The organism is Actinoallomurus oryzae, from assembly GCF_039541955.1.
Classification (GTDB): domain Bacteria; phylum Actinomycetota; class Actinomycetes; order Streptosporangiales; family Streptosporangiaceae; genus Actinoallomurus; species Actinoallomurus oryzae.
This window is the reverse complement of sequence record NZ_BAABHF010000016.1, coordinates 400,521-458,191: the sequence shown is the minus strand read 5'-3', so window position 1 is coordinate 458,191 and position 57,671 is coordinate 400,521. Positions and strand designations below refer to the sequence as shown.

General features: G+C 67.9%; 42 protein-coding genes and 3 pseudogenes (1 of these 45 only partly in view). 26 read left to right on the top strand and 19 right to left on the bottom strand.

The features are described from left to right. The 6 genes from ABEA10_RS12630 to ABEA10_RS12605 form a co-directional block, all read right to left on the bottom strand. Positions 1–527: the start of a type IV secretory system conjugative DNA transfer family protein gene (locus ABEA10_RS12630; RefSeq protein WP_345462086.1), read on the bottom strand. 1,876 nt of this gene lie to the left of the window's left edge; 527 of the gene's 2,403 nt are visible here — the first part of the coding sequence; the start codon lies at positions 525–527; its stop codon lies off the left edge, out of view. Beyond that, positions 524–2,281, bottom strand: a complete 1,758-nt coding sequence (locus tag ABEA10_RS12625) for a VirB4 family type IV secretion system protein (protein WP_345462083.1) — start codon at positions 2,279–2,281, stop codon at positions 524–526. Before ABEA10_RS12625 ends, ABEA10_RS12630 begins: the two co-directional genes overlap by 4 nt. Next, the gene (locus ABEA10_RS12620; protein ID WP_345462080.1) at positions 2,278–3,189 is read right to left on the bottom strand and encodes a PrgI family protein; all 912 of its coding nucleotides are present in this window, start codon (positions 3,187–3,189) and stop codon (positions 2,278–2,280) included. Before ABEA10_RS12620 ends, ABEA10_RS12625 begins: the two co-directional genes overlap by 4 nt. Continuing rightward, positions 3,186–4,505 (bottom strand): hypothetical protein, encoded by a 1,320-nt coding sequence (locus ABEA10_RS12615; RefSeq protein ID WP_345462077.1) that lies wholly within the window; start codon positions 4,503–4,505, stop codon positions 3,186–3,188. The genes ABEA10_RS12620 and ABEA10_RS12615 overlap by 4 nt, the downstream gene beginning before the upstream one ends. A gap of 359 nt (positions 4,506–4,864) precedes the next feature. Beyond that, complete coding sequence (locus ABEA10_RS12610; RefSeq protein ID WP_345462074.1) at positions 4,865–5,209, bottom strand: pilin; 345 nt, start codon at positions 5,207–5,209, stop codon at positions 4,865–4,867. 218 nt (positions 5,210–5,427) lie between these two features. Continuing rightward, complete coding sequence (locus tag ABEA10_RS12605) at positions 5,428–6,249, bottom strand: hypothetical protein (protein ID WP_345462071.1); 822 nt, start codon at positions 6,247–6,249, stop codon at positions 5,428–5,430. 161 nt (positions 6,250–6,410) lie between these two features. Between ABEA10_RS12605 and ABEA10_RS12600 the strand changes: the two are divergent. From ABEA10_RS12600 to ABEA10_RS12585, 4 genes and pseudogenes are all read left to right on the top strand, one after another. Continuing rightward, positions 6,411–6,971, top strand: a pseudogene (locus tag ABEA10_RS12600) (DNA cytosine methyltransferase); the annotation flags it as partial. A 459-nt stretch (positions 6,972–7,430) separates the two neighbouring features. Then, positions 7,431–7,592: a hypothetical protein gene (locus tag ABEA10_RS12595; protein ID WP_345462233.1), complete on the top strand. Its 162-nt coding sequence runs from the start codon at positions 7,431–7,433 to the stop codon at positions 7,590–7,592. A gap of 308 nt (positions 7,593–7,900) precedes the next feature. After that, the gene (locus tag ABEA10_RS12590) at positions 7,901–8,218 is read left to right on the top strand and encodes a helix-turn-helix domain-containing protein (protein ID WP_345462068.1); all 318 of its coding nucleotides are present in this window, start codon (positions 7,901–7,903) and stop codon (positions 8,216–8,218) included. Between the two features lie 271 nt (positions 8,219–8,489). Beyond that, positions 8,490–9,386 carry a tyrosine-type recombinase/integrase gene (locus ABEA10_RS12585; protein WP_345462065.1) on the top strand — a complete coding sequence of 299 codons (897 nt, stop codon included), beginning with the start codon at positions 8,490–8,492 and terminating at the stop codon, positions 9,384–9,386. Positions 9,387–9,645: 259 nt separating this feature from the next. On the opposite strand, the pseudogene ABEA10_RS12580 reads toward ABEA10_RS12585, so the two are convergent. From ABEA10_RS12580 to ABEA10_RS12560, 5 genes and pseudogenes are all read right to left on the bottom strand, one after another. Then, a pseudogene (locus ABEA10_RS12580) lies at positions 9,646–9,990 on the bottom strand (DDE-type integrase/transposase/recombinase); the annotation flags it as partial. A 92-nt stretch (positions 9,991–10,082) separates the two neighbouring features. Next, complete coding sequence (locus ABEA10_RS12575) at positions 10,083–11,831, bottom strand: sensor histidine kinase (protein ID WP_345462062.1); 1,749 nt, start codon at positions 11,829–11,831, stop codon at positions 10,083–10,085. 1,757 nt (positions 11,832–13,588) lie between these two features. Next, the gene (locus ABEA10_RS12570; RefSeq protein WP_345462060.1) at positions 13,589–14,095 is read right to left on the bottom strand and encodes a TetR family transcriptional regulator C-terminal domain-containing protein; all 507 of its coding nucleotides are present in this window, start codon (positions 14,093–14,095) and stop codon (positions 13,589–13,591) included. 611 nt (positions 14,096–14,706) lie between these two features. Continuing rightward, entirely contained in the window at positions 14,707–15,327 is a 621-nt protein-coding gene (locus tag ABEA10_RS12565; protein ID WP_345462227.1) for a TetR/AcrR family transcriptional regulator, read from the bottom strand. Between the two features lie 348 nt (positions 15,328–15,675). Continuing rightward, on the bottom strand, positions 15,676–16,056 hold the full coding sequence (locus ABEA10_RS12560; RefSeq protein ID WP_345462224.1) for an AlkA N-terminal domain-containing protein: 381 nt from the start codon (positions 16,054–16,056) through the stop codon (positions 15,676–15,678). Positions 16,057–16,663: 607 nt separating this feature from the next. Here ABEA10_RS12560 and ABEA10_RS12555 point away from each other — a divergent pair. Further along, a complete protein-coding gene (locus tag ABEA10_RS12555; RefSeq protein WP_345462057.1) occupies positions 16,664–17,098 on the top strand; it encodes an OsmC family protein in 435 nt (144 codons plus the stop codon). Between the two features lie 202 nt (positions 17,099–17,300). Here ABEA10_RS12555 and ABEA10_RS12550 read toward each other — a convergent pair. Further along, positions 17,301–17,685 (bottom strand): annotated as a pseudogene (locus tag ABEA10_RS12550) (IS3 family transposase); the annotation flags it as partial. A 423-nt stretch (positions 17,686–18,108) separates the two neighbouring features. On the opposite strand from ABEA10_RS12550, the gene ABEA10_RS12545 reads away from it, so the two are divergent. From ABEA10_RS12545 to ABEA10_RS12525, 5 genes are all read left to right on the top strand, one after another. Next, positions 18,109–18,657 carry a carboxymuconolactone decarboxylase family protein gene (locus tag ABEA10_RS12545; protein ID WP_345462054.1) on the top strand — a complete coding sequence of 183 codons (549 nt, stop codon included), beginning with the start codon at positions 18,109–18,111 and terminating at the stop codon, positions 18,655–18,657. Positions 18,658–18,768: 111 nt separating this feature from the next. Beyond that, positions 18,769–19,563: an isocitrate lyase/PEP mutase family protein gene (locus ABEA10_RS12540; protein ID WP_345462051.1), complete on the top strand. Its 795-nt coding sequence runs from the start codon at positions 18,769–18,771 to the stop codon at positions 19,561–19,563. A 38-nt stretch (positions 19,564–19,601) separates the two neighbouring features. Then, the gene (locus tag ABEA10_RS12535; RefSeq protein ID WP_345462048.1) at positions 19,602–20,249 is read left to right on the top strand and encodes a nitroreductase family protein; all 648 of its coding nucleotides are present in this window, start codon (positions 19,602–19,604) and stop codon (positions 20,247–20,249) included. Positions 20,250–20,769: 520 nt separating this feature from the next. After that, a complete protein-coding gene (locus tag ABEA10_RS12530; RefSeq protein WP_345462045.1) occupies positions 20,770–21,213 on the top strand; it encodes a GNAT family N-acetyltransferase in 444 nt (147 codons plus the stop codon). Between the two features lie 203 nt (positions 21,214–21,416). Further along, positions 21,417–22,652, top strand: a complete 1,236-nt coding sequence (locus ABEA10_RS12525; protein ID WP_345462042.1) for an MFS transporter — start codon at positions 21,417–21,419, stop codon at positions 22,650–22,652. Between the two features lie 244 nt (positions 22,653–22,896). Here the strand turns inward: ABEA10_RS12525 and ABEA10_RS12520 are convergent, their stop codons facing one another. Beyond that, complete coding sequence (locus tag ABEA10_RS12520) at positions 22,897–23,703, bottom strand: FadR/GntR family transcriptional regulator (protein WP_329260023.1); 807 nt, start codon at positions 23,701–23,703, stop codon at positions 22,897–22,899. A gap of 381 nt (positions 23,704–24,084) precedes the next feature. Between ABEA10_RS12520 and ABEA10_RS12515 the strand changes: the two genes are divergently transcribed. The 10 genes from ABEA10_RS12515 to ABEA10_RS12470 all read left to right on the top strand — a co-directional run bounded on the left by ABEA10_RS12515 (position 24,085) and on the right by ABEA10_RS12470 (position 36,779). Next, entirely contained in the window at positions 24,085–25,443 is a 1,359-nt protein-coding gene (locus ABEA10_RS12515; RefSeq protein ID WP_345462036.1) for an ABC transporter substrate-binding protein, read from the top strand. Beyond that, the gene (locus ABEA10_RS12510; RefSeq protein WP_345462033.1) at positions 25,440–26,351 is read left to right on the top strand and encodes a carbohydrate ABC transporter permease; all 912 of its coding nucleotides are present in this window, start codon (positions 25,440–25,442) and stop codon (positions 26,349–26,351) included. The genes ABEA10_RS12515 and ABEA10_RS12510 overlap by 4 nt, the downstream gene beginning before the upstream one ends. A gap of 100 nt (positions 26,352–26,451) precedes the next feature. Further along, complete coding sequence (locus ABEA10_RS12505) at positions 26,452–27,291, top strand: carbohydrate ABC transporter permease (protein ID WP_345462030.1); 840 nt, start codon at positions 26,452–26,454, stop codon at positions 27,289–27,291. 88 nt (positions 27,292–27,379) lie between these two features. Then, on the top strand, positions 27,380–29,332 hold the full coding sequence (locus tag ABEA10_RS12500) for a DUF8034 domain-containing protein (RefSeq protein ID WP_345462027.1): 1,953 nt from the start codon (positions 27,380–27,382) through the stop codon (positions 29,330–29,332). A gap of 187 nt (positions 29,333–29,519) precedes the next feature. Beyond that, complete coding sequence (locus ABEA10_RS12495; RefSeq protein WP_345462024.1) at positions 29,520–30,758, top strand: sugar ABC transporter substrate-binding protein; 1,239 nt, start codon at positions 29,520–29,522, stop codon at positions 30,756–30,758. Position 30,759: 1 nt separating this feature from the next. Then, positions 30,760–31,719 carry a carbohydrate ABC transporter permease gene (locus tag ABEA10_RS12490; protein WP_345462021.1) on the top strand — a complete coding sequence of 320 codons (960 nt, stop codon included), beginning with the start codon at positions 30,760–30,762 and terminating at the stop codon, positions 31,717–31,719. After that, the gene (locus ABEA10_RS12485; protein WP_345462019.1) at positions 31,716–32,534 is read left to right on the top strand and encodes a carbohydrate ABC transporter permease; all 819 of its coding nucleotides are present in this window, start codon (positions 31,716–31,718) and stop codon (positions 32,532–32,534) included. The genes ABEA10_RS12490 and ABEA10_RS12485 overlap by 4 nt, the downstream gene beginning before the upstream one ends. Before the next feature lie 29 nt (positions 32,535–32,563). Then, positions 32,564–34,267, top strand: a complete 1,704-nt coding sequence (locus ABEA10_RS12480; protein WP_345462016.1) for an amylo-alpha-1,6-glucosidase — start codon at positions 32,564–32,566, stop codon at positions 34,265–34,267. Positions 34,268–34,509: 242 nt separating this feature from the next. Then, positions 34,510–35,535, top strand: coding sequence for a LacI family DNA-binding transcriptional regulator (locus ABEA10_RS12475; protein ID WP_345462013.1), 1,026 nt, complete (start codon positions 34,510–34,512; stop codon positions 35,533–35,535). 224 nt (positions 35,536–35,759) lie between these two features. Further along, a complete protein-coding gene (locus ABEA10_RS12470) occupies positions 35,760–36,779 on the top strand; it encodes a LacI family DNA-binding transcriptional regulator (RefSeq protein ID WP_345462010.1) in 1,020 nt (339 codons plus the stop codon). A 67-nt stretch (positions 36,780–36,846) separates the two neighbouring features. Here the strand turns inward: ABEA10_RS12470 and ABEA10_RS12465 are convergent, their stop codons facing one another. The 6 genes from ABEA10_RS12465 to ABEA10_RS12440 all read right to left on the bottom strand — a co-directional run bounded on the left by ABEA10_RS12465 (position 36,847) and on the right by ABEA10_RS12440 (position 46,136). Beyond that, a complete protein-coding gene (locus ABEA10_RS12465) occupies positions 36,847–39,243 on the bottom strand; it encodes a ricin-type beta-trefoil lectin domain protein (protein WP_345462007.1) in 2,397 nt (798 codons plus the stop codon). Positions 39,244–39,531: 288 nt separating this feature from the next. Then, positions 39,532–40,410, bottom strand: a complete 879-nt coding sequence (locus ABEA10_RS12460; RefSeq protein WP_345462004.1) for a carbohydrate ABC transporter permease — start codon at positions 40,408–40,410, stop codon at positions 39,532–39,534. After that, the gene (locus ABEA10_RS12455) at positions 40,407–41,363 is read right to left on the bottom strand and encodes a carbohydrate ABC transporter permease (protein WP_345462001.1); all 957 of its coding nucleotides are present in this window, start codon (positions 41,361–41,363) and stop codon (positions 40,407–40,409) included. The genes ABEA10_RS12460 and ABEA10_RS12455 overlap by 4 nt, the downstream gene beginning before the upstream one ends. Positions 41,364–41,450: 87 nt before the next feature. Beyond that, on the bottom strand, positions 41,451–42,767 hold the full coding sequence (locus tag ABEA10_RS12450) for an ABC transporter substrate-binding protein (RefSeq protein ID WP_345461998.1): 1,317 nt from the start codon (positions 42,765–42,767) through the stop codon (positions 41,451–41,453). 59 nt (positions 42,768–42,826) lie between these two features. Then, positions 42,827–44,944, bottom strand: a complete 2,118-nt coding sequence (locus tag ABEA10_RS12445) for an alpha-galactosidase (protein WP_345461995.1) — start codon at positions 44,942–44,944, stop codon at positions 42,827–42,829. A 118-nt stretch (positions 44,945–45,062) separates the two neighbouring features. Next, positions 45,063–46,136 carry a LacI family DNA-binding transcriptional regulator gene (locus tag ABEA10_RS12440; RefSeq protein WP_345461992.1) on the bottom strand — a complete coding sequence of 358 codons (1,074 nt, stop codon included), beginning with the start codon at positions 46,134–46,136 and terminating at the stop codon, positions 45,063–45,065. Between the two features lie 530 nt (positions 46,137–46,666). Here ABEA10_RS12440 and ABEA10_RS12435 point away from each other — a divergent pair. The 6 genes from ABEA10_RS12435 (at position 46,667) to ABEA10_RS12410 (ending at position 57,542) form a co-directional block, all read left to right on the top strand. Continuing rightward, entirely contained in the window at positions 46,667–48,496 is a 1,830-nt protein-coding gene (locus tag ABEA10_RS12435; RefSeq protein ID WP_345461989.1) for an RICIN domain-containing protein, read from the top strand. A gap of 43 nt (positions 48,497–48,539) precedes the next feature. Continuing rightward, positions 48,540–50,027, top strand: coding sequence for an arabinofuranosidase catalytic domain-containing protein (locus tag ABEA10_RS12430; RefSeq protein WP_345461986.1), 1,488 nt, complete (start codon positions 48,540–48,542; stop codon positions 50,025–50,027). 65 nt (positions 50,028–50,092) lie between these two features. After that, entirely contained in the window at positions 50,093–52,078 is a 1,986-nt protein-coding gene (locus ABEA10_RS12425) for an alpha-L-fucosidase (RefSeq protein ID WP_345461983.1), read from the top strand. Positions 52,079–52,097: 19 nt separating this feature from the next. Next, positions 52,098–53,531 (top strand): endo-1,4-beta-xylanase, encoded by a 1,434-nt coding sequence (locus ABEA10_RS12420; protein ID WP_345461980.1) that lies wholly within the window; start codon positions 52,098–52,100, stop codon positions 53,529–53,531. Positions 53,532–53,541: 10 nt separating this feature from the next. After that, positions 53,542–55,086, top strand: a complete 1,545-nt coding sequence (locus tag ABEA10_RS12415) for an arabinofuranosidase catalytic domain-containing protein (protein WP_345461977.1) — start codon at positions 53,542–53,544, stop codon at positions 55,084–55,086. Between the two features lie 53 nt (positions 55,087–55,139). Further along, on the top strand, positions 55,140–57,542 hold the full coding sequence (locus tag ABEA10_RS12410; RefSeq protein WP_345461974.1) for a ricin-type beta-trefoil lectin domain protein: 2,403 nt from the start codon (positions 55,140–55,142) through the stop codon (positions 57,540–57,542). Positions 57,543–57,671 lie beyond the last annotated feature (129 nt).

The window sequence follows — 57,671 nt, the reverse complement described above, 5'->3', positions numbered from 1 at the left end:
GCGAGCCGGAGCCGACCGGCCGCAGCGTTGGCGAGTGGTGCGGCCGGCTGATCCGCCGCATGGACGGTACGGGTCGCCGCGCCCGGCCATGAGCCTTCGATCGCCCGCTCGACCAGCCCGGGTGGAATCACTCCGGGGATCCACAGTCGGATGCGGACTCCGGTCTCGGTGAACACGTATTCCCAGGCGACGTGCGGCATGCCGGTGATGGGGCGCAGCCAGCGGGGTCGTAGCAGGCCGAGCAGGTGCGTCCACAGCGCCTCGGCTCCCGCGATGTCCACCGATGGCGGTGGCAGGATGTCGATCAGGCGGGCGTGCGGAATCAACCGGGCCTGTCGCCATTGAACCAACGCCGTACGCGCCAGCACACCGGCGACCGCCATCACGAGCGCGGTGCCGGAGAGCATCACGGCGTTCGTCGCGACCAGATCTGAGAGGTAGTCCCACGCGTGGCGCATGCTCGCCATCGGGTCGTCGAGGAACCGCGCGACGGGAGACAGCTGGGCTTGAGACGACCGCGGACTCATACCGACGCTCCGTCGGCTTCGAGGTCGGCGAGCTCGGCTGGGTCGGTCGTGCAGATGGTGTGTTCGACGGGAGAAGCCAGCGTGCGCAGGGCCACGCGCTGAGAGCCGCAGCTCAGGAGTGCCTCACCCCGATCCGCGGCGAGCAGGAACGCCCGTTCGCCCTCGGAGAGGCGGAACGCCTCACAGACCTGGTCGATCGCTTGCGGTGCCTGCCGCAGCAGGATCTGGGTGGCGCTGTTGCTGACCACAGCTCGCCCGAGGTCGGATGCGAGGACGTCGGCTGCGTCCTGGGTGACGACGGTGAGGCCGGCCCAGTGTTTTCGCGCGGATTTGGCGAGCCGGTACAGGAACTTGGCGCCTTCCCCGTCGCGCAGGAGCAGCCAGGCTTCGTCGACGATGACGAACCGTCGTTTGCGGTCGCGCGGGTCGCTGACGGTCCGCCAGATCGCGTCCAAAGTCAGGAGCGTCGCGACGGTCTTCAGCTCCTCGGGCACGTCGCGCAGAGAGAACACGACCAGGTGACCGTCGGGCCGGGTGGTGGTCGGTCCGTCGAAGAGGTCTCGGAAGCTTCCGGCGACGTACGGGGCCAGGCGCGCGGCGAGTTCTCGTGCCTTAGGGTCCTCGCTCGCCTCCAGCGTGGCCGCCAGGTCGCGCAGCAGTGGCGCGGGCCGTCCCCAGGTGCGTGGGTCTTCGGTGATGCCGACGGCGTTGTAGGTGGCGAAGACCGCGCGGTCCAGAGCCGCCCGTGACGCGGGGTCCAGCGAGTCGCCGAGAAGTACGGCGGTCAGGGTGTGGAGGAACAGCGCTCTGCGGGTGAGCGCGTCCATGGTTTTCTCGGAGCCCGACGGCAGGTCGAACGGGTTGAGGCGTACGCCCGGTGCGCCAAGGGCGATGCAGGCTCCGCCCACGGCGTCGGCGAGGCGCGTGTACTCGCCTTCGGGGTCGATGACGGCGATCTCGACACCCGCGTACATCGAGCGCAGCGCTTCCAGCTTGGTGAAGTAGGACTTGCCGGCGCCGGAGCGGGCGATGATCACGGCGTTGTGGTTGTCCAGCGCCCACCGGTCCCAGGTCACCAGGGATGGAGAGGAGGCGTTCGCCCCGTACAGCACCGATGTCTGCGACAGGGGAGAGGTGAGGTCCGGTGAGGTGAAGGGGAAGGCGGCGGCGAGCGCGTGGGTGTCCATCGTCCGCCGGGTGCCCAGGGCGTCGAGTCCGAGCGGCAGTGTGGATGTCCAGCCCTGCAAGGTGCGGAAGGTCGCCGGGCGGGCGTCCAGCAGCAGCGATGCCGCCAGCGTGCGAACTCGTCGTACTTCCCTTGCCAATTCGTCTTCGGTGGTGGCGTGGACGGTGATGTAGAGGGCGACGTGGAAGAGCTTGGCGTGTCCGCGTGCGAGACCTGATGCCAGTGCGTGGGCGTCGTCGGCGGCGGCGTCGGCTTCGAAGTCGACCAGCCGTCCGCGCTCGGCGTCCGACCGTGCCGACGATTCGAGCCGGGCGAGTTGTTTGCGGAGGCGGTCGGCGGCGACCTGGCTCGGGATCGGCTCGATGTGCAGTGCGACGTCCGTACGGCCGGGGTCAGACAGCAGGGGTTCGAGCCAGCCGGGGCCGACCTCGGCCGGGTAGCCGGTGATCGCGAAGGTGGCGCATACGCCGTCGCCGAGGACCAGGCTGCGGGCGCCGATTTCGACTCCGTCCGGCCCGAGCGGCAGGCCGGGTGTGGCGGTACGGCGGTGTGTGAACAGGCGTTTCATCGGCCCGTGATCACCTCGTCGATGTCGGTGACGGAACACGGCGTCGGGTTGTTCGGGTCGCATGCGGTGGCGAGGATGGAGGCGACCGCAGGCCCGTTGAGTACGCGAGCGTCGATGCCGATCGCGGTCAGGGCGGCGGCGATGTTCTCGGCCTGCCGCAGTGCCGGTCCGCTGTCGGCTTCGCTGGTGGTCTCTGGATCGCGGGCGATGAGGAGGACCTGGTGCCACAACAGCTCTGACCGGGTGGCGAGGTCGGCGAGGAACTCCGCGTGTTCCTGCGCGGCGGCTTCGAGCTGCGGGTCGGGGAGTGTGGGGGCGGCGTCGAAGACGCGTTCGGCCAGGGGCGCCAGGTTCATGCGCTCGGCGCGTACGAGGATCTGGATCGGTGAGGACAGCCCGTGCAGGCATCGGGCGAACCCGGCGACCATGGCTTCTTGCTCGCCGAAGGTGGCCAGCGCGAAGCTGACCGTCCCGCAGGCGATCATCGTCGCGCAGCCGTGGTCGCCCAGCTCGATGAGTCCGTCCGCGCGGATGCCGGTGGCTGGCAGTGCAAGCGGTGCTGGAGGGGGTGGCGCGACGGTGGCGAGGTAGTCCGGAGTCGCCGGTACGTCATCAGGAATACGTCGTCGGGGCGTCAGATGCTGCTTCACGGCCGCGATGGCAAGGCGATCCAGGCTCAGGCCATCGCGGCGTACGAGCGCGAACGCCACAGCGGCCGAGGCGACCGGCACGCAGCATGCGATGAACACGAGCGGTGGAACGAGATGCCGGGTCGCCATGAACGCCGCCCACAGCACCGCCGCGGTGCCGCTGAGAATGGCGACCTGCCGGGCGGTCAGGCCGGCCAGCACACGATCCTCGCGATCGATGTCGGCGGGGATGCGCGTCGCGTACGGTTCGCGGGTCATCGCTGATCACCTCGTGGCGTCCGGGGACTCTGCGGAGGCTGTCCGCCTTCGCGTGGCGTAGATCTGCGGCGCGGCGAACTCTCAGCGGGCCGCGGACGGGGTCGGCGTCCGGGGTCGAGGTCGGTGAACAGCGGTGGCTGCACCGGCCGAGGCGGAAGACGGAAGGGCAACCGGAGCTGTTCCGGGCGCGTCGGCACCGGCAACTCACCTTGCCGCCAGCGCGGCGGCGCATCCGCCTTGGGCCGTAGCGGCAACTGGAGTTGGATGCCGCGTTCCGGCATCGGCTTTAGCGGCGGCAGGTTCGGCAGTTCCAGCTGCCGGCCATGCGCAGCAGGCCACCGCAGCGGCAGCTCAGGCTGCACCCACGTTCCGGGACGCGTCGGCGGGTTGGGACCGAGCGGTGGCATCGGCCGAGTGGGACGGGGGCTGGCCGGAGGCATCGGCGGACGTGGCGGTGGCACCGTGCCCTTGCCGCCGCGTGCGCCGGTCAGGGCGCCAGTGACCCGCCGCAAGACAAGGACGGAGAACAGGAAACGAGCCGCGCTGCTGATCGGGTTACGGCCGAACGCGCCGCGCCAGACGGCCTTGGAAACCCAGGACGGCACGCGCGCGAGGATGTAGAGCAGGCAGACGACGAGCAGCAGGTCGACGATGCCCTTCTGGCTGGGGATCCCGACGAGGGGCACCTTGTCGCCGTCCTTGGCCGACAGGACGTCGACGGCGCCGGCGAAGACCAGCGATTGGACGACCTGGATCGCGAGCATCCCGGTGATCGCTCGCCACCAGAGACGAGCTATGCCGTCGGTCTGCGGCAGCGCGTGGAAGATCAGTGCCAGAGGTGCGGCGATGACCAGCAGCATCGTGACGGTGACCCGCATGATGTAGCCGCCCGCCACCATGAGCGCCAAGACGACCGCGACCAGCGTGATCAGGCCGGACAGCATGCCGAGCGTGGCGATGTTGCCAATGAGGAAGCCCTTGATCACCTCGGCGGCACCGTGCGGATCGGCATGGGCGGAGCCGTAGTCGATGAACGCGCGCGCCAGAGCGTTGGCGACCTTGATCGCCTGCTCGACGATGAGCTTGCTGCAGTTGGCGGCGAGGAACGCCAGCAGCAGGCGCATGACGATGTCCTTGCTGGCCGTGCCCGGCGCGATGGCCTGGCCGGCCATCAGGAGAATGCCGCCGATGACGACCAGCACGACGAAGCTGGTGTCGGCGATGGTCTCGCTGACCGACCACAGCGACTGGACGTGCTTCATCGATGGACTGTCCAGATCCGGTGTGGTCAGCAACGTCTTGCCGAAGAAGTCCATGACCGGCGGAATCGCCGACGTGGTCAGGCCGGTGAACCACGAGTCGATTGCCCTGCCGACCTCGCAGCTCACCGCCCACGGCGGGCAACCCGCTGGAGGCGGCGATGGCGTGACGACCGGCGTTGGGAGCACACCCCGTCCCACACAGTGCGGTATGGGCTCGCCGGGGAAGATCTGCACGCTGGGGCAAGGGCTCGGGCTCGCAGGTGCCGGCGCTTGCGGGTGTTGAGCCGGGGTTGGCGAGGCGGCCGGATTCGGTGCTGGCGGCGCCGCGTGGGCCAGGCCGGTACTCGTGAATAGCGCAGCGGCGGCGATGAGCAGTAGAGAGACCCATCGGGCGGGATGTCGTCGGGGCATGGTCACGCTCCGACGATTCGTTTGAGGATCTCCACGAGCACCGGCGCCAACGCGGCGACGCCGTAACCGATCGCGGCGTACTTCAGCGCCTCCTTGGCCTTGCTCACCTCACCCGGGTCGCCTGCCGCGAGCAGCAGCCGCAGACCCCCGACGGTGAGGAACAACGTGGCCAGCGCCACCAGCAGACCGATCAGCCACATCCGCAGGTTGTTGATCACCGTCTTCAGGTCGGCAGGCGCAGCGACGCCTTTTTCTGACGCGTATACGGCCGTTGCGGCAACTGCGACGGTCGTGCCTATCGCGGCGGTTATGACCGCAGTACGTGCTAGCCCGTTGAACCACGCCATTCGAATGCCTCCCTCCCCGCAGGCATCTCGCCCGTCGCTATCGCTGGTACTTGAACGAAAGAGGCGTCCCAGGGGCGGGAATCGAGCCGATCCCCTTTCTGGTCGGTATGCGTGTTCCGGTGAAGCGGCCGGTGGCCTTCTTCTCGCCCCTTGGATGGCGCCAGTTCCGATTCGGCTTCACTACGAACTGCGAATGAGAAGTCGCCGATCTTCGAAGATCACGATGAACTTTTGTCTTCTTTGATCCAGGCAGTCAGGCGTGCCTCAGCCGACTTCCGGCGGCACCAGGCAGTGGTGACAGGTAGGCCGAGACGCTGGGCCACGGCGCTCAGGGACGTCCTTTCGAGCCGGGAGGCACCGATCAGCTCGGCCTCCTCGCGCGTGATGACGCCGGCGTTGACCGCGGAGGCGAGCACGAAGTCCGGATGGCCGTCCCGCGCTGGGATCAGCGACGGCTCGGAGAGGGAGTCCAGATCTCGGGTGCGAGCCGCGTAGGCCATGGCGCTGTACCGCATGCGGCGGACCTGGTTGTAGGCCGTCGCTCGCAACTTCGCACAGACCATGGGGCCATCGATGTCGGCTCCAGCGAGGGCCTCGTAGAACGCCGTCACCAGCTCGGAGTCCAGGTCCTCCGGATCGCCGCTGTAGTCGCGCACAAGCCGGGCCGCCGCCGTGCGGAGCCCAGGCAGGGCGAGACCGACCGCGATCGTGGGCCAGGGTTCACCGCTGGTGCGGACGAGCCGGACGAGCTCGCGCCATACGACGTCGCGGGCCACCGGCTGCAGCAGTGGCAGCAGCTCCACCAGCTCCCGGACGCTGATAGGACGGGGCGGCAGCCCATGGCCGAGGGTCCGGCCGTTGAGGGTCGGCGCGTCGGTTCGGGAGCAGATTTCGCAGAACGCCTGCGCGGCACGATCCAACGGTGTGGGCCGGTTCCCGTTAACGAATATGGCGTCACTGTTGACAGACACGATGAGCTCCTTCCAGCTCCGGTGAATTCCGGAGCGGGCCCATCTACACATCCGCCATTCGCGGCGCAATCGCTCAGCATCCGTTTGTGCTACGTCCGGCTCAGACGAATCCGCGACGAGTCGCAGACGAAGATCAGGCGAGTCAACGAGATGTGGTCGCCATCGAAATACGAGAAGTCCGGATCGCAGTTCGTTGATGAAGCGGTCGGTGGCCAGGGCCGAAAAGCCTCATGGCCGCAAGATCAACCGAAACGAACACGCAGGACAGCAGACGCGACAGGGTCCCGCCGGTCACAAGGGCCGGCGGGCGCGCGCGTCCGAGAATCGGATCGATGTGCACCGGTTACGGCGGACTGGACCTCGCCGCCCGTGCCGTCTTCGGCGGGGATATGGGCTGGTGCGCTGAGAACGACGCCCACGCGACCGTGCTGTTGCACCGCCGGTTTCCCGGCGTGCCGAACGTCGGTGACCTGACCGCCGTCGACTGGACCCAGGTCCCGGCCGTGGACATCGTCACCGCCGGATTCCCATGCCAGGACATCAGCTACGCCGGCCACGGTGCCGGCATCAGGGAGGGAACCCGTAGTGGACTGTGGCTCACCATCGTCGACGCCCTTCGCGTACTACGACCCGGACTCGTCCTGCTGGAGAACGTGGCCGCCCTCCGCACCCGCGGACTCGCCACGGTTCTGGGGGGCCTGGCCGCACTCGGGTACGACACGGCATGGATGTGCCTACGCGCCGCGGACGTCGGAGCCCCCCACCGCCGCGACCGGATCTTCATCGCTGCTACCCACCCCGCAGGCACAAGAGACTCGTGGCCAGACCGGCTCGCAACGCCGCAGGCGAGACCGACGCCAGGTTCAGCTGTGCGATGTGGCCTGTGCCGACCTGCTGCCCACCCCAAGTGCCTGCAACGCCAACGACGGCGAACGACTCAGCTCCTGGCTGGACCGCAGAGCCCGACAGCAACCCAACCGCGCCATGCCGCTCAGTGTGGCCGTACGCCTCCTCCCGATCCCACGCGCCACCGACGGAACCAAAGGCAGCCCGAACCAGCACGGCTCCAGAGGCGACCTCACGCTGCCCTCAGCCGAGCTCCGCGTCCCGAACCGGCCGCCGAGATCGACTGGGGAACCTATGAACCCGCCATCCGCGAGTGGGAAACGATCCTCGGACGAACGGCACCCCCACCCACCGAACGCGGAATCCGAGGACAGCCCCGCCTGAGCGCCAGCTTCGTCGAGTGGATGATGGGCCTGCCCGCCGGCTGGGTCACCGACCTCCCCCTCACCCGCACCGCACAGATGCGCCTGCTCGGCAACGGCGTCGTACCCCAGCAGGCCGTTGCGGCCTTCTGCGCGCTGCACGACAGCCTCCGCGCGGATATGCCACCAGGGCAGGTCTCGTGACTCCCCGGCGGCGAGCGACTGCCAGACGACTGTCAGACGAAGATCACGCGACTGCCGGGGCGCCATGTGGCCTCGAAGCCACAAAGGGCCTGCTCAGGGGCTCCCCTGAGCAGTGCGACTCCATACCGTGTCCAAGCACACCGTATGAGGAGTCGAAGTCCGCGGATTGGAGCGATCGACTCCTAATCGCGACCGCGGAGGGGCAGCGCGGTGAGCGCCTTCCTCCGAGGTCGCGCTCGTGCTCTTCACCGCGAGAAGAGGCGGCCGAAGCCGAAGAGATCTGGCCTGTACGGCCGTTGGGGGATCGGATGAGCAACTGCGGTGATCGGTCTGGCGGGCTTGACGGTTGCGGCGCGGAGCGTCGACCGGCACGATACCCCGGCTCCACGCCATCAGCCGGCGACGCTGCCTGCCGGGCAAGCGCCCATCGAAGGGGAGCGCTCGGTGGCTCCAACCGGCTTCTTACGGTGGCCGAGGTCGCCGAGTACCTCGGAATTCCGAAGAAGACCATTTACCAATGTTGGCGCTCATGGGGATTTACTGCCTACAAGGTGGGACGCCATCTCAGGTTTCGTGAACGGGACATAGAATCCTGGCTCGAACAGCAGGAAGTGCGCGGAGTTTGACCGTGACCTCTGGTACTCCGCGTTATCTGCCCCAGGGAAGTGGACCGTGGCAGCGGTACTGAAACGCTGCAGGTGCCCGCAGACACGATGGCGGTCCTGCAAACACCCGTGGATAGTCCGATACAGAGCGGCTGGAGGGCGGTCCGGTCGTCAGCGAGAGAAATCTTTTGGGCAGAGCAAGCGAGAGGCTGAAGACTTTGCGCTGAAGGTCGAGCACGATAAGCGGGCAGGTGTCTTCGTTGATCCTAAAGAAGGTGACATCCTCTTCAGGGTGTACGCCGACGACTGGCTAAGGCAACGGATAATCGCCGACAGCAGCAGCGACACCTATGGTTCGGTTCTCCGTACCCATATCTATCCAGCCTTCGGTGGCAAGAAGCTAAACACCGTGCGTCGGCAGGACATCAAGAATCTCATCGCAGCCATGCGCGCGAACGGCATCGGCGCAAGTAGGGTCCACACCGCCCACCTCGTCATCAACGCGATCTTCAATGAGGCGGTTCGTGACAAGAAGCTTCCCGAGTCGCCGTGCGTGGGTATCGAACTACCCGATGTCAGTTCAGCGAAGGACTTCGTTGCTCCCACGCATGCGCAGGTTGAGGCGCTTGCCGCCGGCCTCCCCGGCGATTGGGCGGCCACGGTGTGGATCATGCATGGGTGCGGACTCCGCATCGGTGAGGCGCTTGCGCTGAACACCCGATGTCGTATCGGCGATGGCAAGACACTGCGGATCACCGAGCAGGTCAATCCCACCGCTCAGCTACGACCGTTGAAGTTCCGCAGGGTGGGGGAGTACCGCGACATCCCGCTGCCCCGGTATGTCTGCGACGCGATCGACAAGCACCTGGCAGACCACGGCGCGACCCCGGATGGTTACCTGTTCGCCGGGCGCAAGAAGAAGCTGGTCACCCGCAACACCTACCGAGAGCACTTCGTGGCCGCGGTCAAGGCCGCAGGACTGCCGGACGGGTTCGTACCCCACTCGCTTCGGCACTACTTCGCCTCGATTGCTCTGGCTCGGGGGATCCCCATCACCGACGTCTCGCGCTGGCTTGGGCACAAGAGCATCGAGGTGACCTACCGGATCTACGGCCACCTGGTGCCCGGCTCGTGGGAACGTGCGAGGGAAGTCCTCGACGCCGCCTACCGTGAGGGCCAAGCAGGCTAGGCCGATGACCGCCGTGCTGACCCGGTGCTGACCCAGCCCACCCCATACCACTTCTACCTGCGGAAACTGCTGTGGGCAGCAAGATATTCACGATCTTCGAGGGCACCTCGGAGATCCAGCGCCTCGTCATCGGCCGCACTGTCACGGGCCTGCCCGTGAGGTAGCCCATGACCATTACAAACGAACCCCCGTCCAGAAGCCTGAACGGGGGTACGTGTGCGTTCGCAGGTAGATCCGAACGGGCTATGAGGGGGCTTGCGGTGGCCCACCGAAGCACCGTCAGTCGCGCCTCGCGGGTCCCTGACCGGCGTTTCCGCCCTTGCAGGGTCTCTCGTTTCAGGCTGGCGCAGGCGGCGGCGAAGTCGGCCGAGCTGTACTGCGTCCCGTGATCGGCGTGAAAGACCGCGCCGTCCAGCCGCCCGCCCCTGGTGCGGGCCGCTGCCTCCAGCGCGTCGATCACCAGCCCGGTGCGCATGTGATCGGCGATCGACCAGCCGGCCAGGCGACGGGAGCACAGGTCGATCACCGTGGCCGGATGCAAGAACTCACCACCGCCGACCGGGAGACGGGCGCGTCCCTTGCGGATCTCCTCTGGAGCGCTGGCCCAAGCTTCGCCGATGGTCTGTCTGTAGCCGTGGGCTTCAAGGAAGAGGCTACCGATAGGTGCAATGCCAGGGCAGCGAGCCGCTGGTGTCATCACATGTCGGTGATGGGGATTTCGGCGAGTAGTGAGGTGCCGCCTCCGATCGGGCTCGTGATTTGGAGGCTGCCGCCGAGTGCCTCGACGCGGTCTGTGATGCTGAGGAGTCCTGATCCGTGGCCGGGGTCGGCGCCTCCCTTCCCGTCGTCGCGGATCGAGAGCCAGATGGTGGCGTCTTTGACGCTGAGGTCGACGTGCACGACAGACGCGTCGGCGTGTTTGGCCGCGTTGGTCAGCGCCTCCGACACGGCGTGGTATGCGGTTACTTCGCTCCGCTCCGCCAGTTGCCGGTCGGCGCACATGTTGAGCTCGACCGGGACGGCAGAGCAGCGTGCGAGCGCCTTGATCGCGGGTACGAGGCCCCGCCGAGACAGGAGCGCCGGGTGGAGGCCTCGCGCGATCCCCTGCAGGTCTTCGAGTGCCTCGTTCAGAGTGTGCGTCGCGCCGGACAGCAGTCTTTTGAATTCTTCGGGATCGGTCGGCGGCATGGCCTCCATGGCACGCAATTCGAGCATCACCGCGACCAGACGCTGCTGAGTCCCGTCGTGCAGATCGCGTTCGATGAGACGGCGGGTCGCGTCGGCGGCGGCGAGGACCCGGGCCCGGGAGGCTTGCAGCTTCGCGTGGCTGTCGGCGTTCGCAATGGCGGCGGCCACCAGGTCGGTGAAGTCGAGCATGCGTTTCTCGGTGTCATCGGGCAGCGGCTCGGCCGTCGACCCGGCGACCACCGCCCCCCACAGGTGCCCGCCGACCGTGACGGGGCAGCCGACGGCATACTTCATCCCCACATCGCGATACATGGTGAGGAGCGGGCCGGTGCCTAGGCTGCCTGCGGTGGCCTGGGTGGTGTCGATGCGTCCCGGTGCCTTCGTCCGTGCCACCAGTTCGGAGACAGTCCCCTTCTCGAGCGGGACGGGTGAGCCGAGGGGCAAAGTGGCGACCTGACCGCTGTTCCAGACCCCGACCTCGGTCCTGGTGGCGTCGGGTTCATAGCGGACGACTGCCGTATGCCGTACTTCCAGGATGTGCCCCAGCTCGCGTGCGACCGCACCGAAGATCTCCTCCGGGGGGGCACCGTGTGCGACGAGTGTCGCCAAGCGCCGCAACGCCGCCTGCTCATTCGTGACCCGCTGGCGTTCCCGTGCCGCCTGCAGCAGCACCTCGATGGAGGGCACTACTCGCTCCCGCAGACGCCGCAGTGTCGATCTCGGCAGGCCGGTGGGGACGAGGAGTGAGCAGACCGGGACGCCATGGTCATGCAGCGGGAACGCCATGTGATTCTCGTCATCGGGGCTCGCGCCGCGCCGGATCTCCGCGTACGGAAGCTTGAGGGCTCGCGCCAGACGCCGCGCGGCCTCCGGCTGCGCGGTCTTCACATCCGGCGCGTGCAGCAGGATGCGGCACAGGTCAGCGGACAGGTCAGCCTCGGCGCGTGCGTCGACCTCGACGGCCAGCGACCGGGCCAGCCTAAAGATCGAGCCGGCCAGCAGCGTACCGGCGAGGAAGCACGCGAGCACCGCCCAGTCCTGGGCCATGAAGGTCAAACTTCCGGTCGGCGGGATGAGAAAGTAGTTGAAGGCGAGGGCGCTGACTGTTGCCGTCGCCAACCCGAGCCACCGACCCCATACGGCTGCGACCAGCACAATGCCCAACAGGTACAAGATGTTCAGGGAGCGTACGGGGGTGATCTGTTTGAGAAGATCGGCAAGGAGCGTCTCCGCCCCGACGCACGAGATCGCTACCAAGATCCCCAGTGCGAGGGGCGGGCGTGTTCGGCGCAGGTCCGAGGGTACAGAGTGTTGCTTTGGTAGATCAGACACGGCAGTTCCTCCTTTCTCTGGCGGATCTCAGCTCACAGTCCGGACCATTGACGCCTGGGCGGTGAATGCGTGATCGGCGAGGCTTGTGGTGCCGATGCTTCCTGCGTTAGCAGGGACGTTCTCGCAGTGAAGCTGCGAGGCTGATCCTTCCGATGTTGATGAACTCACCTCAGAGCCCCAGGTGCACACAGGTGCAAGTGGTTCTCTGACACCGTGCCACCGTCTCCAGCTCATGTTTGGCGCGTGACACCCGGACGCTCGTTCGGACAGAGTTATGGACGATTTGGTCCATATCCTAACTCGCCTCATCGTATCGAGACTTGTCAAGATGATCGATGGGCATCAGGAGCGAAGACGTGCAGGATCACCTCTGCTGAGGATGCGCGAGTTACAATCGATAACAGGGTGACACAAGTGCAATCGATGCGGCACTCCTGAATTAATGACCGCCGACCGGACCGGGAGAGAAGATGGGACTTTGACGTCCCGAACGCTCTCTCAGTGGAGAGGCTGTTCCGTGTGGCTCCAGCTCATCCGCGAGGCGGGCCGGTCCCCAGTGCGGCGGGATCGGCGTAGCTCGCAGACCAGCGCTTTCACCTCTGCTGCTGTCTGATGCGGGCGTCCTGGTCGCCCGTAAGTGGACCTTTACCGGCCGGCGCCGACCGGGACGACCTTCGATTGGCGTTTCGATCAAGAAGCTGGTCCTTCGGATGGCGTGCGATAACCCGACATGGGGCATCGGCGGATCCAGGGTGAGATGGCGCGCCTGGGGTATGCGATAGCCGCTTCGAAGGTGTGGGGATCCCCGAACCAGGTCGCTGAACCACGAGATGAGGGGGAAGTCCTCCGGACGAGACCGGAACGCTCACACTGCTCCGTCTCTGCCCCGGAAGCGGACTGAAAGCGACGCACAACGACGGTCGCGGATGAGAGGTATGAGCGCACCTCAGAACCTTGATCTTCCGCGCGCCCGGTGACCGAAACGCACGTCAGAAACTTCACGATCTTCGGGGGCACGTCGGAGATTCAACGCCTCGTCATCGGCCGCACGGTCACGAAACTGCCGGTGCGGTAGCGTTTCCACAGGTCACAAGCATCGTCTAGTGGCCGTCTCTTGCTGCTTGCGCCCGCGAAAGTGTGTAAGGGTTTCTGGCTTGGCTCTGTCGGGAATTTTGGAGCCGTCAGTGTCACCCGCTGGCGGCTCGCCAGGACTTCGGCCGGGGAATCTCCGACCTGGCTCTGGGGGCAGGTCACCTGCCGGCGGTCGTAGTCGAAGACGATCGCGGCCGAGGAGGGCGGAATCCCGCCGTCCTCTCCGTGCGCCAGCGCAGACGGCCCGCGGCGTCGCGGTAGTAGTTCTGCACCATGATCTGCCGCAGGGCCTGGCGACGGGGACCGAACGCGAGATCTGCCCTGTGCTGGTAGAGGTGTTCCAGTAGCCGGCAGGCGTCGTGGCCGGGTGGTGTTGATCCTGGTCTTGGGCCGGGTGGGGTTCTTGTCCAGGCGCACCGGGCGGCCGTAGTGGCGTCCCCACTCCTTCTCGACCAGGTCGGCCGGCAGGTGCGGGGCGGTGTCGGCGAGTTCTTCCAGCGCGGCCCGGACCCCCTCGGTGGCTTGTCGGCCACCTACCGGGTGCCTTACGTGGCGCGCCGACGATCCCCAAGATTCCCGACAGAGTCAAGCTAGGTGTCGGGTTCGCCGACTCGGTAGCTCTCGACGTGATCGATGGCCATATTCAACGCTAGCTCCATCAGCCCGATGTCACGCGCGGCCTTTGCAAGGAGATAGCCGCCTTGAAGTGTCGCGATCAGGCCCGTGGCGAGTGTTTCTGGATCAACTTCCGTGGAGAGCATGCCGCTATCCTGCATTCGTCGGAAGCCGTCCGCGATTAGATTTTCCCAATCCTTGAATGCTTGGGAAAGAATGACTCTCGCCTTTTCGTCTCGGCTCGCGTACTCGCTGGTCATGGCACCCAAAGCGCAGCCATACTTGCCACTTTGTAGCGAATTGAGGTGCACCAGGGCCTTGGCCCATCGCCGCAGGCCGGCGAAAGAATCGAGTCGCTTCAGGTACTCCTGTTCGCGATTCATTGTCATTCGTACCTGTAGTGCAATGACGTCACGCACTAGGACATCCCTGTCGATGAAGTAATGGTAAAGCTGCGATTCGCAGCTCTTGCTCGCCGCCATGATTTCAGCGAGTGTCGTCCCGCATAGACCCTTAATGTAGATTAAGATCGACTGCGGCTCGGATAATGCGAACCTTCGTCGCCATCCCGTACGAGGTCGGCTGAGGTGGTCGTAACTCGCCCGGCGGCCTGTCATCCATCGCCGCTTTATTGAGGAGCGTGTCCCAGGCATTGGACTATATGGTCCTATCTTACCATGCTTTGCGCAGGCCTACACGGCGCGTTACCCACTGGGCCACCGTGCTCGTTGATGTCCCTGTGAACTCCGCGCTGCTGACAGACCGCTGGCCGGGCGGTGAGATGAGAGCGAAGAAAGGGAGCTGGCTCAGGCCTGCCGGGGGGGCGATCGCCACGGCGTCGATGACGGAACGCCGATGCAGGTGATCAACCGGCCGTAGCGGCGGGTGACGACACCGCAAGAGATGCGAACCATGTGCGGTCTGGCATGCCTGGTTCTCGGTAGGTCCGCCTGCACCTGATCAGCAATGACGATCCTCGGCCCCTCGACCGCCGCTATCACCCGTAATGTGGTCATCGTACGAGGTCGGCTACTGGAGAAGCGTCCTCGGAAGCTTACGGTGCCGGTGCGTCGAGTGCGCTTCTCCAGGCGTCCTACTCGATGAGGTGAGTCTTAATTTGGCTCAAAGCCATATCAAGCGCGACTTCCATGGGCTTCATGTCGCGAGTCGTCTGGGTGAGCAGATATCCGCCTTGCAGTGCCGCGATGAGGCCTATGGCAAGGTGATCTGCGTCGGCGTCCGGCTTGAGCTTGCCGTTGTCCTGCATGCGTCGGAGCCCGTTCGCGATCAGCTGCTGCCATCGCGCGAAGCCGGCCGCGACGATCGCCCGTGCTTCTTCGTCATGGTCGGCGACCTCGTTCGCCATGGAGCCGAGAGCGCACCCGTACCGGCCGTTCTGCACACTGTTGAGTTGAACCAGTGCGCTACGCCAACGCTGAAGTCCACTGAACGAGTTCAGGCGTTCTAGATGTTGCTCTTCACGGTCGAGAACTCGCTTTGCCCACAATCCAACAACGGCACGGACAAGAGCATCTTTGTCAGCAAAATGCTGGTACAGCTGCGACTTGCTGGTGCCGCTGGCCGCTCGTACGTCATCAAGAGTGGTCGCATTGACACCTCTGATGTACATGAGGTTTGCGGCCGCCTCGACGATTCGGGCCCTCGTCGCCGCACCACGCGCCGTTAGGCGTCGTGTCTGGGAGGTCCTCTTCATCTCGGCCACAGCACAACACTACCTTGGTGTTCATCGCTTGCTGCTACCTACGTGAAGATTTTTCACTGTGTACGCGCATGTCACCCAGCCATCCGCAGGGTGTCTGCGTCTGCCGGCGGAGCGGTGTAGGCGACCGAGGTAACTATCAGTTCGCCGACCGTGCCCGCGTCGCGGCAGAAGACGGCCGCCGGGAGAAGACGTTGATCGAGATCCATGGATGACGCTGCCCGTGTAACACGAATGCCGAGAGGCAAGGAGACCGGAGGTACCGATGACTGGCCGGTGAGGAGTGTCGGTACTTGTGCGATCTGGTTCCATGTCTCTCAATTGACGCTTCGCCGGTAGTGGCTATTGGAAATTGTGATTGTCTCGTTCGGGAATGCGTGATCTGGGTCTTGCCGGCGCGGAGATCTGCTGGCCGGTGATCGCGCGGACCGAGATCTCGAAGCCGTCTGCGGCGCCAGGCGAGCACAAGCCGGGTCGGGCGGTGACCAGGCGGGCGAGCGCGGGGTCGGTGTCGAGGACCGTTGGGTAGGCGTCCGGGTCAAGAAGGCGCCGGATGTTCGAGCGCGCCGGCTCCAGTTCTTGAGAGTCGCTCTGGTGCACCCGGCCGATCACCGCCTCAGCGGTGGCGGTGACGTCGATCAGCGCCGGTCCCGTGGGAGGCTGCGGCGCGCGTGCAAGTGTCTCGTCCACGGCCTCGATCGAAGGAACCCGGCGCTCGCGCAGATACGCCGGCGTCTAACTGGAGTCCATCGGCGCCTGGAACGGCGGCCGAACGGTGATCTCCTCGGGGGCAGCGGAGCGCATCGGGTAGGAGGCGGCCTGTTCGGCCGTGTCCATGCGCGTCACGAGGGGTTCCTTCGGGTGCGCGCCTCGGTCAGGATTCTGTCGTCGAGAGCGGTTCTGGAGGCCGCTCGTCCGGCCGCCGTACGCGCCAGGGTGCGGCTTGCTTACTCATTCAATGGACCATATAGTCCACTGCGTCCGAAGTTCGGTAGACGACAAGAGGTTCCCGATGAGTAACGGCCACGTCACGACCTCGATTCGAGGAGTGATCAGCCGGGTCACCACATCGGGCCACCTCGTTTCGCGTCGCGACGGCCTCAGCGGACATTCCACCCCTCCGTGTCCTGTTCCGGGCCTATCCGTGTTCCGTCGTCATGGTGAGAGGGCTGGGTAGCGCAAGGGCCATCCGCTTGCTCCCGTGCGGGGATCCCTGCGGTGGCCGCGCGCCGGGCCCTGCGCGCCGCCGTCGGCCGGCTCGGGCGGCGACGCGGCGCGTTGTACGACCACTGTGACACCGACTCTGCCGCTCGAATCTAGGAGCCCTTGCGTGAACTCCGACCAGCAGGAAATCGTCGCGTCCACCCGCGCGACGCTGCGAGAGACCAGCCGGCTCGTCACCGAACTGGCCACGCGCCAGTTCAGCCTGATCGCTGACGAGCCGCACAACGACTTGCCCGGCGATGGCCCCACGCCGACCGAGTACCTCCTCATGGCACTGGCCTCCTGCACCGCACAGACCCTTCGCGGCTACACCGATCGCAAGTACGACTACCCGGGCGATATCACGGTGGAGGTGAGCTACCACGAACCGCGGGAAGAAGGCGCCGCACGCTATCTGCAGCGCACGATCTCTCTTTCCGAGGACGTCCCGCCCGAGCATCTGCAGTCCATGATGGAGATCGCGGAACGTACGCCGGTGACGCTTCTGCTGGCCTTCGCCTGGAGCGTCCGGACGGAGTTCGTGAACGCCGATGTCCGGTGACCAAGGAGGAGCGAGCCGCCCTCGTCTGCGAGCATCCCAACGGCGATCGTGATGGTGCTGGGCGGTTCCCGACTCGGCAGGTGGGCGGGTGGACCAAGCACTTTCGGCCTTGCAGGTTCTCCCGCTTCAGCCGGCGTTGAACGCCTCGGCTGCGGTGTTGTCGGCGCTGGTGCCCACCGCGCCCATCGACTGAATGACGCCGCGCCGAGGCAGTGAAATCCCGCCTGATCGGGTCCGGCACTTTTTTGGTACGACGGGGGTCGGTCCGGTGGTGCGGACCTTGCGGCGCAGACGGACCCCGACGATCCCGAAGTTCCGCATCATCCGCTCGATGCGCTGGTGGTTGACCTTCCGGACGGCATCGCGCAGCTTGGCCGTGATGCGCGGCGACCCGTACGTCCCGTCGTGCGCGGCGTGGATTCGCCAGATCTGCTCCGCGGCGCCTTCATTCGCAGGATGTCCCGCTCGGTCTGCAGCTCCCGCACCTTTCTACGGAGCTGTCGGTTCTCTTCTTCAAGCACGGCGTCGGAGGCCACCGGCTCGGCATCGGCCTCCCGCCGCCGGTCCCACTGCCTGGTCGCCGGGCGCACCGGGCACGGGCCTGCGGCCATCGGACCAATCATCGGCCACGTTGGTCCGGATGGTCCAGGGATGCATCCGGCCCAGCGCCGCCGCGTGGTGGATGGACTGATCAACGAGTACAGAGTCAGCAGATAGATGACGAAACGCCAGCTCAGCAGCTGAAACCGGGTATCCGCATCCCGTGGGTCGCGCACGGCTCTTTGGACTGTATAGTCCTTCTCGTGCGGTGCGCCGTGCGAAGAGATCCGGAACTCGGCGCCGACGGAGTCACCCCTCGCAATGCAGGTCACCAGGCGCCCGGCGCAACCGGCGCCATCGGCCGGGCTCCGGACAGCGCAGGTAAGGCCTGCGACGGTGCTCCGAAGCACTCAGAGCCCGGCTTGGGCTCGACGACGACCACTCACACCCCGACCGGAGGTCGATTCACTGTGTCACGGCTGAACGTTCCGCCTCCTGAGGAAGTACCCGCCGACTCGCAGCGGATTCTCGACAGCGTCGGTGCACAGTTCGGCTTCGTTCCGAACATGTTCGCGACTCTCGCGTCGAATCCGACCGTGCTCGAGGTCGTCATGACGCTGCAGGGCGCCTTGAGCCGGGTTCTGGACGCGAGGACGCGGCACACCATTGCGCTGGCGGTGTCGCAAGCCAACGGTTGCGGTTACTGCCTGGCGATGCACACCCACGTCGCGACGAAGTTCGGTGGCATGTCGGGCGAGGATGTCGAGCTCGGCCGGGCCGGGAGTTCGGTCGATCCCAAGCGTGCGGCGGTCGCTCGTTTCGCGCAGCGGGTGGTGGAGAGCCGCGGTCAGGTCAGTGACGCCGAGCTGGCGGCGGTGCGAGGTGCCGGGTACACCGACCCGCAGATCCTGGCGATCGTCACGGTGGCGGTGCAGGTCCAGTTGACCAACTTCATCAACAACCTCAACCAGACCGACATCGACATCCCCGCCGTCAGTGCGGCCGGTACGCCGGGATGAGCGTCGGCGTCCTCCTCCAGGCGGCGTACCTGGCCGCTGGATCCGTCTCTGTCTCCAACGATCAACCGGGAAAGGTGGGTCATGCCGGGCTCGGAACTCTATGAGCGATTCATGGCACTGCACACCCGTGATGGTGGCCTGGTCATGCCGAACGCATGGGATGGCCTGTCGGCGCTGATGCTGGCCGATGCCGGCTTCGAGGCGATCGCGACATCCTCGGCGGCGCTCGCCGCCACGCTCGGCCGGTCCGACGGGCGTCACGAAGTCACCCGCGGCGAGCACCTGGAGCATGCGCGGCTGTTCGGCCGGCTCACCGGGCTGCCCGTCAACGGAGACTTCGAGGACGGCTACGGCGACACGCCCGAAGACCTCGCCGCGACCGTCGAAGCCGCCGTCGAGTCCGGTCTGGCCGGTATCGGGATCGAGGACACCTCCGGCGATCCCGATCAGCCGATCCGCGACTTCGACGATGCCGTCAACCGCGTGCGCAGCGCGGTCAACGCGGCCAGGAGACGCATCGTCGTCACCGGCCGCACCGACAACTTCATCCAGGGACGGCCCGATCTGGATGACACCATCCGGCGTCTGACGGCCTTCGCCGAGGCCGGCGCGGATGTGCTCTACGCCCCCTACCCACCCGACCTCGACGCACTCGCCGCGATCGTCACCGCGGTCGCACCGATACCGGTCAACGTCCTCATTTCCCCGGCGGACAAGGTACTGACCGTCGCCGAACTACAAAAAGCCGGCGTAAAGCGCATCAGCGTGGGCCCGTTCCTCTACACCCACGCAATGAAGGCACTCGAACAGGCCACCAAAGCACTCGCCGCGGGCGATCTCACCGCCGCGACGACAGGCATCAGCTTCGACCGCGTCAACGAACTGCTCACCCGCGGCAAGAACTAGACGCGAGCTCACCACTCATCGCAAGAAAGCAGGTTGACATGGATCTCGACAAGCTCATGAGCAAGCACCTCACCAGGTATTTCGACCCCAGCAAGACCATCCCGGCAGAAACCCTTCAACAGCTGCTGAGATTCCTGCGGTCCACGCCGTCGTCGACGAACATTCAGCCCAACCACTTCTACGTCCTCGCCACGCCCGAAGGCAAAGAGCGCCTCGCGGCCAACCTGGGCGAACGGTTCCAGGACAACGGCGAGAAGATCCTGAACGCGTCGCACACCATCATCCTCACCACCCGGGCGGACCTGCCCGACAGCCACATCGAGGCGGTGTTCACGAAGGAGAGAGCCGACGGCCGGTTCCCCGACCCGGCAAAGCAGGAGCTGTGGGAATCAATGACCCGCGACTTCCTCAACCTGCGCAACTACAGCTACAAAGACCTGAACCACTGGATGGAAAAACAGACCTACATGGCGGTGGGCCTGACCATGATGGCAGCCGCCGAACTCGGCGTCGAAGCCACACCACTGGAAGGGTTCGACCCGACCAGCGTCGACAAAGCGTTCAAAATCCGCGAAACCGGACACACCACGACCGTACTTCTGGCCCTCGGCTACCCCGACCCGGAGAAGGTCTACACCAACCCGATCTCACGATTCGACACCGACCAGCTATTCACCTTCCTCTAGACATCCCCGGCATCAAAGCGACCGCGGCCGAAGTGCGCAGGCGCGGACGGACTACGTCCACTCCCACCAGGTCAATGATGAAGTCTTCAGCGAGTTCCTCGCCGAAGACTTCATCGTGAGTTACAGAACCAGTACACATCCTGATCACGGTGGGGACAGACGGGCTGCTGTACCGCCCGGTGTCGACCTGGTCTTCGATGTCCTCGGCGGCGACATCCAGAAGCGTTCCGCGGGCCTGGTCCTGGCCGGAGGTGCGGCCCGCGGGGGTCTGGGCGGTCGATTTCGTCGTCGTGTCCGATCGCGTTCAACCGGGTGAGGTCGCCCAGCGGGTTCGGGGTGGTCGGCCGCGGACGAACATCGGCCAAATCGCGGCACTCGACGATGCCGTCGCCGCGTTCCACCCGATCGGGCGGACCAAGGGAGGCCATCATCCGCGTTCGTTCCCAAAACACCCGGCACACCCAAGACCAAGAATCAGCGGCCCCGGCCGGCAAACCAACACTCAACGAACGGACCCTCCATGACCGACCCGACTGAGCCGGCCCGACGCGCCCCGGACGAGGCCGGATGCCCCGACCGGAACGGCACCCTCAGTAAGGACCAGATCGTTCTTATCGACGAGGTAATCGACGATCCCCACGTTCCTGCGCTGGACTTCGCAGTCGTCAACGACGAGAAGGCCGGCATCTACGAGGCCATCGTCGGCGACCGCGAGATCGCCGGCCTGACCTACAACGTCGCGGGCGACGACCGACTCGTGTTGCTGGCCGTCTTGGTGTTCCCCGAGTTCCGCAAACAGGGCGTCGCCACCGAGCTGATAAGACGTGTCCTCGACGACGTGCGCGCGCGCGGCAAGACGGTCACCATCTTGTGCCCGATCGTGCGCACCTTCATCGAGCACAACCCCGAGTACGCCGACCTCATCGACCCTGGCCACCCGGGAGTGACCAAAGGCCACCGATGACCTTGGGGCTCCGCACCTGCCGGTGGTCGGCGCGCGGGCGTCGAGGACGAGCGAAATCACGACGCTGCAGTGAGATTGCGCGACGAACCGACACAAATCAGGTGCACGGAGGTCACCATTCGTTGGGCCTTCTCGTTTACCGGTGCCGCGTGGGTCACTGTTCGGCCCATTCGCGGCCTGGCTTAGTTCAGAACAAGAGAAAGATGCAGAACGTAACACCTGCGATCAACCAGGTCGGCCGGGGCGGAACGTTCCGGCTGGCGTTCCTATCTGCGGTGATATCCCTGGTGGCCGCGTTTGTCGCGGTGGGCTCGACGATCCCGCTTTTCAACATCTACCGGGCCGAGGAGGGATTCAGTAACGCCGATATCTCGATGACCGTCGTCGCCTACTCGGCTGCCACTTTCACCACACTGTTGGTGATGGGACGGCTGTCCAATTACCTGGGCCGCCGGCCCACCTCGATCGCGAGCCTCGGACTGCTTGTGCTGGGCTGTCTGCTGCTGCTGAACGTGCACGACATCGGCACCCTGATCGCCGGTCGGCTCCTGATGGGCCTCGGGGCCGGGCTTGCCAGCACCAGCCTCACCTCCTACATCGTCGATGCCGCACCGGCCAGGCCGGCCTGGTTGGCCTCCGTCGCCTCCAGCCAGACCGTCATGTTCGGCCTTGCCCTCGGCGCCATCGCCTCCGGGGCCTTGGTTCAGTTCGGCCCCTGGCCGCGTGAGCTCATCTACCTGGTTGCCGTCGGCCTCCTCCTCCTGTCTGCCGTGCTCATCGCCATCAGCCCGGAGACTGAAACTCCATCGCCGGGCGCTTGGCGATCACTGCGACCCCGTGTCCGCGTACCGGCCCGAGCCAGGCGTCTTCTCCCTGTCGCTGCCGCGGTGTTCCTGGCCACCTGGGCGACCGGGGCCTTCTACCAAGCCTTCGTGCCCGCACTGGTCGAAGATCAACTCCACACCCGCAGCCCACTCGTTCTCGGACTGGTGTTCGCCGCCTACATGGCACCCAGCGCTCTCGGTGCTCCCCTCGAGGGCCGGTTCAGGTCCGCGGCGGCCCAGCGCATCGGCATGATCATCTTCCTGGCCGGATGGATCGGCATCATCACCGCGATCGCCACCAGCACACTGGCGTTGTTCGTCGCCGCGACCATCGTCGCCGGCGGCGGTCAGGGCATCGCTCTCAGCGCGGCCACCCGCGGCCTGCTTTACGGCAGCGCCCTGGCCGACCGGGCACCGATCTTCAGCGTCGTCTACCTCATCTGTTACAGCGCCGCGACCTTCCCCAGCCTCATCTCCGGCCAGCTTTCCAAGACCTTCTCGCTACCGCAGATCGCCCTCGGATACGGCGCACTCGCCCTCCTCGCGGCGCTGTTCACCGTTGTCGCTGCACGTGATCCGCGCACCGAAACGACCGGGACACAGCCGGCTCGGTGAGTGGTCATGACGAACCTCACCGTCATCCAGACCTCACGCGACCCTGAGATTCCTCCGTTCGGCGGACTCCTGACCCAGCCCGAGTGATTCCCGTCACCGACGTCTTTCGCGGGCTTGGGTACAAGAGCATCGAGGTCACCTAGCGGATCTAGGGCCACCTGGTGCCCGGCTCGTGGGGACGCGCGAGGAAGTCCTCGACGCCGCGGTGTCACGGGAGCATCGGAACGCGGAGGACCGGAGACGATCAGCCGAACACGCGGCGCTGGATCTCCCGGCGATAGTCCTCGAGTGTGTTGTCCAGGTGCACGGCGGCGGCATGGGCCGCGCCATCCGGATCGCCGTCTCGGATCGCCTGGTAGATCGCCGTGTGTTCCTGGACCGCCTCCTCGGCGTGGCCGCCGACGGTGCCGCGCAGTCCGATCGTGCTGGACTGGTGTTGCAGGCGGCGGGCCTCGCGGACCGCCGCGAGGAGGAAGGGGTTGTGGGAGGCGGTCGCGATGCCGAGGTGGAAATCGTCGTCGCCTTGGTCGAACAGCGCGGCCTGTCCGGTCACATGGCCCTGTCTGCAGGTCTCGGCGGCGGCCTCGATGGCCCGGAGCTCGGTGGGCGTCGCTCGGGTCGCGGCGAGCCGGCTGGCCGCGGTCTCCTGCACGCGGCGGAACTCGAAGAGCATGTACACGTGGTCGAGGTCGGTCGGCAGGAAGAACCCCTCCCACCGCGACGAGCCGAGCATGCCCTCGTCGTCGGCCACATAGAGTCCGCGTCCCTTCTGCGCGCGCACCCGTCCGATCGCGGAGAGGATCTTGATGGCCTCCCGTACCACCGTCCGGCTCGTCCCCAGCCGCGCGGCCAGATCGTTCTCGGTGGGCATCCGGTCGCCCGGCTGCAACCGCAGTTCGGCGATGAGCTGGAGTATCTGCTCAGCCACCAGCTCATAACCGGGGCGGTATGGGCCGGTCCGTTGCGCGCCGTCTCGTTCCTGTGCCGGTGCGTCGCCCGCGGCCCGTACGGGAGTGCCATCCACCGGCTTGCCTCCTTCGTCGAGCTCCACACCGGAGAGTATGACCGATCTCCAGAGCCCTGATGAGCCTATCCAACGTCCACGGTCCAGCCGGGATAGATACTACTCATTCGGGATCAAAGTCGATGCCACACCGAGGCTCACCAGGTGAAATGCCCGTAGCATGCCAGTCTGTGCGCGACATGGTGGCGAAAATAGGAATGCTCATGCTCTTGACTCTCTACCGCCCCGGCGCTCTGATGAGGAGCGACCAAGTCGTCCACTTCGCGGTGGTCGGAGGGTGATCGTGGCGGGCCTGTGCGCGACGTGACGACCGTCCGGATGGCCTCTGAAATGAGTCATACACAAACTGCACACCTTCGCCCGCCGACTCCTCGATCGGCGGGTGCCACGACCTCAGTGGAGCAGCTCATGACAGCGAAGGTCCGCGCCGACGGCGCGAGGAGATCAGGCAAGGCCCGCGGACGCGCGGCGCTCGCCCTCGGCGGCGTTATCGCCCTCGCGGCCCTCACGGCCTGCGGTAACGGCGGGACCTCGGGCACACCTCAGAGCTTCAAGCGAGCACGCCAGACGGGCGGCCCGGTGACGGTGTGGGTGGACTCCACGCGTCTGGCCGCCGCCCAGACGTACCAGAAGCGGCATCCCTCGGTGAAGATGAACATCGTCACCTACGACGGGGACGCCAACGGCTCGAACTACCTCCAGACCAAGGTGAGCCTGTTCAACCGGACCCGCAAGGGCTGGCCGGACGTGGTCTTCAGCTCCCAGAACAACGAGGTCACCTGGGCGGTGGAATCGGGCTTCACCGCGCCGTTGAACAAAGGACTGATCCCGAAGCCGACCCTGGACGGCTGGGCGCCGGGCGCCAACAGCCCGTGCACGGTGAACGGCACGCTTTACTGCCTTCGCAATGACCTGGCCCAGACCGTGCTCTGGTACAACGCGGCGCTGATGAAGAAGTGGGGCTACAAGGTCCCGGCCACCTGGCAGGACTACCAGGCCCTGGGACAAAGGGTGGCCACCGAGCATCCCGGCTACCTGGTCGGCTCGGCGGGTGACAACTTCGCCCCGGAGATCTACATGTGGGCGAGCAAGTGCGGTGCCAACCAGATCACCGGCCCGAAAGCGGTCACCGTCCACACGACCGGGCCGAACTGCACCCGGATGGCCTCCTTGCTGGACGCTCTGGTCAAGAACCGCAGCATGTCCACGAGCAGCGTCCTCAGCTCCGACTTCGACAAGAACCAGGCGGACAAGGTCCTCATGCTGCCCGGACCCTCGTGGTTCGGCGGCGCGCTGTTTCAGGGCACGTTCAAGACTCCCGCCCATCAGATCGCGGTCGCTCCGATGCCCCAGTGGCCCGGCGAGGCCCCCGCAACCGGGAACGTCGGCGGCGGCACCTGGCTGCTGTCGGCGCACAGCACGAACCTGAAGGCCGCCACGGACTTCCTCACCTGGGTGGCCACGGCGAACGACTACCAGGGCGAGGTCGCGCCCGGTTATCCCGCCTACGCGCCGACGGCAAAGACCTGGCTGGCGAAACAGACCTCCTCCGGGTACTACGCCAACGACATCACCGGGCCGCTCCAGGCGGCCGCCGGTCAGGTGTGGTCCGGCTGGGGCTATGGACAGTTCAGCCAGGAGGCCATCTGGGCCGCCAAGGTCACGCCCGGTATGACCTCGGGTAAGACCATCGTCTCGCTGCTCCCGGCGTGGCAGGACGCGATCACGAACTACGCGCGGTCCGACGGCTACAAGGTCAGCCGGTGAACACGCCGTCCGACGCCGGTGGCCGAGCCCGGGCGCTGCGACGCGCGCCCTGGTCCGGCCGGGCCGGCTACGGGTTCGTCGCCGCCTACGTGGTGCTGCTGCTCGCGTTCGGTGTCGTGCCGACCGTCTACGCGATCTACTTCGCCTTCACCGACACGGACGCCCGGTTCACCGGCTTTTCGAACTTCACGGCCGCGGCGGCGGACTTCCGGTTCACGTCGGCCGTCGGGCATGTGGCGCTGTACCTCGTGATCTGGCTCGTCGCTCTGGTGGTCCTGGTGGTAGGGCTCGCGCTGGTGCTGCACCGGCTGACCGCTTCCGCGGTCAGCAGATCCCTGCGGTTCCTGTACTACATACCGGGCGCCCTGGCCGGCGCGGCGAGCGCGATGGTCTGGCTGTTCATGCTCGACCCGACGGTCAGCCCGGCGGGCTTCCTCCTGCGCGCCGCGGGGCTCGACACCTTCGGCCGAGTGATCGAGCCCGGTCATCTGGCGGTACTGCTCGCCCTCATCGCGTTCTGGACCGGCGCGGGCGGCTGGATCGTGGTGATGTACGGAGCGCTGAACAACATCTCCTCCGACGTGATCGAGGCGGCACGGATCGACGGCGCGGGTCCCTGGCAGATCGCGCGGCACATCCAGATCCCGCTGCTGCGCAAGTGGATCGTCTACATGGTGATCCTCGCGTTCGCCGCCGGCACCCAGCTGTTCGTCGAGCCGCAGCTGCTGTCCCAGGCGAGCAACGGGGTGGCCGGGCGGGACTACTCGCTCAACCAGCTCTCGTACGACTTCGCCTTCCAGAACAACAACGTCAACACCGCGGCGGCCATCTCCGTGGAGCTGCTGGTGGTGGGACTCGTCGTCGCGGGGCTTTTCGTCGCCAGATCGGGGTTCTTCGATGCCGACTGACACCCGCCGGGCCGCCACGCCCGCTCGTGCCGGAGCCCCCCGGAGGCCTGCGGCCCCGGCGCGGTCGGGCCGCACTTCGCGCCGCAGACCGCCGAACCCGTTGCGCGCCCTGGTGCTCGTGATCTTCCTGCTCTTCTTCGTGGTCCCGGTGTTGTGGCTCGTGCTGGCCGCCACCAAGACCGACGAGCAGCTCGTCCACGACAACCCGCTGTCACCCGGGTCCTGGACCGCGCTGCGGCACAACTGGGACGCGCTCACGGCGTACCAGGGCGATGCGATCTTCCAGTGGCTGGGAAACTCCGCGCTGTACTCGTTCGTCGCGCTCGCGATCACCTTGTGCGTGACCATCCCGGCCGGTTACGCGCTCGCGATGACGGAGTTCCGCGGCCGGCGCACCCTGCTGGTGGCCACGCTCATCGTCATGCTGATGCCCAACGCGACGCTGGTGGTCCCGCTCTTCCTGGAGGTCAACGCGGTCCACCTGATCGGCTCGATGTGGTCGATCATCCTGCCGTACTCGTTCTACCCGTTCGGGGTGTACCTGACCTACATCTACTTCAGCACCGCGCTGCCCAAAGATCTCCTGGCCGCGGCCAAGATCGACGGCTGCTCGGAGTTCGGTGTCTTCCGCCGGATCGCGCTGCCGCTGGCCGCGCCGGTCATCGCGCTGGTGGGATTCTTCGGCTTCGTGGCCAACTGGACCAACTACTTCCTTCCCTACGTCCTGATGCCCGACAGCCGCCAGTTCCCGGTCCAGGTGGGCCTCGGCACGCTGCTGAACAACGTCCCCCAGTTCAACCCGACCGCCGGAACGGTCGAGGTGCAGCGCCCCGAACTCGCACTGGCCACGCTGCTGGCGATCATCCCCGTGCTCGTCGTCTTCCTCTTCTCCCAGCGTTTCCTCGTCACCGGAATGCTCGCCGGCGCGACCAAGGAGTGACCGGCGTCATCCGCCGCACGGCGACCCACCCCCGCATCGGCCCCGCTCCCGCCGGGCGCGGCCGCGCCCTGAAATGGAGAACTCCCGGATGTACCCCGTCATCACGGCCTCGGTTCCGCTGCTCGAGCCGCCGGGCTGGGCGATCGCGCAGCGCGAGCTGTTCGACCTGCTCGACCACGCCTGGCGCCGGTTCGCCCGCGACTTCACCGAGCCGGACGGGCGGCTCACGTACCGGTACCCGCTCACCTCGCGCGATGGTGTGGACGACTTCTATGAGACCTTCTTCAACTGGCCCCAGCTGTACCTGCTCGGCGGCGCTGACGACCTGCTCGCCGCGTCCGAACGGCACTGGGAGGGCGTCACCCGGCAACTCACCGAACTCGGCATGCTCCAGCAGGAGTACGAGCGCGGTTACGACTGGTTCCACCAGGGCGAAAGCCTCCTGCTGTTCTACTTCCTCTGCATGGCGGCCCCGGAGCGCTGGGCCGTCCGGGCCCTGAGGTTCGCTGACCTCTACGTCGACCCGGCGCACGGCAACTACGACCCCGAACACCGCATCATCCGCCGGCCGCACAACGGCAGCGACCCCCGGCGGGAAGGGCTTTTCGACGGCGAGTCCTATCCGTGGCTGCCCGAAGAAGCCCGGATGTACGGCTTTCCGCTGGACTGGGTGCTGCCGCCCGACAGCGGCGACCCCGGCCCCGGGCGCGACCCGCGACTGGGTGAGGAGATGCGCCGCAGGATGGGGACCGGTGACACGGCCGTCAACCTGGCCGCCTCCGGTCTCGTGCTCAACGCCCTGATCCTGTCCGGCGAGCAGCGCTACCGGGACTGGATCGCCGCGTACGTCGGCGCGTGGCGGGAGCGCGCCGCCGCCAACGGCGGCATCCTGCCGGACAACGTCGCTCCCGACGGCACGGTCGGCGGACTGCTGGAGGGCCGCTGGTACGGCGGGCACTACGGCTGGTCGTGGCCGCACGGCTGGTACAGCGTGGGGCATGCCGCGATGGTCGGGGCCCTGGCGGGGGCCGCCGCCACCGGTGACGACTCCTTCCTGGACCTGGTGCGTCCGGCGCTGGACGAGGTCATCGCCCACGGCAAGGTCATGGCCTTCACCGAGGCGGATTCCAGCCTGCGGTCCAAATGGGCCGTTCAACTGGCCGAGGACGTGCACACACCGACCGCCCACTACCCGTTCCGGCACGGCGACCAGGGGTGGTTCGACTACAACCCGATGCTCATGGGGGTGCCCATCGCCCTGTGGCATCACTCCGCCTCCAGCGCCGACCGGCAGCGGATCGACCGGCTGCGCGCGGCCGGCGGCCATGACTGGCGCACCGTACGGGCGTTCCGCAGCAAGGAGGAGGCCGGCCACGAGGAGCCCTGGTTCGCCTTCCTCACCGGGGACGACCCGGGCTATCCCGAACGGATCCTCGCCGCCGCGCAGGCCCAGGTTCGGCACCGTCTGGCTCGTATGGAACGCCATCGTGGCCGGGATGTGCCGGAGGCCGACATCCACCTGTGGCAGCAGTCGAACCCGGTGGTCACCGAGGCGCTGGTCCAGCTCACGTGGGGCGGCCCGCAGGTCATTTACAACGGCGGTCTTCAGCAGGCACGCGTTCGCCACTACGACGCCGACGCCCGGCGGCCCGGCCTCCCGCCCTCGGTGGCCGCCCTCGTCTCCGGCATCGATCCCGAAGCGACCGTCGTCGACCTGGTCAACCTCGATCCCCAGGCGGTACGCCGGGTCATCGTGCAGGCCGGGGCGTTCGCCGAGCACACCGTCCGCGAGGTCCGCCATACCGTCTGCCCCGACCCCTCATGGATCGGCGACCTGTACGACTACGGGCACGGCCGACCGGCCGTGACGTCGGAAACGACATCGGTCGACGGCCCCTGGCTCCTCGTGGAGCTTCCGGCCTCGACCAGGGTGCGCCTCACGCTACGCCTCGACCTGCGCACGCGTCCGCCGTCGTACCGCACACCGTTCGCCGCAACGTCCGCCCACGGTGGCCAGGACGTCCTCGACTCAGACTTCTGAGGTATCGAACCGATTCGTACAACGTTGGCCGGATGTTGGCGGGGAGGGGCGGGCGGCGGTGTTCACGCGCCCGAGATCCGAGATCTAAGCATTGACGCCCGTATGAGCCAGTCCTAGGGTGTGGCGAACCGATTCGCGGAATCGGTTCGACAGGGCGGACGACTTAGTCCTTGGAGGGAACAGCGCCATGAAAAGACCCTTGAGTCGGCGCCTGATCGCCGTGGTCGTGACCGCCGCCACCCTCGGTACCGGCGTCGCCGCGTGCGCCTCGTCAAGCCGGGGGAGCGGCGGCGCGGGGTCCGGCACTTACATGATCTGGGATCCGTACCCGCAGTTCGACGCGGACTCGGCGTGGGCGCAGCTGCTCGCGAAGTGCGGCACGGCGGCGGGGGTCAAGGTCAAGCGGACCGCCTTCGACACCACCGACCTGACCAACAAGGTGTTGTTGGCGGCCCAGCAGCGCAATGCGCCCGACGTACTCATCGTCGACAACCCGGTGGTGTCGACACTGGCCGAGGCCGAACTTCTCACCACCACGACCGATGCGAAGCTGGACACCTCGGCGATCGAGCCGAACCTGCTGGCCGCCGGGCAGGAGGGCGGGAAGACCTACGGAGTGCCGATCGGTGCGAACACCCTGGCTCTCTTCTACAACAAGGCGGTGCTCAAGTCCGCCGGCGTGGACATCGCCTCGGTCAAGGACTGGGCGTCGCTGACCGCCGCGCTGGGCAAGGCCAAAGCGGCCGGCAAGAAGGGCATCACGTTCTCGGCCATCGGCACCGAGGAGGGCAGCTTCCAGTTCCTGCCGTGGTTCTGGGGATCGAGCGCACAGCTCACCCGGATCGACTCCCCGCAGGCCGTTTCCGCGCTCACGCTGTGGAAGGACTGGCTGAGCAGGGGATACGCGCCGAACTCGGTCATCAACAACACCCAGACCACCAGCTGGCAGGAGTTCGCGACCGGGCAGTACGCCTTCGCCGAGAACGGTACCTGGCAGCTCGCCAACGCCGAGAAGGCCGGGTTCGACTACGGCATCATCCCGATCCCCGCGCAGAGCGGCGGTACCGCGCCGGCCCCCACCGGGGGGGAGTTCGTCACGATCCCGGTCCAGGGCAAGACCGCCCGCTACGGCGTTTCGGCCAAGCTCGCGTCCTGTCTGATCAGCGCCGACAACCTCTACGACACCGACACCACGCTGTCTTACGTCGCGCCGACCGAGGCGGTGCAGACCAAACAGGTCGCCGCCACCCCCGGTCTGAAGGTGTGGGTGGACGCGGTGAAGGCGGCCAAGGGCCGCACCAGCGACAACCTCGGCACCAGGTATCCGAAGATCTCCCAGCGGCTGTGGACCGCGGTCCAGTCCACCCTCAGCGGATCGAAGTCACCGCAGTCGGCTCTGTCGGCGGCCCAGAACGCCGTGAAGTGACATGGTCCGAACATCGCAACGCCCCGTTCGGCAGGCCGCGGGCGAGGACCGAGCGCCGGCGGTCCTGGCCCGCGAACGACGGCGATCAGACCAGCTGGCCGCCTGGGGCTTCCTGGCCCCGGTAACGGTGTATCTCGCGGTCTTCTACGCCTATCCGCTCTACCGCAACCTCGATCTGAGCCTGCGCGACTACGGAGTCGCCTCGTTCGTGCACGGCGGCGCGCCGTTCACCGGCGTGAAGAACTACCAGACGGTCGTGGACGACCCGACGTTCGGGCCCGCGTTGGTCCATACGGTCGTGTTCACCGGCGTGTCGCTGGCCGCGCAATACTCGATCGGGCTGGCGCTGGCGGTGTTCTTCAGCAGGAACTTCCGGCTCTCGGTCACGCTGCGCGCGCTGTTCCTGGTGCCGTGGCTGCTGCCGCTCATCGTGTCGGCTTCCACGTGGTCGTGGATGCTCAACACAGAGTCCGGGGTGGTCAATGCCGGCCTGCACTGGTTCGGGGTCGGCCCGGTCGACTGGCTGACCTCGCCGGCCTGGTCGCTGGCCTCGGTGACCATCGCCAATATCTGGATCGGTGTGCCGTTCAACCTCGTGGTGCTCTACAGCGGGCTGCAGGCGATCCCCGCCAGCCTGCATGAGGCGGCCGCGCTGGACGGAGCCGGATCCTGGCAGCGGTTCTGGCGGGTCACGTTCCCGCTGTTGCGCCCGGTGTCGGCCGTCACGCTGCTGCTCGGGCTGGTTTACACCCTGAAGGTCTTCGACATCATCTGGATCATGACCAGGGGCGGCCCCGCCGACTCTTCGACGACCTTCGCCACCTGGTCCTACCGGCTCGGCTTCGGCACCCTGCTGCCGTCCTTCGGCCCCGGTGCCGCCGTGGGCAACCTGCTGGTCGTCGTCGCCCTGATCTTCGGCCTGGTGTACGTACGGACGCAGCGGAGGCGGCTGAGCCCATGAAGCGCTTGAAGGGAACGCTGCGGACGACCGTGGGCCTGGCCCTGACCGCGGTGATGCTGTTTCCCGTCTACTGGATGGTCAATGCCTCCTTCACCCGGGACCAGGACCTGCGTAGGAGCCCCCCGGCCTGGTTCCCCGTCCACGGCACGCTCGAGGGCTACCGGGCCGTGGTGCATCAGCAGTTGCCCTACCTGGGCGTGAGCCTGGTCGTGGGGCTGGGCACCGTGGCGCTGACCGTCGCGCTGTCGGCCCCGGCCGGGTACGCGCTGGCCAAGCTGCGGCCGCGCGGTGGGGGAGTGCTGTGGTTCCTGTTGCTGGTCGCCCAGATGATCCCGGGGATCATCATGGCGATGGGCTTCTACGCCATCTATCTCAGTCTGGGGTTCCTCCAGTCGCTGCCCGGCCTGATCGTGGCGGACTCGACCATCGCGGTGCCGTTCGCGGTTCTGATCTTCACCGCCTTCATGTCCGGCATCCCCGAGGAACTCCTGGACGCCGCCCGTACCGACGGGGCGGGCCGGTTGCGCACGTTCTGGTCCGTCGTGCTCCCGGTCAGCCGCAACGCGGTCGTGACGGTGTCGCTGTTCGCGTTCCTGTGGGCGTGGTCGGACTTCGTCTTCGCCAGCACGCTGGACGGCGGTGGCGTCCACCAGCCGATCACCTTGGGCATCTACCACTACATCGGCAACAACAATCAGCAGTGGAACGCGATCACGGCCACCGCCGTCGTCGCCTCGCTGCCCGCCGCTCTGATCCTCGTCCTCGCCCAGCGCTACATCGCCGCCGGCGTGACGGCCGGTGCCGTCAAGGACTGAAACCCCGCGCAGAAACGAGACCTTCCTTCATGTCCCATGCCGCGACCTTCAACGTCCGCGACATCCCGTTCAGCACCTTCGGCTCCTGGCTCGACATCTCCCCGGTCATCGCCCAGAACGCCTACGCCGACGACCTGCACCTGGTCTCCCATCAAGGCGGCATGCACCCCGTGCTGTGCTTCGCCCCGCTCGGTCCGGCCACCCGCGCCGGCGTCGTGGTGCAGGCCACGCCGAGTCTGCTGAGCTGGCGGTATCCGCAGGGCCATGCCGAGGCCACCTACGAGTCGCCGGACACGATCCGGGTCCGCGGTGCCGGGGTGGAGCTCCAGATCACCGCGGCGGCGTCCCGGCTGACTCCGTTCAGCGGCAGCTACTTCCACCGTGACCCCGTCGACGGCGCGTACGTCTTCACCACCTACGAGACCGGCCGCCGGTATCGCGTCAGCATCCTGAGCGGCACGGTCAGGTCCCTGGGCGACCAGGCGCTGGGAGAGGCGGAGCGGGGGCTGGTCCTCGGGGGAGGCACCTGGGAGGTGGCGATCGAGGAGTACGAGAGCGCGCGTGCCCCCTATGCCGCGGCCGGTACGTTCGAGGAGACGGCCGCCGCGACCGCCGCCGCGTTCACGCGCTTCGCCGACGCCGTCGCACCGTGGCGCTCCGAACGTACGCCGGCGGCGGAGCTCGCCTGCTACGTCCTGTGGTCGGCGACCGTACGGCCGGCCGGGTTCCTGGCGCGGCCCGCGGTCCTGATGTCCAAGCACTGGATGGACAAGGTCTGGAGCTGGGACCACTGCTTCAACGCTCTCGCGCTCGCCGCCGGAGAACCGGACCTCGCCTGGGACCAGTACAAGCTGATCTTCGACCACCAGGACCCGATGGGCGGCCTCCCCGATTCCGTCACCCACTCGGAGGTGCTCTACAACTTCGTTAAACCGCCCATTCACGGCTGGGCGCTCCGCAAGCTGCGCGCCATCGTCGACCTGTCGCCCGAGCAGCTCAAAGAGACCTACGACCAACTCGCGCGCTGGACCGCGTTCTGGATGGACACCCGCCGGGGCGACCGGGAGGCCCTGCCGCACTATCAGCACGGCAACGACAGCGGCTGGGACAACGCCACCCCGTTCGACACCGAACGCGTCGCGCAGACCGCCGACCTGCCCGCCTTCCTGGTCCTGCAGATGCGCGAACTCGCCGAGCTGGCGGCCCTGCTCGGCGAGCACGAGACGGCCGAGGACTGGACCAAGAACGCCGGCCGGCTCCGCGACGACCTGCTCGGCCAGCTCTGGACGACCGACCGCTTCGCCACCCGGTCGCCCCGCAGCGGAGCGACCTGGACCAGCGCCAGCCTGCTCGACCTCATGCCCATCGTGCTGGGCGCCGAGCTGCCCGGCGAGATCACCTCCGCTCTCGCCGGCCGCATCGCCGGTCACCTCACCGCGCACGGCCTGGCCACCGAACGGCCCGACTCGCCGCGGTACCAGAGCGACGGCTACTGGCGAGGACCTGTCTGGGCCCCGGCGACCGTGCTGATCGAGGACGGGTTGCGGCGGGCCGGCCACAGCACGCTCGCCGACGACATCAGCGCCCGGTTCCGCACCTTGTGCGAGACCTCCGGTTTCGCCGAGAACTTCGACGCCCTCACCGGCGCGGGTCTGCGCGACCGCGCCTATACCTGGACCGCCAGCGGCTACCTGCTGCTCGCCGCCGCCCACGAGCGGCGGTGCTCACGATGAATCCGTCCGCCATATCGCCCGCCGGGCGGCCACAACGATCAAGACGAACCTGGCGTGCGCCGCCAGAGGCCGGCATCCGGCTAGCGCCCGGCGAGCGATCGAATCGGTTCCCCTCAGCGCAGACCGGTAGGCTTCCCACGTCAATGGCACGCGGAGAAGCGTCGCCGTAACCCGGGGCCGGTCCTCCGTGCGATCGATTCGACCTACGATGTGCGTGTCGGTCAGACCAGGGAGGAGCGCCGGTGAACATCGGAGAGATCGCCAGGCGGTCGGGCGTGGCGCGCAGCACCGTCTCCTACGCTCTGAGCGGCAAGCGTCCGGTGTCGGAGGCGACCCGGCAGCGCATCCAGGCCGTCATCGACGAGCTCGGCTATCGGCCCAACGCCGTCGCCCGGGCGTTGAAAGAGGGGCGGACCCGCACCATCGGCCTGGTCATCCCGCCCGCCAGCAGGCGCCTGACCGACATGCAACTCGGCTTCGTGGCCAGCGTCGTCGACGCCGCCGCACGCGCCGACCTCGACGTCCTCCTCTCACCGTCGGGCGGGGAGCACGATCGCTCGTTCGAGCGCCTGGTCGGCGGCCGGCGTGTGGACGGCGTGATCCTCATGGAGATCCGCCTGGAGGACGACCGGGTCACCCGCCTGCGCCAGAGCGGGCTGCCCTTCGTCTGCATCGGCCGTACAGACCGTCCAGACGAGATGTCCTGGGTGGACATCGACTACGAAACGCTGATCGCGAACTGCCTGCATCATCTCGCGGACCTCGGCCACCGCCGCGTCGCGCTCGTCAACCGTTCCGCGGAACTGGTCGCCGCCGGTTACGGCCCGAGCCACCGGACCCGCGCCGGTTTCACCCGCATGCTGGCCGAGCGGAACCTCGACGGCGTGCACGTGTGCTGCGCCGACGACGCCCAATCCGGCGTCTCATGCGTCGCGCAACTCCTCGCCGAGCATCCCGGCCTGACCGCCATCGCCACCATCAACGAGGCCGCGATTCCCGGCATGTACCGCGCGCTGACCCACGCGGGCCTGGCCGTGCCCGGAGACTTCTCCGTCGTCGGTGTCGCCGCCCGGCACTGGGCCGAGAATCTGCACCCGCCGTTCACCGCCGCCGACGTCCCGGCGGACGAACTCGGCGCGTGCGCCGTCGACATGCTCATCCAGCGCATCGCCGATCCCGAGGCAGCGCACCGCCACGTACTCGTCGCCCCACCCATTTCCCTGCGTGGGACGACCGGGCCCGCACGGCCCCGCGACGGGCTCGCCTGACGGCCGCGCTCCGACGCATCGCCGCGTCAGGCGATGCGTCGGAGCGCGCTTCCCGGTCAGCGGCGATCGAGGTCGGCTTCGGGGGCCGCTCATGACGATGCGGACCCGGTAGGCGCCCCGTGCCGGAACCGGCCTTGACCGGTTTCACTGTGAGCGCTAACAATTAGCCCATCACGGATGGGAGCACAATGTCGCGGACCGAGGAGAGAGCTCGGCCTCCCACCATGGCGGACGTCGCCCATCTCGCGGGCGTGTCGCACCAGACCGTCTCACGCGTCCTGAGCGCCCATCCCAACGTACGCGCCTCCACCCGGGCCGCGGTCCTCCAGGCGATCGACACGCTGGGCTACCGGCGTAACTTCTCGGCCCGTGCCCTCGTCACCCGGCGCACCCTGACCCTCGGCGTGGTCGCCTCCAACCCCACGCTGTTCGGCCCTGCCAGTACGCTCTCCGGGCTGGAGGCCGCCGCGCGCGAAGCGGGCTACATGGTCTCCACGGTCATGATGCGCCGCTACACCGCGGCGGCGCTGGAGGACGCCATCGACCACCTCAGCAACGGCGGGGTCGAGGGCATCGTCGTGATCGTGCCGCAGCGCGAGACGGTGACCGCACTGGCCGGGTTGCGGCTGCCGTTCCCGGTGGTGACGGTGGAGGGCGGGCACGACCTGCCGATCCCCAGCGTGTCCGTGGACCAGGAACTCGGCGCGCGTTTGGTCACCGACCATCTCCTCGCGGCCGGGCACCGCACCGTGTGGCACGTCGCCGGGCCGCCGGACTGGCTGGAGGCCGAGGCCCGCGTACGCGGCTGGACTGCCGCACTGGAAGAGGCCGGCGCAGAGGTGCCGCCGCCGCTGGTGGGCGACTGGACCCCGCTGTCCGGCTACCGCGCCGGACAGGAGCTCGCCGGCCGGGTCGCGTCGGGCTCGGCGCGCCGCCGTTCCGGCCAGGTGACCGCAGTGTTCGTGGCCAATGACCAGATGGCGCTGGGCGTGATGCGGGCTCTCCGTGAGGCCGGGCTGTCGATGCCGGGGCAGGTGGCCATCGCCGGGTTCGACGACATCCCCGAGGCGGACTTCTTCACCCCGCCGCTCACCACGATCCGCCAGGATTTCGCGGCGGTCGGCCAGGCCAGCATCCGGCTCCTGGTGAGCCGGCTGGAGGCCCCGGCGACGGTGGCGACGGAGAACGAGCGCATGGTGATAGAACCGCGGCTGATCGTACGCGGCAGCAGCACGTCGTCCTGATACCCGGGACGTGCCGGCGCAGGGCGGCCGGACCGCGAGGCCCGGCCGCCCGAGGCGCCGGCGGTCCTCAGGTGCGGGACCACTTCTGGTTGCTCTGCCCGTTGCAGGTCCACAGCTCCACGCCCGTGCCGTCGGCGGTGCCCTGGCCGGTGACGTCCAGGCAGAGGCCCGACTCGATTCCGGTGACCGTGCCGTCGGAGTTCAGCCGCCACTGCTGGTTCGTCCCGCCGTTGCAGGTCCAGATCTCCACCCGGGTGCCCGAGGCCGTCGCGTGACCGGGCACGTCGAGGCACTTGGTGCCGCCGTACACGGTGAGCTGGTTGGCCGACGTCAGGGTCCACTGCTGGTTCGCGTTGCCGCCGCAGTCCCAGATCTGCAGGAAAGTGCCGTCGGTCTGGCTCGCGTTCGGGACGTCCAGGCATCGGTTGGAGCCGGCGCCCCGGAGCACGCCGGTGGCCCCCGAGCCCCCGCCCGACCGGATGCCCGCGGCCGCGATCACCGACTGGGCGCCCGACGGCCAGTCGCCGTTGCCGACGGCGACGTTTCCGGAGACGGTGTTACCGCGGTCCCCGTTGACGATGTTGGTCCCGCCGTTGCCGTACCAGTTGCCGGTCAGCGTGATGGTGCCGGTGTTGTTGCCGGCGCTGGCGTTCTCGACGGCCCAGGTGCCGCCGGTGGAGGAGAACACATTGCCGGTGGCGGTGTAGTACCGGGAGCCCTCGTCGAAGTACAGGCCGAAATAGCCGTTGGTCCGCAGGCAGTAGTTGCCGCTGATGTTCCCGTTCGGGTTCGCCGACAGGGTGTAGATGCACCCGCCGTCGTTCATCTGCTGCATGACGTCGTGCACGTAGTTGCCGGTGACCCTGTCGCCCGACTCGGTCGTGGCGGTGCTGTAGCGCGGCTGGTAGTCGTACAGGCCGCGGTCCGCGTAGTCGTTGCTGCCGCCGGCGTCGTTGGCGCCCCAGCCATAGCCCACCGCGATGCCGGAGTACGGCATGTCGTAGACCTCGTTGTGGCTGATCGTGGCGTTGGTGACGTAGGTGGTCAGGAACGACACGATGCCCCGGTAGTCCAGGCCGACGTCGTGGACCAGGTTGTCGCCAATGGTGATGTCGTGGTCGATCATGCGCTGGTCGCCGGGGTGGTGCGCGTCGGCCCGCACGCCGCCGGCCACGATCGCGCCGGCGGCGTCGCCGGTGAAGGTGGATCCGGTGACGGTGATGGAGCTCGCGCCCAGGCCGACGCCGGTGGCATGGGCGTTGGCGTCATTGCCGATGCCCAGCGCGGTCTGGCCGAGGTTGACGAACTGGTCGCCGCTGAAGGTGATGCGGGCGGCCGCGGAGACCTGTACGGCTGCGGGCATCTGGCTCCAGTGCGGCCGGGCGGCCTCGAACTGGGAGCAACCGGACTGGCAGGAGCCGAACGAGGGCCAGGACCAGTTCCCGCTGAGATAGGCGCCGGTCTGCTGGTCGGCGTACCCCTGGGAGCCGCTGGGGCCCAGCCAGCTCGTCCCGGTGAAGGTGATGCCGGAGAAGGAGATGTCGTGCGCGGGGGAGTCGTAGGTGCCGCCGACGTCCACGAGGGACTGGAGCAGCGGGAACTCCACGTCGGTGCTGCTCATGTTCTGCCCGGACCGCGGGATGTAGTACAAGGCGCCGGCGGAGGTGTCGTCGTACCACTCGCCGGGCGAGTCGAGGAACTCGTAAGCGTTCTCCAGGTACAGGGGACCGGCACGGAACGGGCTGGTGAGGGTGTCGTACCCGAACGCGTTGTTGTCCCAGGCCGGTTGCTGCATCGTCAGCAGGCCGTCGCCGATGCTCTGCACCGGCGAGTACCGGTCGGTGAACGAGCCGACGCCCTCGATCTCGACGCGGTTCTGGTGCGCCAGGTTGTTCAGGTAGTTCAGGGAGGAGTCGGTGAACCTCAGCCCGGTGGCGCCGGCGGTGAAGTCCGAACGGTTCACGGTGGTACGGGCCCGCGTGGCCTCGACGCCGCCGACGTAGAGCTGCCGGGTGTCGACCCCGGCGCCGATGCTCGCCTTCCAGATGTTCTTGGAGGAGTCGGCGAGGCTCCATCCGGTGACCGCCTTCGCGCCCGTGATCACCGGATGCGCCGATGGGGCGGCCTGCCAGCTGACGGTGTGACCGCCCGAGCCGGAGTCGGCCGAGGTGAACTTGAGCGGTGCGGCCGGCCGGTACACGCCGTCGGCCAGCCGCACGATGATGTCACCGGACATCGAGGCGACCTGCGAGCGTACCGCCGCCTGCGCCGCCGACAGTGAGCACGGCTGCGCGGACGAGCAGGCGCCGCCGGTGCCGGACGGGGACGCGTAGATCGTGGTGACGGCCGCCGACGCGGAGGCCGCGGGAACGACGATGGCGGAACCGGCGGCCAGGACGACCGCGGCGGCCCGGGCCGCGGCGAGCAGCCGGTGGCCGCCGAACCGGGATGAGGACCAGGACATGGGCGGGGACCTCCCTGACGGGAACGGGCGGTGTCCGTCGACCCTCCGGAGGCGAGGTCGAATCGGTTCGCCCATTTCGAGCGGATGCTATGGCCGGGGATGCGGACGGTCAATGTTCGCCCGTGGGCGGCCTCGCCAAGGCGAATCTGTGAACGCCATCTCTCCTGGTCATGCTGGTGCCGCCGCTCCAGGTGCCGTTGCCGTGGCACGCCCGGTGTTTTCATGGCGTCGGCGTCGAATCGATTCCTACGAAGGGCAGCGACGCCAGAGCACGACACGGGCGCCCGGTCACCTGACGGCGCCATTGGTGATCCCCGAGATGATCCTTCGCTGGGCGACGGCGAACACGGCGACCAGCGGCAGGCTCATCAGGATCACGTAGGCGAAGATGAGATGCCAGTTGTTGAGGTAGAGGCCCGCACTGGCGACCTGGAACAGGTTGAGTGGCAGCGTGTCGAGCCGCCCGCCCACGATGAAGAACGCGTAGAAGACGTCGTTCCACACGTACAGGCAGATCAGGATCGTCGCGGTCGCCAGCACCGGCCGCAGCAGGGGGAGCACCACCCGGACGAACACGCGTACCGGCCCCGCGCCGTCGATCTGCGCGGCCTCCTCCAGCGACGCCGGGATCGTACGGACGAACCCGGTAACGAAGAAGATCACGGTGGACAGGTAGATGCCCATGTACACGCAGATCATCCCGATCGCGCTTCCGGCGAGGCCGAGTTGCCGCAGCAGCAGGACCAGCGTGACGATGGCCGGGGGCAGCACGATGCCGCTGATGGCCAGGGCGTACAGGGTCGCGGTGAGCCGGGACCTGCGGCGCGCGAGGATCCAGGCGGCCATGGACCCCACGACGAGGACCCCGATCACCGCCGGGACGACGATCAGCAGGCTGCCGAAGAACGCGGCCGGTACCCGGCCCTGGCGCCAGACCTCCTCCAGGTTGGCGAGCAGCCGCCAGTGACTCGGTGGCGACAGGTCGGGCGTCAGGGCCTCCCCCCGCGACTTCCCGGCGGTCGCGACCACCAGCCACAGCGGGATGCCGATCAGGACCACGACGAGCGTCCCCGCGCAGAAGGGCTGCAGCCGGCGCCAGATCGGCGCGTCGCTGAGTCCGGTCGAGCGGGCCGGGTGCCGGCGGGACGAGGACGAGGCGGCGTTCACAGGATCTCCTCACGCTTGCGCAGTACGGTGATGACCGGGAAGGCTAGGAGGAGCACGACGAGGAAGAGCACGAGGCTCATGGTGGTGGCCTGCGCGAACAGGCCCTGGCCGAACGTCCGGTAGATGAAGACGTTGAGGATCTCGGTCGTACGGGCCGGGCCGCCGGCCGTGGTGGCCTGCACGATGTCGAACCCGTTCATCGAGCCCAGCAGGGCGGTCGCGACGTTGAAGGTGATCGCGGGGGCCAGGAACGGGAACCGTACCGACCAGAACATGCGCCAGCGGGAGGCGCCGTCGATGCGTGCCGCCTCGGTGATGTCCTCGGGCACCGTCTTGAGCCCGGCGAGGTAGATGAGCATCGACAGGCCCATCCACTTCCAGGCGTGGATCACCGCGACCGTGACGATCGTCCAGGTCGTGTCGCCGAGCCAGGCGTAGCCGACGTGCTGCCGGAGCACGGCGCTCAGCAGCCCGTTCAGGCTGCCATCCGGCTTGAGGAGTGCCTGGAAGATGTAGCCGACCGCGAGCGCGGACATCATCACCGGGATGAGGAAGAACACCCGCGCGATCCGGTTCACGACCGTGTCGCGTTCGAGCAGGACGGCCAGGAGGAAGCCGAAGACGTTCTGGAAGGTGGCCACCAGGACCGCGTAGACGACGGTGATGCGGAGTGAGCGGAGCAGGGTGCCGTCGGAGATCAGGCTCCGGAAGTTGTCCAGACCGACCGGGCGTATCGCGCTCTTGAAGCCGGACCAGTCGGTGAAGGCGTAGATGAAGTTGAACAGAGTCGGTACGAAAAAGAAGATCAACAGCAGGACGTACGCGGGCGCCATGAACCACATCGGGTGCGTGCGGCGGTCGTTGCCGCGTCGGCGCCTTCCGGCGCGTGTCCTCGCCGGCCGGGCCGGCCGCACGGCCCGTCCTCGCTCCGCGCTCGCTTCCACCGTGTTCACGGCTGTCTTCCCCACGTGCACGTTCGGGCTCCTTCGCGGGAGGGGTGCCGGAGTGGGGCTCCGGCGCCGCGCTCGGAGGGACGATGATCAGAATCCGGAGGCCCCGGCGGCCTTGGCGAGCTGCGCGAACTGGTGCTGGGTGGTCGAGGCCACCTTCGGCGGCGCCATCTTCCCGGCGATCATGTCGGAGAGGTTGAGATAGAGGTCGGGGTTGGCCACGGCGAGCACCTGCATCGAGCCGACCGACGTCGCCAGGGAGGCGTGCACGGCCCGCAGTGCCTGCGGAACGCCGGGCGGGCTGGGCACCGAGGGCTCCAGCGACACGGTGTCGCGGTCGGCGATGAAGGCCCCATAGTCGGGGCCCATCCAGAACGCGAGCAACTGCCGGGCGGCGGCCTCGCGCCTGGCGTCTCCGGTCCGGAAGGCGACCAGGGCGTTGGACTGGTCGGGGATGTAGGTGCCGATGTTGCCGGACGGCGAGATCGGGAAGAACCCGATCTTCTTGTCGAGGGTCGCGGTGTCGGCACTGGCCTGCAGCTCGCCGAAGAAGGAGTTCACCTGGAGGGCCATGGCGGCCTTGCCGTCGAGCAGTGCCCTGCCCTGGTCCTCGAAGGTCGCGGTCTTGATGTCGGAGTTGAACAGGCCTTCGTCGATCAGCGACTTGTACGTCTTGATGGCGTTCAGCACCACCGGACTGGAGAACGTCTCCTGGTGCTTGTTGATCTTGTCCCAGAGGCCGCTCTTCGCGGCGTCGGCGAGCTGGACCTGCACCCACCACTGGGTGGCCCACCGGTCGCCGCCCATCTCGAAGAACGGCGTGACGCCCTTTCCCTTGAGCCGGCGGGCCATCGCCACCATGTCGCCGAAGTTCTTCGGCGGCCGGGTGATGCCGTTCGCGGCGAAGACCTGCTTGTTGTAGTAGACGCCCTCGACCGCCGGGCTGGTGACCAGCGCGGCGTAGCGGGTGCTCCCGAGGAGCCCGGTCATGTCCTTCAGCCGGGGATCGAGCTTCGGCAGCCAGGGGGCCCCGGTGAGCTGCTGGAGGTTGGCCCTGGCGTTGATCGCCGTCAGCATGGACGCGGTCGGCTGCCAGAAGGCCAGATCCGGTTTGTCGCCGGTGGCGACCTTGGTCTGCACGCCCTGCTCGTACGGGTCGGGGATGGTCACGACCTTGACGGTCGCGCCTGTCACCCGGTGGAAGGCGTTGATCACCTGCTTGGGCACGGTGTTGCTGTTCTGGGCGGCCCAGATGGTCAGGTTGACACCGTCGAGCTTGGCCGCAGGGTCCGCCCAGGTCGTCCGGATGCCGCCGGCCGACGCGCCAGAGCCGGGATCGCTGCAGCCGGTGACGGTCAGGCTGACGGCGAGCGTCGCGGCCGCGCCGAGGAGGGTCCTTCGCTTCATCGGTGCTCCTTTCGGGAAAGGCCGCTCAGCCCGCGGCGGCAGAGCGGCCGGTCAACGGTTCAGAGGCTGTCCTTGCGGATGGAGCGGACGCGGAAGAGGCGGGCGGCGACCGTCTCCGGGTCTGGGCGCAGGACGGTCAGCCGTCCGGCGCCGGGCTCGAAGCGGTGGCCGAAGGGCGAGAGGTGCCGCGGGTAGAGCGTGTCGATCTCCACCTCGGCGCCGGCCAGATGGGGCAGGGACAGGACGGCATCGCCGGTGGTCCCGCCGCGGTACCAGACCGTGACGTACGTCGTGTCGCCTACGTGCAGGGCCAGACTGAGCCAGGGGTCCGACCAGCCCGGCAGGCCCAGCGGCCACAGCGGCATGGCGGAGACGAGGCCGGCCCGGATGTCGCGGTGGACGGCGACCGCGTCCCGTACGGCGGCGAGTTGCCGGCCCGTCATCCGGTCGAGGTGGCCGGAGAGGTACGGCCGGCCGAGAAGGGCGGTGCACAGCGTAAAGGCGATCTCCTCGTCGCTCATGTCCGGTTGCGGGTACGCCCAGATGCCGGACTGCTCGGGAAGCAACGACAGCGGTGCCGCCGCGGCGATGGGCGGGTAGCGCCGGAAGTCCTGCTGGTCGCTGGTGGACTGCAGCTGCATCCGCGCCAGCACGGCGTAGTCCATGCGCATCGCCCCGGACGCGCAGTTCTCCAGGACGAGCGCGGGATGCCGGTCCAGCACCTGGTCCAGCCAGGCCAGGTGAGCGCGGTTGTGGGCGAGCAGCCCCGCTCCCGCGCTGTCGGCGTCCCGGTCGGTGCCGACGCCGGGGTCGATGTTGTAGTCGAGCTTGAAGTAGCCGACGCCGAGCTCCTCGACCAGCCGGTTGATCGTCTCGTCCAGGTGGGCGACGGCGAGCGGGTGCCGCAGATCCAGGTGGTAGCGGTCGTGCTCGACGACCCGGGCGCCGCCGCGCTGCAAGAACGCCTCGTCGGGCAGCTTGCCGGCGATCGGGCTGCGAACGCCGACCACCTCCGGCTCCAGCCACAGGCCGGGCAGCATGCCGCGCCGGCGGATATGGCCGAGCACCTCCTCGATGCCGCGGGGGAAGCGGGTCTGGGACGGCTCCCACGCGCCGACGCTGTCCCACCACGCGTCATCGCCGTACCAGCCGGCGTCGACGCAGAACACCTCCGCGCCGACGTCGGCCGCCGCGTCGATCAGCGGAAGCAGCTTCGCGGTCGTGGGATCCCCCATCAGGGTGTTCATGTAGTCGTTGAACACGACCGACAGGGCGGTGCGGTCGGCGTGCGGGCGTACGATCGCGCGCCGGTGGGCGGTCAGCGCGGCGGCCGCGCCGTGCAGGTCGTCGCCGGACACGGCGACCGACACCGGAACGGTGGTGAAGGAAGCTCCGGGCCGCAGCTCCTGCCGCCACTGGTGGTCCAGGTCGGTCGGCCCGAGCAGCGTGACGTAGGCCCCGTCGAGGCGTTCGCCGGTCTCCCATCGCCACGCGCCGTTGTGCTCGACCTGCCACAGCCAGGCGTCGCCGCTCACCCGGTCGATCAGGCCCCCGGTGGGCAGGTCCCCGCTGGTCGACCACGCGCCCGTGCTGACGGCCGCGAACCGGCCGCGGCCGTGCTGCCGGTGCAGCGACAGATTCAGGTCGGCCGCGATCTCGCGGAACGGGCGTCGGCGCCACCGGCCCTCGCCCAGCCACTCGCCGGAGCCGTGGACCACGTCCAGCCGCTCGACCGGTCGTCCGAGGAAGCCTGCGGCGAACGAGGACACGCCCAGCAGAAGCACCCGGCCGATGCCGTTGTTGGTCACGCGGACCTGGCTCCGCACCGCGCTCACCCCTTCGGGCGAGCGGAAGATCACCTCGACCCGCAGGCCCGTCGGTTCGTCGCGCAGCGTGATCCGCAGCCGATGCGAGAGGCCGTCCCGCGACGACTCCTCACCTGCGAACACCAGACGGCGGCCGATCGTGGTCTCGGCGAACCGCTGCGAGACCGCGGCCCGCCCCGTACCGGGGGTGAGGATCTCCACGAGCGGCTGCGCGGGGCGTACCGGCACGTCGGCGGCCCGGCCGTCCGTCAGCTCGCGGATGCTCACCGGCCGTCCCGCGGTGACGTCGACGGTGAGGCGCAACGCCGAGTGGCCCCACGTGATGGTCGCGCTGTCGTCGAACAGGCTCAACTGCCGCTCCCTCGCTGGCCGTCCGGAGCACGGATGTGACCGGTCACATGTGCAGTGTGAGCGCTCACATCCGAGAGGAGAAGACCCAATCGGTGTTCCGTTTCGCGGACGTACCGGGCTACCCCGCGGGAGGCGGGGCGGTCGACTCCCGGATCACCAGGCTGGGGGCGGTCAGCGAGACCTCCGGATGCGGCCGGCCGTCGAGTTCGGCGGCCACGGCGGCGACGCAGGCCCGGCCCAGACCCGCGAAGTCCATCCGGATGGTGGTCAGCGCGGGAGTCCAGTACGCCGAGCCGGGAACATCGTCGATCCCGACGAGGCTGACGTCGCCGGGAACGGCCCGGCCCGCGTCGTACAGGGCGCGCCGTACGGCCATGGCGGTGTCGTCGTTGCCGCACAGGATCGCCGTGACAGTGGAGTCGCCGGCCAGCGACCGGCCGGCCGCGTAGGCAGACGGGGCGTCCCACCCGGCGACCACGACGTCCGGGACCTGCGCGCGGGCCTCGGTGAGAGCGCGCCGCCAGCCCGCCTCACGCCCGTGCGTCCCGGCCTCGGAGGGGATCGCCACGTGGTGCACCGTGCGGTGCCCGAGAGACAGCAGATGCCGGGTGGCCTCCGCTGCCGCCTGCTGTTCGTCCAGACAGATCGTCGGCGGTCCGTCCTGGACGAGTATGCCGGGTTCGATCGCCGCGACCGCGGGAAGCGCGCGGGGGAGCCGCCGCAGCACCTCGGTGCCCTCGACGTCGAAGGCGATCACGACGACTCCGCCCGCGCTCGGATCGCTCACGTGGTCGACGGCCTGCCGGATGTCGGCGGCGGCGGCCGACTCGATGACCTGGACGCCGACGGCGAGCCCCTCCTCGCGGGCGGCCTCCTCGACACCCTGGAGCATCGCGGCGTAGCCGTAGAGCACCGTGTTGGAGGTGAGGACGGTGACCGAGCGGGCCCTGCCCAGCCCAAGCGCGCGGGCGGCCCGGTTGGGCCGGTATCCGAGGCGATCGATGGCGGCCATCACCTGAAGCCGCGTCGCCGCGCGCACACTCGGCGAGTGGTTGAGGACCCGTGACACGGTCTGATACGACACGCCGGCCGCCGCCGCGACATCCCGGATGCTCGGTGTGGCACCCCGGCGCCGGCGACCGGGGCCGCGTTCCGGAGGAGCGGAAGCCTGGCCGGGAGGGGGCTGACCCATGCCGTCATCGTCGTCGTTCCCGCGGCGGCCGGTCAAAACGAGCACTCAGTCGAATCGTTTCGTATCCGGGCGGCGGCATACACCCGGGTGAGGGTGCCCGGCGACCGGTCGGCCCCGGCCTTCGAGTTAGCCCGGCGCCGGGCACGTGAGCTGGATGAAAACTCCCGTGTCGCCTGCTTTCACGGCCGGCTGCGGTGGGCCGCGTGGCTGAGCAGTGCGGACACGGCGCGCCGCGGCGTCGTCGCCGACGGCGTGTAACCCGCCATTGACCGCCTCTCAACGCGGTCGTAACATCCGCTCGAACCGATTCGGCCAGTCGATCCGACAACCCCATCGGAGCCCGCCACCACCCCGAGGTGGCGAGTCCGCCCTACCCGCCACCGCACACGTACCGCTCCGCCCGGATGCGCTCCAGCCGCGACCGCACGAACCGGTCGAGGACGCGGCTGTGGTGCCCGCGAACGGCCCGGCCGCGGTTCTACCTCCCATCCCATCGCATCCGGACGAACCCCGGACCGGAGGAACGATCGATGAGTACGAGAGCACGGCTCGGCCGCCTGGTGGCGCTGGGCGCAATGGTCCTGGCGCTGGCGATCCCCGTGACGGTGAACGCTCCGAGCGCCTCGGCCGCCGAGTCGATGAGCGTGAATCTCGCAGCGACGCGAGGCGCGGCGACCGGAGTCGGCCAAGGTTTCCTCTACGGCTTCAACCAGGATGGTTCGCAGCCGCCCGACCAGTACCTGTCATCGCTCCATCCCAACGCGTACCGCGGCGGCGGGCACGTGACCCGAGGGTGGATCGGGGACGGCTACCAGTACGGTTCCGGCACCCAGACGGATGTCAACGCGGTGATCTCGCAGGCCAAGCGCCTCACCAAGGCGCCTTACAACGCCGAGTACCAGGTGATCGTGAGCGATCTCTACGGCGTGGACGGGGGGCAGCCGTCGGACACGACCTACCCCTGCGACAACGGAAACTGCTCCAACTGGGTCAGCTTCATCGACGCGACGGTGGGCGCGCTCCAGGCGTCCGGGCTCACCTTCGCCTACGACATCTACAACGAGCCGGACATCTCCGTCTTCTGGAAGCGCGGGATGAACAGCGCGCAGTACTTCCAGATGTGGGACACCGGTTATCGGGAGATCCGGCGCATCGCGCCGAACGCGAAGATCGTGGGGCCGTCGCTCGCCTTCACGCCGCTGGGGAACCCGGGGGAGTGGCAGACGTGGCTGGCCCACGTCAAGGCCGCGGGCACGGTGCCCGACGAGATCACCAACCACGACGAGGGCGACGTCGACGACCCCGTGACCGTGTCCCAGGCCATCAACGGCGACCTGGACGCCGCCGGCATCGCACGCCGGCCTCTGTCCGCGAACGAGTACCAGCCCGCGGACCGGCAGACCGCCGGCGTGACGGCCTGGTACCTCGCCCGCTTCGCGCAGTCCGGCTACACCAACGCGATGCGCGGCAACTGGGTCTGCTGCCTGATCCCCAACCTCACCGGAATTCTCGGCGTGAACGGCAGCAGCTATACGACCACGGGCAACTGGTGGGCGTTCCGCACCTACGCCGACCTCACCGGCACCCTGGTCTCCACGTCCGGGCAGACCGGAAGCACGGCGATCTCCGCCGCCGAGGACAGCTCGAACAAGCGAGCCGTCGCCGTCATCGGCGACTCGAACGGGTACACCGGCAGTGCGTCCGTGACGTTCAACGGCCTGTCCTCGGTGCCCTGGCTGGCGAACAACGGCAGTGTCAACGTCACCGTGTACCGGATCCCGGACCAGTCGTCACTGAGCTCGCGGCAGGTGGTCTACAGCCAGAACGTGAGCACCTCCGGCGGTTCCGTCACGGTGCCCGTCACCTTCCAGGCCTCCCACGACGCCTTCGGCATCTACCTGACCCCCGCGCAGTCGACCGGGGGCGGCTTCCCGAGTGGCTACCACCAGCTCGTCGTCGGCAACAACGGGTTGTGCCTGGATGTGTACGGCAACTCCTCCACGGCCGGTGCGGCGATCGACCAGTGGTCCTGCAACGGCCAGTCGAACCAGCAGTTCCAGTACCTGGCGGGGTCGAACGGCTACGGGGAACTACAGGCGCAGAACTCCGGTCAGGTGATCGCCGTGGCGAACGGGTCCACGACGGCCGGCACGCCGGACATCGTGCAACAGGCCCGGAACGGGTCGGCCGGCAGCATGTGGAAGCCGATCCAGCAGTCCGACGGCTCCTATGAGTTCCAGAACAGCAACAGTGGCCTGTGCCTGGACGTCTACGGGAACGGCGCTGACCAGGGCCAGCAGCTGGACCAGTGGCCGTGCAAGAACGCGCCCGGCACCAACCAGGACTTCACCCCCCGCTGACCCCTTCCCCGACCTGACGGCATCCTCGAACGGAGATGGTTCCATGTCCGTGGTCTCCGCCACTCGATGGCGAGCCAGACCGATCGCGCTGGCCCTGATGGCCCTGGCGCTGGTGTTATTCGGCCTCGGTACACCCGCAGGCACGCCCGCCGCGTCGGCGGCGTCGTCGCTGCCGTGTGACATCTACGCGGCGGGTGGCACACCGTGCGCTGCGGCGCACAGCATGACGCGGGCGCTCTTCACGTCCTACAACGGTCCGCTCTACCAGATCAAACGTTCCTCCGACGGGCAGTCCCGCGACATCGGCCTGCTGTCGGCCGGCGGCTACGTGGACGCGGCCCCGCAGGTCTCGTTCTGCTCGGGCACCTCCTGCACGGTCACGAAGATCTACGACCAGACCGGCAACCACAACGATCTACCGATCTCGTGGGGCGGCTACTGGAAGGGCCCCGGGCCGAACGGCGCGGACGTCGGCGCGGACGCGATGGCGCTGCCGGTGACGGTCGGCGGGCACCCGGCGTACGGGATCAAGGTCACGCAGGGCGTCGGCTACCGGATCGACCACGCGGCCGGGGTGCCGACCGGCTCACAGCCCGAGGGCATCTACATGGTGACCTCGTCGAACTATGTCAACCAGTGGTGCTGTTTCGACTACGGCAGCGGCGAGAACTCCCACACCGACACCGGTAACGCGACGATGAACGCGATCGAGTGGGGTACCGCGTGCTGGTTCGGTGGATGCACGGGTACCGGGCCGTGGGTGGAGGCCGACCTGGAGAACGGCATGTACCACACCGGGACCGGCTCCAACAAGGACCCGAACAACTCGGGAGTGCATTTCCCGTTCGTCAGCGCCTGGGAGAAGAACAACGGCACGAGTAATTTCACGTTGAAATATGGGAATGCCGCCAGCGGTGGGCTGACGACACCGTACTCGGGCGCCCTGCCGAACGGCTACTCCCCGATGCGTGTCGACAGTTCGATCCTGCTGGGCACCGGCGGCGACAACAGCACCAGCGGTGTCGGCGAGTTCTTCGAGGGGGCCGTGACGAAGGGCTACCCGTCCGACTCGACCGAGAACGCGGTGCAGAGCAGTATCACGGCCGCCGGTTACGGATCGGGCGGCACCGGCGCCCGCAGCGGTGAGCTGCACGCGGTGGGGTCGGGCCGGTGTCTGGACGTGCCGAACGCCAGTGCGACTCCGGGTACTCAGGTACAGATCTATGACTGCTGGGGTGGGGCCAACCAGGTCTGGACGTACACCTCGTCGGGTCAGCTGACCGTCACCAGCGGTGGTGCGACGTTGTGTCTGGACGCCTACGCCGACCAGACGTCTCCGGGGACGAAGGTGGAGACCTGGACCTGTAATGGCGCGGCCAACCAGCAGTGGAGGTTGAACTCCGACGGGACGGTCACCGGTGCGCAGTCCGGGTTGTGCCTGGATGTGACCAACGCCGCGACCGCGAACGGTTCCCTGGTGGAGCTGTGGACCTGCAACGGCGGATCCAACCAGCAATGGACGCTCGGATGACCCTTTCCTGACCCACGCCCCGCTCCGATCGGTCCGTGTTCCCCCTGCCCTGAGAGGTCCCCGTCATGTCCTCCTCATCGTCACCGTTCCAGCTGAGCCGCCGCCGGCTGCTCGCCTCGGCCGGGGTGGCCGCCGCCGCGAGCCTGCTGTGGGTCCGCGACGCCGACGCCACCGCCGGCCCGAGCAGCTACACCGCGAGCTGGGCGTCGGTCGACCAGCACCCACCGGCTCCCGAGTGGTACCAGGACGCCAAGTTCGGCATCTACTACCACTGGGGCGTCTTCAGCGTCCCGGCGTTCGGCAACGAGTGGTACCCGCGCAACATGTACATCTCCGGCTCGGCGGAGAACAGCCACCACATCGCGACCTACGGCGATCCGTCGGTCTGGCCGTTCCACAACTTCATCAACGGGGCCGGCGACAAGGCCGGCCACTACGTGCAGTTCGCGCCGAAACTGACCTCGGCCGGCGGCAACTGGGACCCGAACGCGTGGGCGCAGCTGTTCGCCGACGCCGGAGCGAAATTCGCCGGACCGGTGGCCGAACACCACGACGGCTTCTCGATGTGGAACAGCACGGCGAACGAGTGGAACTCCGTCGCCAAGGGTCCCCGGCTGGACCTGCTGCGCCTGCACGCGGACGCGATCCGGTCCAAGGGCCTGAAGCTGTACGTCTCGCTGCACCACGCGTACCACTTCAACGGCTACTACGACCACGTCCCGGCCCAGTCGACGACCACGCTCAAGAAGCTGTACGGCCAGCTGGGCGGCGCCGCGGAGAACCAGCTGTGGTACGACAAGCTCAAGGAGATCATCGACGGCTACCAGCCCGACATCATCTACCAGGACTTCGACCTGAACCTGGTCGACGAGTCCAAACGGCTGGCCTTTCTGGCGTACTACTACAACCAGGCGGTCGCCTGGAACAAGGACGTCGTCGCCACCTACAAGGACGGTTTCGACAACAAGGGCGAGGTCTACGACTTCGAACGCGGCGGACCGGGCGGGCTCCAGTCCCCGTACTGGCAGACCGACGACAGCGTCTCCAGCTCGAGCTGGTGTTACACCGTCGGCATCGGCTACTACTCGACCAAGGCGCTGCTGCACGCGCTGCTGGACCGGGTCAGCAAGAACGGCACCATGGTGCTCAACATCGCGCCGATGGCGGACGGCACGATCCCGTCCGGACAGCAGACGATCCTGCGCGGCATCGGGGACCACCTGGGGCGGTTCGGCGAGTCCGTCTACGCCACCCGGGCCTGGACCGCCTACGGCGAGGGCCCGACGCAGATGGGCGGCGGATCGTTCACCACGCCACGTGAGGGCACGAGCCAGGACATCCGGTTCACCCGCAGCAAGGACGACACGGTGCTGTACGCGACCGTGCTGGGCTGGCCGGGCACCACGCTGAACATCACCACGCTCGCCTCCGGCCGGATCAACCTGGGCACCCTGAGCTCGGTGCGGCTCCTGGGTGCCACGGCCGGGTCGTACATCGACCTGCCGACCCGAAGCCAGGACGGATCGGGCCTGCACATCTCGATGCCCTCGTCCGCGCCGTACAGCGCCCTGGCGTACGTGGTCAAGCTGACCTTCTCCGGTTCCATCCCCGTCCTGGGGAGCGGAGGCGGCACCCTCACCGGCTGGGTGAGGATCGCCAACGTCACGAGCGGCCTGGTCCTGGACAGCGGCGGCAACGTCGCCTCCGGGTCCGTGCTCAAGCAGTGGAACTACGACGGCAGCACCAACCTGCAGTGGCAGCTGGTCGACCTGGGCACGGGCTACTACCGCATCGTCAACCGGACCAACGGCATGGTCGCCGACAGCTGGGGCAACGCCGCCAACGGCGCGAGCTGCCTCCAGGCGGCCTGGAACGGCGGCAACAACCAGCAGTGGCGGCTGAACAGCCTCGGCAACGGGCGCTACCAGATCATCAACCGGGGGACCGGCACGGCTCTGGACGGTGCGGGCAGCACCACGGCCGGGTCGACCACCGTCCTTTGGGCGCCGAACTCCAGCACCAACAACCAGTGGACCATCACCGCGGCCTGACGGCAGAAGAGGTCGAGACATGACGACGAGGAAGATCGGCCTGGTCGCCGCTGCGGTAATCGCGGTGGTCCTGGCGCTCTGCACCACGATTCCGGCCGGGGCGGCGGCCACGTTACGCGGGCTGGCCGAGGCGAAGGGCCGTTACTTCGGCACCGCCCTGACCAGAGGCGACCTGGGCAACGGGTCCGAGACGAGCATCGCCGGGACCCAGTTCGACATGGTGACCCCGGGCAACGAGATGAAGTGGGACACCACCGAGCCGTCGAACGGCGGCTACAACTTCGGGCCCGGCGATCAGATCGTCTCCTTCGCCCAGTCGCACTCCATGCGCGTGCGCGGGCACAATCTGGTCTGGCACGCCCAGCTTCCCGGCTGGGTGAGCGGCCTGCCGCTGAACCAGGTGCAGGGCGTGATGGAGTCCCACATCACCACCGAGGCCACGCACTACCACGGCAAGGTCTACGCCTGGGACGTGGTCAACGAGCCGTTCAACGAGGACGGCACCCTGCGCCACGACGTGTTCTACAACGCGATGGGCACGAACTACATCGCCGACGCCCTGCGTACGGCGCACGCCGCCGACCCGGACGCGAAGCTGTACCTGAACGACTACAACATCGAGGGCCAGAACGCCAAGAGCAACGGCATGTACTCACTGGCGCAGTCGCTGCTGTCCCAGGGCGTGCCGCTGAACGGCATCGGGCTGGAGAGCCACTTCATCGTCGGCCAGGTGCCCTCCTCCCTGCAGGCGAACATGCAGCGGTTCGCGGCTCTCGGACTGGACGTGGCGATCACGGAGCTGGACGACCGCATCCAGCTGCCGGCCTCCAGCTCGACACTGCAGCAGCAGGCCACGGACTACGGCACCGTGGTCAGGGCGTGCCTGGCGGTCTCCCGCTGCGTGGGCGTCTCCCAGTGGGGCGTCGACGACGGGCACTCATGGATCAACGGCACCTTCCCCGGGTACGGCGCCGCGACCATGTACGACGGCAACTACCAGCCCAAGCCCGCCTACAACGCCACGGTCACCGCGCTCGGCGGCTCCTCGACCGGTACCCGCACCGGTGAGCTGCACGCGGTGGGGTCGGGCCGGTGCCTGGACGTGCCGAACGCCAGTGCGACTCCGGGTACTCAGGTGCAGATCTATGACTGCTGGGGTGGGGCGAACCAGGTCTGGACGTACACCTCGTCGGGTCAGCTCACGGTCGTCAGTGGTGGTGCGACGTTGTGTCTGGACGCCTATGCCGACCAGACGTCCCCGGGGACGAAGGTGGAGACCTGGACGTGTAACGGCGCGGCCAATCAGCAGTGGCAGCTGAACTCCAATGGGACGGTGACCGGGGTGCAGTCCGGGTTGTGCCTGGATGTGACCGATCACGGCACCGCCAACGGCTCCCTGGTGGAGCTGTGGACCTGCAACGGCGGGTCCAACCAGCAATGGACCCTCGGATAAGGAGCGGGACATGCGCTATTCACCCGTTCTCCTCGCGGGCCGGGCGGCTCGTGGCCTGAGCGCCGCGGCGGCCCTGCCGGCGATGCTCGTGGCCCTGCTCGTGGCGGTGCTGACCTGGGTGGCACCCGCGTCGGCGGCGGGCACCGGCCCGTGCGACATCTACGCCTCGGGCGGCACACCCTGCGTCGCCGCGCACAGCACCGTCCGCGCGCTGTACGGCGCGTATAACGGCCACCTCTACCAGGTCCGGCGAGCCTCGGACAGCACGACCCGCGACATCGGCGTGCTGAGCGCGGGCGGCGTCGCCGACGCCGCCGCGCAGGATTCGTTCTGCGCGGGCACGACCTGCGTCATCACCGTCGTGTACGACCAGTCCGGACACGGAAACGACCTGTGGTACCAGGGATCGGCCCAGGTGCCCGGATCGAGCCAGAGCAGCCCGGCGAAGGTTACCTCCGAGTCGCTGACGGTGGGCGGCCACAAGGCGTACTCGCTCTACATCAACCCCGGCAACAGTTACTGGCGGGACGGCCACTTGACGGGCGTCCCGACCGGCAGCGCGCCGGAGGGCGAGTACATGGTGACCAGCGGAACACACGTCAACAGCGGCTGTTGCTTCGACTACGGCAACAGCGAGACGACCCGGAAGGCCGACGCCGCCGGCGCGATGGACGCGATCAACTTCAGCACCTCGTGCTGGTTCGGCGGTTGCTCCGGAAACGGGCCCTGGGTCCAGGCCGACCTGGAATGGGGCCTGTACCCGGGCGGCAGCCAGTCCTGGAACCCGGCTCAGCGTGCCTTCACCAGCCCCTACGTCACGGCGATGTTGAAGAACAACGGCTCGACGGGATTCGCCCTCAAGGGCAGTAGTGCGCAGGCCGGTTCCCTGACCACCATGTACAACGGCCCCTTGCCCAGCGGCTACAGCCCCATGAAGAAACAGGGAGCGATCGTCCTCGGCAGCGGCGGCGACTGCTGCAAGCCGGGCGGCGGCGCGAACCTCAGCGCCGGCACGTTCTACGAGGGCGCCATGGTCGCGGGCTATCCGTCCGACGCCACCGACAACGCGGTCCAGGCCAACATCACCGCCGCCGGCTACGGCTCCGGCGGGAACGGCGGCGCCTTCCCCACCGATCAGCACCAGTTGGTGATCGGTAGCGACGGGTTGTGCCTGGACGTGTACGGCAACTCGTCCACGGCGGGCGCGGCGATCGACCAGTGGACCTGCAACGGCCAGACCAACCAGCAGTTCACGTTCGTGCCCGGCGCGAACGGCTACGGCGAACTGCAGGCGCGCAACTCCGGCCAGGTCGTCGCGGTGGCGAACAACTCGACGGCCTCCGGGACGCCCGACATCGTGCAACAGGCCCGGAACTGGTCCTCGGGCAGCATGTGGAAGCCGCTGCAGCAGTCCGACGGGTCCTGGAGTTTCCAGAACGCCAACAATGGCCTGTGCCTGGACGTCTACGGCGCGGGCAGCAACCTGGGCCAGCAACTGGACCAGTGGCCGTGCAAGAACGCCCCCGGCACAAACCAGGACTTCTCTCCCCGCTGACCTGTCCGGCAACGCGCTGACGAATTCCCCCTACGCCCCCGCAAGGAGTCGGCATGATCCGAGCATCACGACATCGCACTCCACTGTTCGCCGTCCTCATCCTGCTCATGGGCCTGCTGGCCGCAGTGACCCTGGCGCCTCCCGCGCACGCCGCGGTCTCGACGTCGATCACCGTTGACGGGTCCGGATCCGGCCGGGTCTTCGACGGTGTCGGCGCCATCAGCGGCGGCGGTGGGAACTCCCGGCTGCTGGCCGACTATCCCGAACCACAGCGCAGCCGGCTGCTGGACTACCTGTTCAAGCCGTCGTACGGCGCCGCGCTGCAGACGCTGAAGATCGAGATCGGTGGGGACACGAACTCCACCGACGGCGCCGAGGCCAGCCACGAGCACACCAGGGGCGCGGTCGACTGCGGCCAGGGATACGAGTGGTGGCTGGCCGAGCAGGCCAAGGCCCGCAACCCGAACATCAAGCTGTACGGCCTCGCCTGGGGCGCGCCCGGGTGGATCGGCGGCGGCAACTTCTGGTCCCAGGACATGATCGACTACCTGATGTCGTGGCTCGGCTGCGCCAAGCAGCACGGGCTGACCATCGACTACCTCGGCGGCTGGAACGAACGCGGCTGGAACGCGACCTGGTACGAGAAGCTCAAGTCCACGCTCAACGTCGACGGCTACAGCTCGATCAAGGTCGTCGCGGCGGACAGCGGGTGGGACGTCGCGGACGCCATGGCTTCTGACTCGGCGTTCCGGAACGCCGTCGACATCGTCGGAACGCATTACCCCTGCGGGTACATGACCGCCTTCACCTCCTGCCCGAGCACCTCCAACGCCCAGAACCTCGGCAAACCCCTGTGGGCCAGTGAGAACGGGTCGGAGGACGCCGACGGCGGCGCCCCGGCGGTCGCGCGCGCGATCAACCGTGACTACATCGACGGGCGGATGACCTCCTACATCAACTGGCCGGTCATCGCGGCGCTGTACCCGAACCTGCACTACGCCACCGACGGCATGTCGGTCGCCGCGCAGCCGTGGTCGGGCAGCTACTCCATCGGCCGGACGACGTGGGTCACCGCGCAGACCACCCAGTTCACCGCGCCCGGCTGGCACTACATCGACTCCGGGAGCGGCTTCCTGGGCGGCAACCGGGCGAACGGCAGTTACGTGACGCTGAAGTCGACGAACAACTCCGACTACACGACCGTCATCGAGACGATGGACGCCACGGCAGCGCAGACCGCGAACTTCACCGTCGCCGGCGGGCTGTCCACGGGCCAGGTCCACGTGTGGAGCACGAAGGTGAACTCCTCCAACTCCGCCGACCACCTCGTGCACGCCACGGACGTCACCCCGTCGGGCGGGAGGTACTCCCTGACGCTCCAGCCGGGTTACGTCTACTCCGTGACGACGACGACCGGGCAGGGCAAGGGCACCGCGACCTCGCCGGACGCCGCCGCGATGTCGCTGCCGTACTCCGACGACTTCGAGACGGCGGCCACCACCACGTCCCCGAAGTACTTCGCGGACATGAACGGCGCCTTCCAGCGCGTGGCCTGCGGCGGTGGCCGATCCGGTTCCTGCGTACGGCAGATGGCCCCGACCAGCCCGATCCGCTGGACCGGCGAGGCCTACAACGCCCCGTACACGATCATGGGTGACGGGTCGTGGAGCAACTACACCGTCGCCGCGGACGCGATGCTGGAACAGTCCGGCAGCGTCGAGCTGCTCGGCCGCGCCAACGTGCAGGCGACCAACAACGGCGGTCTGAACGCCTACCACTTCCGGGTCAGTGACACCGGGAAGTGGTCCATCGTCAGGAGCGACACCTCGTGGCACTTCACGACGCTGGCGAGCGGCACGACGACGGCGCTGGGGCTGAACCGGTGGCATCGGCTGTCGCTGCAACTGCAGGACACCACGCTGACCGCCGCCGTCGACGGCACGACCGTGGGAAGCGCCACCGACGCCTCCTACACCAACGGTCAGCCCGGCCTCGGCGTCACCGGCTACCAGACCGACCAGTTCGACAACTTCGCCCTGACGCCGGGCAGCGCCTCGCAACAGCACATCGGCCCGGTCAGGTCCGGCCTGAGCGGCAAGTGCCTCGATGACGACGGAGGCTCGACCACGAGCGGCACCAAGATCCAGATCTGGGACTGCAACGGCGGCGCCGCCCAGACCTGGTGGTGGGGCAACGGCCAGCTCCGGCTCGGCGGATCGGGCGGCAAGTGCGTGGACGTCACCGGCCAGGGCACGGCCAACGGCACGCTCGTCGGCCTGTGGGACTGCAACGGCGGAACCAACCAGCAGTGGACGCCGCAGTCGGACGGGACCCTGAAGGGCGTCCAGTCCGGCCGCTGCCTGGACGTCCCCAATTCCAGCACCGCCAACGGCACCCAGCTGGAGATCTGGGACTGCAACGGCGGGACGAACCAGAAGTGGACCCTGCCCAGCTGATCTCCCCGACCGAGATCTGACGGGTGCGCGCCCGGCGTCGCCGTACGCCGGGCGCGCGTTTCCGCTTCCCGGGCGACGAGCCGGCAACCGACCGTCCGGCCGCCGTACGCTCATCGGCCCGATGAAAAC

Excerpts from the sequence above, each read along its gene's own strand:
- ABEA10_RS12610 (WP_345462074.1), bottom strand. The coding sequence starts at position 5,209 with ATGGCGTGGTTCAACGGGCTAGCACGTACTGCGGTCATAACCGCCGCG.
- ABEA10_RS12485 (WP_345462019.1), top strand. The coding sequence starts at position 31,716 with ATGAAGCGCTTGAAGGGAACGCTGCGGACGACCGTGGGCCTGGCCCTG.
- ABEA10_RS12620 (WP_345462080.1), bottom strand. The coding sequence starts at position 3,189 with ATGACCCGCGAACCGTACGCGACGCGCATCCCCGCCGACATCGATCGC.
- ABEA10_RS12470 (WP_345462010.1), top strand. The coding sequence starts at position 35,760 with ATGGCGGACGTCGCCCATCTCGCGGGCGTGTCGCACCAGACCGTCTCA.
- ABEA10_RS12465 (WP_345462007.1), bottom strand. The coding sequence starts at position 39,243 with ATGTCCTGGTCCTCATCCCGGTTCGGCGGCCACCGGCTGCTCGCCGCG.
- ABEA10_RS12595 (WP_345462233.1), top strand. The coding sequence starts at position 7,431 with ATGATGGGCCTGCCCGCCGGCTGGGTCACCGACCTCCCCCTCACCCGC.
- ABEA10_RS12480 (WP_345462016.1), top strand. The coding sequence starts at position 32,564 with ATGTCCCATGCCGCGACCTTCAACGTCCGCGACATCCCGTTCAGCACC.
- ABEA10_RS12525 (WP_345462042.1), top strand. The coding sequence starts at position 21,417 with ATGCAGAACGTAACACCTGCGATCAACCAGGTCGGCCGGGGCGGAACG.
- ABEA10_RS12425 (WP_345461983.1), top strand. The coding sequence starts at position 50,093 with ATGTCCTCCTCATCGTCACCGTTCCAGCTGAGCCGCCGCCGGCTGCTC.
- ABEA10_RS12430 (WP_345461986.1), top strand. The coding sequence starts at position 48,540 with ATGTCCGTGGTCTCCGCCACTCGATGGCGAGCCAGACCGATCGCGCTG.
- ABEA10_RS12615 (WP_345462077.1), bottom strand. The coding sequence starts at position 4,505 with ATGGACTTCTTCGGCAAGACGTTGCTGACCACACCGGATCTGGACAGT.
- ABEA10_RS12540 (WP_345462051.1), top strand. The coding sequence starts at position 18,769 with ATGGCACTGCACACCCGTGATGGTGGCCTGGTCATGCCGAACGCATGG.
- ABEA10_RS12625 (WP_345462083.1), bottom strand. The coding sequence starts at position 2,281 with ATGAAACGCCTGTTCACACACCGCCGTACCGCCACACCCGGCCTGCCG.
- ABEA10_RS12490 (WP_345462021.1), top strand. The coding sequence starts at position 30,760 with ATGGTCCGAACATCGCAACGCCCCGTTCGGCAGGCCGCGGGCGAGGAC.
- ABEA10_RS12435 (WP_345461989.1), top strand. The coding sequence starts at position 46,667 with ATGAGTACGAGAGCACGGCTCGGCCGCCTGGTGGCGCTGGGCGCAATG.
- ABEA10_RS12530 (WP_345462045.1), top strand. The coding sequence starts at position 20,770 with ATGACCGACCCGACTGAGCCGGCCCGACGCGCCCCGGACGAGGCCGGA.
- ABEA10_RS12420 (WP_345461980.1), top strand. The coding sequence starts at position 52,098 with ATGACGACGAGGAAGATCGGCCTGGTCGCCGCTGCGGTAATCGCGGTG.
- ABEA10_RS12590 (WP_345462068.1), top strand. The coding sequence starts at position 7,901 with ATGAGCAACTGCGGTGATCGGTCTGGCGGGCTTGACGGTTGCGGCGCG.
- ABEA10_RS12535 (WP_345462048.1), top strand. The coding sequence starts at position 19,602 with ATGGATCTCGACAAGCTCATGAGCAAGCACCTCACCAGGTATTTCGAC.
- ABEA10_RS12500 (WP_345462027.1), top strand. The coding sequence starts at position 27,380 with ATGTACCCCGTCATCACGGCCTCGGTTCCGCTGCTCGAGCCGCCGGGC.
- ABEA10_RS12450 (WP_345461998.1), bottom strand. The coding sequence starts at position 42,767 with ATGAAGCGAAGGACCCTCCTCGGCGCGGCCGCGACGCTCGCCGTCAGC.
- ABEA10_RS12570 (WP_345462060.1), bottom strand. The coding sequence starts at position 14,095 with ATGGCGGCGAGCAAGAGCTGCGAATCGCAGCTTTACCATTACTTCATC.
- ABEA10_RS12515 (WP_345462036.1), top strand. The coding sequence starts at position 24,085 with ATGACAGCGAAGGTCCGCGCCGACGGCGCGAGGAGATCAGGCAAGGCC.
- ABEA10_RS12565 (WP_345462227.1), bottom strand. The coding sequence starts at position 15,327 with ATGAAGAGGACCTCCCAGACACGACGCCTAACGGCGCGTGGTGCGGCG.
- ABEA10_RS12410 (WP_345461974.1), top strand. The coding sequence starts at position 55,140 with ATGATCCGAGCATCACGACATCGCACTCCACTGTTCGCCGTCCTCATC.
- ABEA10_RS12495 (WP_345462024.1), top strand. The coding sequence starts at position 29,520 with ATGAAAAGACCCTTGAGTCGGCGCCTGATCGCCGTGGTCGTGACCGCC.
- ABEA10_RS12415 (WP_345461977.1), top strand. The coding sequence starts at position 53,542 with ATGCGCTATTCACCCGTTCTCCTCGCGGGCCGGGCGGCTCGTGGCCTG.
- ABEA10_RS12440 (WP_345461992.1), bottom strand. The coding sequence starts at position 46,136 with ATGGGTCAGCCCCCTCCCGGCCAGGCTTCCGCTCCTCCGGAACGCGGC.